The 49,964-nt window shown below is 34.1% G+C and carries 49 protein-coding genes (1 of these 49 cut by a window edge); 20 read left to right on the forward strand and 29 right to left on the reverse strand.

What is annotated here, in order from left to right; genetic code table 11:
* Both tig and B3D98_RS21275 read right to left on the reverse strand, forming a co-directional pair.
* Nucleotides 1-1,011: the 5' portion of a trigger factor gene (gene tig / locus B3D98_RS21270; protein WP_048395116.1), read on the reverse strand. Its footprint begins 279 nt before the window's first position; only the first 1,011 of its 1,290 coding nucleotides appear in the window; it begins with the start codon at nucleotides 1,009-1,011; its stop codon lies beyond the left edge, outside the window.
* Nucleotides 1,012-1,130: 119 nt separating this feature from the next.
* Complete coding sequence (locus B3D98_RS21275; protein WP_048395114.1) at nucleotides 1,131-2,114, reverse strand: hypothetical protein; 984 nt, start codon at nucleotides 2,112-2,114, stop codon at nucleotides 1,131-1,133.
* Between the two features lie 213 nt (nucleotides 2,115-2,327).
* Between B3D98_RS21275 and B3D98_RS21280 the strand changes: the two genes are divergently transcribed.
* The 7 genes from B3D98_RS21280 (at nucleotide 2,328) to B3D98_RS21310 (ending at nucleotide 9,602) form a co-directional block, all read left to right on the forward strand.
* Nucleotides 2,328-2,792: a hypothetical protein gene (locus tag B3D98_RS21280; RefSeq protein WP_103118506.1), complete on the forward strand. Its 465-nt coding sequence runs from the start codon at nucleotides 2,328-2,330 to the stop codon at nucleotides 2,790-2,792.
* A 240-nt stretch (nucleotides 2,793-3,032) separates the two neighbouring features.
* Nucleotides 3,033-3,875 carry a DUF2785 domain-containing protein gene (locus B3D98_RS21285; protein ID WP_259948300.1) on the forward strand — a complete coding sequence of 281 codons (843 nt, stop codon included), beginning with the start codon at nucleotides 3,033-3,035 and terminating at the stop codon, nucleotides 3,873-3,875.
* An 826-nt stretch (nucleotides 3,876-4,701) separates the two neighbouring features.
* Entirely contained in the window at nucleotides 4,702-5,607 is a 906-nt protein-coding gene (qoxA, locus tag B3D98_RS21290; protein WP_103118508.1) for a cytochrome aa3 quinol oxidase subunit II, read from the forward strand.
* A gap of 61 nt (nucleotides 5,608-5,668) precedes the next feature.
* A complete protein-coding gene (gene qoxB / locus B3D98_RS21295) occupies nucleotides 5,669-7,612 on the forward strand; it encodes a cytochrome aa3 quinol oxidase subunit I (protein WP_048395108.1) in 1,944 nt (647 codons plus the stop codon).
* Between the two features lies 1 nt (nucleotide 7,613).
* Nucleotides 7,614-8,213, forward strand: a complete 600-nt coding sequence (gene qoxC, locus B3D98_RS21300; protein WP_016991860.1) for a cytochrome aa3 quinol oxidase subunit III — start codon at nucleotides 7,614-7,616, stop codon at nucleotides 8,211-8,213.
* Entirely contained in the window at nucleotides 8,213-8,497 is a 285-nt protein-coding gene (qoxD, locus tag B3D98_RS21305; RefSeq protein ID WP_004226585.1) for a cytochrome aa3 quinol oxidase subunit IV, read from the forward strand. The genes qoxC and qoxD overlap by 1 nt, the downstream gene beginning before the upstream one ends.
* 247 nt (nucleotides 8,498-8,744) lie before the next feature.
* Entirely contained in the window at nucleotides 8,745-9,602 is an 858-nt protein-coding gene (locus tag B3D98_RS21310; RefSeq protein ID WP_048395106.1) for a DUF6612 family protein, read from the forward strand.
* A gap of 61 nt (nucleotides 9,603-9,663) precedes the next feature.
* On the opposite strand, the gene B3D98_RS21315 is transcribed toward B3D98_RS21310, so the two are convergent.
* From B3D98_RS21315 to B3D98_RS21345, 7 genes are all read right to left on the reverse strand, one after another.
* On the reverse strand, nucleotides 9,664-10,083 hold the full coding sequence (locus B3D98_RS21315; protein WP_054550012.1) for a universal stress protein: 420 nt from the start codon (nucleotides 10,081-10,083) through the stop codon (nucleotides 9,664-9,666).
* Nucleotides 10,084-10,133: 50 nt separating this feature from the next.
* Entirely contained in the window at nucleotides 10,134-11,210 is a 1,077-nt protein-coding gene (locus B3D98_RS21320; RefSeq protein ID WP_288585953.1) for a PQQ-dependent sugar dehydrogenase, read from the reverse strand.
* A gap of 44 nt (nucleotides 11,211-11,254) precedes the next feature.
* Entirely contained in the window at nucleotides 11,255-11,416 is a 162-nt protein-coding gene (locus B3D98_RS21325; protein WP_167444838.1) for a hypothetical protein, read from the reverse strand.
* 151 nt (nucleotides 11,417-11,567) lie between these two features.
* Nucleotides 11,568-11,984, reverse strand: coding sequence for a YugN family protein (locus B3D98_RS21330; RefSeq protein ID WP_048395101.1), 417 nt, complete (start codon nucleotides 11,982-11,984; stop codon nucleotides 11,568-11,570).
* Nucleotides 11,985-12,120: 136 nt separating this feature from the next.
* Complete coding sequence (locus B3D98_RS21335; RefSeq protein ID WP_103118510.1) at nucleotides 12,121-13,074, reverse strand: alpha/beta hydrolase; 954 nt, start codon at nucleotides 13,072-13,074, stop codon at nucleotides 12,121-12,123.
* 31 nt (nucleotides 13,075-13,105) lie between these two features.
* On the reverse strand, nucleotides 13,106-13,837 hold the full coding sequence (locus B3D98_RS21340) for an SDR family NAD(P)-dependent oxidoreductase (protein WP_288586042.1): 732 nt from the start codon (nucleotides 13,835-13,837) through the stop codon (nucleotides 13,106-13,108).
* A gap of 20 nt (nucleotides 13,838-13,857) precedes the next feature.
* Nucleotides 13,858-15,483, reverse strand: coding sequence for a flavin-containing monooxygenase (locus B3D98_RS21345; protein WP_288585958.1), 1,626 nt, complete (start codon nucleotides 15,481-15,483; stop codon nucleotides 13,858-13,860).
* A gap of 126 nt (nucleotides 15,484-15,609) precedes the next feature.
* Here B3D98_RS21345 and B3D98_RS21350 point away from each other — a divergent pair, with 126 nt between their 5' ends.
* Complete coding sequence (locus B3D98_RS21350; protein WP_279495636.1) at nucleotides 15,610-16,305, forward strand: response regulator transcription factor; 696 nt, start codon at nucleotides 15,610-15,612, stop codon at nucleotides 16,303-16,305.
* Nucleotides 16,306-16,372: 67 nt separating this feature from the next.
* On the opposite strand, the gene B3D98_RS21355 is transcribed toward B3D98_RS21350, so the two are convergent.
* The 4 genes from B3D98_RS21355 to B3D98_RS21370 form a co-directional block, all read right to left on the reverse strand.
* Nucleotides 16,373-16,834, reverse strand: coding sequence for an SAM-dependent methyltransferase (locus tag B3D98_RS21355; protein WP_279495637.1), 462 nt, complete (start codon nucleotides 16,832-16,834; stop codon nucleotides 16,373-16,375).
* A gap of 91 nt (nucleotides 16,835-16,925) precedes the next feature.
* A complete protein-coding gene (locus tag B3D98_RS21360) occupies nucleotides 16,926-18,116 on the reverse strand; it encodes a Ger(x)C family spore germination protein (RefSeq protein WP_279495638.1) in 1,191 nt (396 codons plus the stop codon).
* Nucleotides 18,113-19,210 carry a spore germination protein gene (locus B3D98_RS21365; protein WP_048395089.1) on the reverse strand — a complete coding sequence of 366 codons (1,098 nt, stop codon included), beginning with the start codon at nucleotides 19,208-19,210 and terminating at the stop codon, nucleotides 18,113-18,115. Before B3D98_RS21365 ends, B3D98_RS21360 begins: the two co-directional genes overlap by 4 nt.
* A gap of 21 nt (nucleotides 19,211-19,231) precedes the next feature.
* A complete protein-coding gene (locus B3D98_RS21370; RefSeq protein ID WP_412758714.1) occupies nucleotides 19,232-20,761 on the reverse strand; it encodes a spore germination protein in 1,530 nt (509 codons plus the stop codon).
* A 362-nt stretch (nucleotides 20,762-21,123) separates the two neighbouring features.
* On the opposite strand from B3D98_RS21370, the gene B3D98_RS21375 reads away from it, so the two are divergent.
* From B3D98_RS21375 to B3D98_RS21385, 3 genes are all read left to right on the forward strand, one after another.
* The gene (locus tag B3D98_RS21375; RefSeq protein WP_279495639.1) at nucleotides 21,124-22,128 is read left to right on the forward strand and encodes a hypothetical protein; all 1,005 of its coding nucleotides are present in this window, start codon (nucleotides 21,124-21,126) and stop codon (nucleotides 22,126-22,128) included.
* Between the two features lie 381 nt (nucleotides 22,129-22,509).
* Entirely contained in the window at nucleotides 22,510-23,634 is a 1,125-nt protein-coding gene (locus B3D98_RS21380; protein WP_048395081.1) for a hypothetical protein, read from the forward strand.
* A gap of 170 nt (nucleotides 23,635-23,804) precedes the next feature.
* A complete protein-coding gene (locus B3D98_RS21385; RefSeq protein WP_288585964.1) occupies nucleotides 23,805-25,295 on the forward strand; it encodes a serine hydrolase domain-containing protein in 1,491 nt (496 codons plus the stop codon).
* A gap of 181 nt (nucleotides 25,296-25,476) precedes the next feature.
* Here the strand turns inward: B3D98_RS21385 and B3D98_RS21390 are convergent, their stop codons facing one another.
* Nucleotides 25,477-26,472: a DUF4179 domain-containing protein gene (locus B3D98_RS21390; protein ID WP_279495641.1), complete on the reverse strand. Its 996-nt coding sequence runs from the start codon at nucleotides 26,470-26,472 to the stop codon at nucleotides 25,477-25,479.
* Nucleotides 26,473-27,003 carry a sigma-70 family RNA polymerase sigma factor gene (locus tag B3D98_RS21395; protein WP_048395075.1) on the reverse strand — a complete coding sequence of 177 codons (531 nt, stop codon included), beginning with the start codon at nucleotides 27,001-27,003 and terminating at the stop codon, nucleotides 26,473-26,475.
* A 388-nt stretch (nucleotides 27,004-27,391) separates the two neighbouring features.
* On the opposite strand from B3D98_RS21395, the gene B3D98_RS21715 reads away from it, so the two are divergent.
* Both B3D98_RS21715 and B3D98_RS21405 read left to right on the forward strand, forming a co-directional pair.
* The gene (locus B3D98_RS21715) at nucleotides 27,392-27,589 is read left to right on the forward strand and encodes a YjcZ family sporulation protein (RefSeq protein WP_048395072.1); all 198 of its coding nucleotides are present in this window, start codon (nucleotides 27,392-27,394) and stop codon (nucleotides 27,587-27,589) included.
* 327 nt (nucleotides 27,590-27,916) lie between these two features.
* A complete protein-coding gene (locus tag B3D98_RS21405; protein WP_048395071.1) occupies nucleotides 27,917-28,105 on the forward strand; it encodes a hypothetical protein in 189 nt (62 codons plus the stop codon).
* A gap of 134 nt (nucleotides 28,106-28,239) precedes the next feature.
* Here the strand turns inward: B3D98_RS21405 and B3D98_RS21410 are convergent, their stop codons facing one another.
* The 5 genes from B3D98_RS21410 to B3D98_RS21430 all read right to left on the reverse strand — a co-directional run bounded on the left by B3D98_RS21410 (nucleotide 28,240) and on the right by B3D98_RS21430 (nucleotide 32,941).
* Complete coding sequence (locus B3D98_RS21410) at nucleotides 28,240-28,878, reverse strand: NAD(P)H-binding protein (protein WP_279495642.1); 639 nt, start codon at nucleotides 28,876-28,878, stop codon at nucleotides 28,240-28,242.
* A gap of 240 nt (nucleotides 28,879-29,118) precedes the next feature.
* A complete protein-coding gene (locus B3D98_RS21415) occupies nucleotides 29,119-29,331 on the reverse strand; it encodes a hypothetical protein (RefSeq protein WP_288585971.1) in 213 nt (70 codons plus the stop codon).
* Between the two features lie 323 nt (nucleotides 29,332-29,654).
* The gene (locus B3D98_RS21420; RefSeq protein WP_054549998.1) at nucleotides 29,655-31,607 is read right to left on the reverse strand and encodes an LTA synthase family protein; all 1,953 of its coding nucleotides are present in this window, start codon (nucleotides 31,605-31,607) and stop codon (nucleotides 29,655-29,657) included.
* A gap of 444 nt (nucleotides 31,608-32,051) precedes the next feature.
* The gene (locus tag B3D98_RS21425) at nucleotides 32,052-32,573 is read right to left on the reverse strand and encodes a DinB family protein (protein ID WP_115674167.1); all 522 of its coding nucleotides are present in this window, start codon (nucleotides 32,571-32,573) and stop codon (nucleotides 32,052-32,054) included.
* A gap of 146 nt (nucleotides 32,574-32,719) precedes the next feature.
* On the reverse strand, nucleotides 32,720-32,941 hold the full coding sequence (locus B3D98_RS21430) for a hypothetical protein (RefSeq protein ID WP_112118072.1): 222 nt from the start codon (nucleotides 32,939-32,941) through the stop codon (nucleotides 32,720-32,722).
* A gap of 240 nt (nucleotides 32,942-33,181) precedes the next feature.
* Here B3D98_RS21430 and B3D98_RS21435 point away from each other — a divergent pair, with 240 nt between their 5' ends.
* Nucleotides 33,182-33,361: a hypothetical protein gene (locus B3D98_RS21435; protein ID WP_281216091.1), complete on the forward strand. Its 180-nt coding sequence runs from the start codon at nucleotides 33,182-33,184 to the stop codon at nucleotides 33,359-33,361.
* Nucleotides 33,362-33,633: 272 nt separating this feature from the next.
* Nucleotides 33,634-34,188, forward strand: coding sequence for a hypothetical protein (locus tag B3D98_RS21440; RefSeq protein ID WP_048393709.1), 555 nt, complete (start codon nucleotides 33,634-33,636; stop codon nucleotides 34,186-34,188).
* Nucleotides 34,189-34,844: 656 nt separating this feature from the next.
* On the opposite strand, the gene B3D98_RS21445 is transcribed toward B3D98_RS21440, so the two are convergent.
* The 4 genes from B3D98_RS21445 to B3D98_RS21460 form a co-directional block, all read right to left on the reverse strand.
* The gene (locus B3D98_RS21445; protein ID WP_288585980.1) at nucleotides 34,845-36,677 is read right to left on the reverse strand and encodes a DUF262 domain-containing protein; all 1,833 of its coding nucleotides are present in this window, start codon (nucleotides 36,675-36,677) and stop codon (nucleotides 34,845-34,847) included.
* Nucleotides 36,678-36,961: 284 nt separating this feature from the next.
* On the reverse strand, nucleotides 36,962-37,345 hold the full coding sequence (locus B3D98_RS21450; RefSeq protein WP_288585982.1) for a four helix bundle protein: 384 nt from the start codon (nucleotides 37,343-37,345) through the stop codon (nucleotides 36,962-36,964).
* 192 nt (nucleotides 37,346-37,537) lie between these two features.
* A complete protein-coding gene (locus B3D98_RS21455) occupies nucleotides 37,538-37,798 on the reverse strand; it encodes a hypothetical protein (protein WP_288585984.1) in 261 nt (86 codons plus the stop codon).
* 2,080 nt (nucleotides 37,799-39,878) lie between these two features.
* Nucleotides 39,879-41,603 carry a hypothetical protein gene (locus B3D98_RS21460; RefSeq protein ID WP_288585987.1) on the reverse strand — a complete coding sequence of 575 codons (1,725 nt, stop codon included), beginning with the start codon at nucleotides 41,601-41,603 and terminating at the stop codon, nucleotides 39,879-39,881.
* Nucleotides 41,604-41,844: 241 nt separating this feature from the next.
* On the opposite strand from B3D98_RS21460, the gene B3D98_RS21465 reads away from it, so the two are divergent.
* Nucleotides 41,845-42,825 (forward strand): ParM/StbA family protein, encoded by a 981-nt coding sequence (locus tag B3D98_RS21465; RefSeq protein ID WP_288585990.1) that lies wholly within the window; start codon nucleotides 41,845-41,847, stop codon nucleotides 42,823-42,825.
* On the forward strand, nucleotides 42,818-43,096 hold the full coding sequence (locus B3D98_RS21470; RefSeq protein ID WP_288585992.1) for a hypothetical protein: 279 nt from the start codon (nucleotides 42,818-42,820) through the stop codon (nucleotides 43,094-43,096). Before B3D98_RS21465 ends, B3D98_RS21470 begins: the two co-directional genes overlap by 8 nt.
* Before the next feature lie 458 nt (nucleotides 43,097-43,554).
* Here the strand turns inward: B3D98_RS21470 and B3D98_RS21475 are convergent, their stop codons facing one another.
* Entirely contained in the window at nucleotides 43,555-43,944 is a 390-nt protein-coding gene (locus tag B3D98_RS21475) for a hypothetical protein (RefSeq protein WP_288585994.1), read from the reverse strand.
* Nucleotides 43,945-44,514: 570 nt separating this feature from the next.
* Here B3D98_RS21475 and B3D98_RS21480 point away from each other — a divergent pair.
* Together B3D98_RS21480 and B3D98_RS21485 are read left to right on the forward strand one after the other, a co-directional pair.
* On the forward strand, nucleotides 44,515-44,643 hold the full coding sequence (locus B3D98_RS21480; protein WP_258859765.1) for a hypothetical protein: 129 nt from the start codon (nucleotides 44,515-44,517) through the stop codon (nucleotides 44,641-44,643).
* 139 nt (nucleotides 44,644-44,782) lie between these two features.
* Nucleotides 44,783-45,007 carry a DUF2188 domain-containing protein gene (locus tag B3D98_RS21485; RefSeq protein WP_258859764.1) on the forward strand — a complete coding sequence of 75 codons (225 nt, stop codon included), beginning with the start codon at nucleotides 44,783-44,785 and terminating at the stop codon, nucleotides 45,005-45,007.
* 128 nt (nucleotides 45,008-45,135) lie between these two features.
* Here the strand turns inward: B3D98_RS21485 and B3D98_RS21490 are convergent, their stop codons facing one another.
* From B3D98_RS21490 to B3D98_RS21505, 4 genes are all read right to left on the reverse strand, one after another.
* A complete protein-coding gene (locus tag B3D98_RS21490) occupies nucleotides 45,136-46,218 on the reverse strand; it encodes an S-layer homology domain-containing protein (protein ID WP_288585998.1) in 1,083 nt (360 codons plus the stop codon).
* A gap of 270 nt (nucleotides 46,219-46,488) precedes the next feature.
* Entirely contained in the window at nucleotides 46,489-46,731 is a 243-nt protein-coding gene (locus B3D98_RS21495; protein ID WP_257520301.1) for a hypothetical protein, read from the reverse strand.
* Nucleotides 46,732-47,281: 550 nt separating this feature from the next.
* Entirely contained in the window at nucleotides 47,282-47,437 is a 156-nt protein-coding gene (locus B3D98_RS21500; RefSeq protein ID WP_288586001.1) for a hypothetical protein, read from the reverse strand.
* A gap of 387 nt (nucleotides 47,438-47,824) precedes the next feature.
* A complete protein-coding gene (locus B3D98_RS21505; RefSeq protein ID WP_288586003.1) occupies nucleotides 47,825-48,079 on the reverse strand; it encodes a DUF2442 domain-containing protein in 255 nt (84 codons plus the stop codon).
* A gap of 854 nt (nucleotides 48,080-48,933) precedes the next feature.
* Between B3D98_RS21505 and B3D98_RS21510 the strand changes: the two genes are divergently transcribed.
* Nucleotides 48,934-49,215: a hypothetical protein gene (locus B3D98_RS21510; RefSeq protein ID WP_257520305.1), complete on the forward strand. Its 282-nt coding sequence runs from the start codon at nucleotides 48,934-48,936 to the stop codon at nucleotides 49,213-49,215.
* Nucleotides 49,216-49,964 lie beyond the last annotated feature (749 nt).

Below are 49,964 nucleotides of genomic sequence, written 5' to 3' on the forward strand. Positions count from 1 at the left end.
TTGGTAGTAAAGGTCTAGATTCATACCTTGCATTTGTAAACGTTGACCAAATTCTTGTAACATACGATCAGTTTCAGAGTTGATCATACCTGCTGGTACTTCAAAATCCGCATTTTCAGCTGCTTTTTCTACAAGCTCATCACGAAGAGCTGCATCTGATTCTGTTTCTTTTTGAGCTGCAGTTTGTTCTTTAATTTTAGCGCGTAAAGCTTCAACGCCTTCAACTTCTGGATCTAATTCTTTTGCAAATTCATCATTTAACTCAGGAAGAACTTTTGTTTTAACTTCTTTCACAGTTACTTTGAAAGTAGCTTCTTTACCAGCTAATTCAGCTGCATGATATTCTTCTGGGAATGTAACAACTACATCTTTAGATTCGCCAGCTTTAACACCAACTAATTGCTCTTCAAAACCTGGAATGAATGAACCTGAACCGATTTCTAGTGGATAGTCTTCACCTTTACCACCTTCAAAAGCTTCTTCGCCAACGAAACCTTCGAAGTCGATCACAGCTGTATCACCTTCTACGATTGCTTCGTCTTCTTTGATTTCAAGCTCTGCTTTACGAGCTAATTGATCTTGAATTTGTGCATCTACTTCTTCATCCGTTACTTCTACTGGAAGTTTAGATACTTCTAGACCTTTATAGTCTCCTAGCTTTGGTTCTGGTTTCACTGTTACTTGTGCAGTGAATGTGAAATCTTGACCGTGTACAAAGTTTTCTGTACCAGCGATTTCTGGGTAATCAACTGGCATAATTCCAGCTTCATCAATTGCTTTTGCATAAGATTCAGGAACGATGATTTCTAATGCATCTTGGTATAGAGATTCGATACCAAAACGTTGTTCAAACATTTTACGAGGCATTTTACCTTTACGGAAACCTGGTACGTTAATTTGTTTTACAACTTTTTTGAACGCTTGGTCCATTGCTGCGTCGATTTCTGCAGCAGGTACTTCGATTGTAAGAGTACCGATATTACCTTCTTGTTTTTCCCATTTTGCTGACATGTATAAATACCTCCAAATAAATAATCAAGTTTAAGATGTTAGACAATTCATTCGTAACTACGATTTTGACAACCATTTTAGTATAACATAGATGTGTATAGTTTCAACTTATTTCATACCTAATGTAGTTCTGTTAGCTTTTCTAACATTTGTAAAAAGTCAATGATTTCATAGTCCATTTCTTGTACATTTCCAAGCATCGCTAAGACAAAATCAATATAACTATAGGCAACATCATCTGCTTCGAACGGGTGCCATTCAAATGGATACGTTACAATGGCATGCTTTGCCATTAAATATTGTACCATTTCCAAAGTCGATGGGTCTTGTTCTAGCTTCACTTCTAGTATATTTTTTATTTCTCCATACTGCGGTAGCTGGTTAGGCAATACTAATTCAGTAGGATTAACAACTTTGGTTTGATTAAATTTGGCTACTGTAACATTGATAGCTACTTCTTGTTCTACTAATAATATAAGTGCTAGACTCTGGACAAACGGATGGATCGTGGAACATTCAATAATCTCTTTCAACGGCTCTTTTAATTGTCTTACATTTGTATCCATAAGTCGATGTAAGCGAATGGATTGCTCATTTGGACTAAGTGCCCTAAATTTCTCAAGGTCATATTCTTGTTCTTCTATTAAACGTTGTGCATTTTCTTTTTTTTCTAGATTCTTAGACACTTCACTATTCAAATTTTTTAAGCGTTCAAATTTTTCAATTTGATCCTGAGGCAAAACATTTTCTTCAAGTAGCGTTGAAATTAATGACTCTACTTGATGGTATTCTTTTAACTGCATGCATACGGTAATGTACAATTCCATGATTTCTACATAAAATGACGTACCCATTGAAAATAATTGCTCACAAACATCCTTTGTCTTGCTATAGTCCTTTAATTCATACAAAGCGAAAGCATAAGCACTAAGAGCAAATTCATCCCCAGCTTCGTACACAAATGCCTTTTCAAAGCTTGCCACCGCTTTTTCATACTGAAAATTTTCAGCAAACATATGTCCTTCACGTATTAATGTTTGGACAGCGCCCGGAAAAACAACAACATTGTCATGTTTAATGACATGACGCTTTCTTTTTGTCATTTTTCTCACCTCATTATTCTAATTTTTCATTTCTGCTATTTACTAAAAAAATCCAAGTTTCTTGTTTTTAACAAAAAATTATTGCTTTTGCATTCATATTTTGTAATAAATTGTATTATAATTAGAATAGTCTAAAATTTATCACAATTCGCAGACGCTTCCCCTTTGTTGTCTGCATCAAGAAAATCAAGTTCTTAACAAGGAGTGGAATCCATGCAATTACTTGATACAATTACAGAATTTGATCATTGTATCTCATCTGCATTCGAGGCATTATCGATTAAAGTCATTTCAATTTCTACAACGGACGGCCCTTTTCAAGATAAGCCGATAGAATTTGAACTTTTAACACGCACCAAAATAGATGTCTACACACAAGAAGCCAGCACCTATATTTTAAAAATTCAAGGGTGTATTCCTGGATCTATTGCACTTGGTCATCAAAACGAGTCTCTTTCCATTATTCCTCAAAAAGTAAACATTGAATGTAACTACAAGCTGCTACATGTTGATAAAAAAGATATGCAGCAGATTTTACAACATCCTGAACCAAATCGTCACTATAGTGAATGGCTCATTGATGCAATCAAAAATGCCAATATTCTTGTCGAGTTAAAGACAAATCAACACACGCTCACTGAATGGCCAATTGGCATTAAATCAGCAGTCATTATTTAGCTAGACAAAGACATACTTAAATAGGTATGTCTTTTTTATTGTTCACATTTTAGTTTTACCATTTTATTGCGTTTCTATCATAACAACTTTCTATAGTTTCTGGAAATAATATTGTAAAAATTATGTTTTAAAGAGGACATTCTAACTGTGCTTGATTAAAATGATGGTTTCAAATTTATCCCTTCGAAATGAAATGGCGCTATAATATAAAATACAAAAATAAGTTGGGGGCTTTTTTACATGGATATTAAAGAAACATTACAGTCTTTTTCTACAATGACACTGTCTGAGCGTCAGACATTTATGTTCCAACATAGTGATTGGCTATTACAGGAGATGTTAGCCCATATTGGCTCAGTTGATGCCGAATTACGAGACCAGCTCATTTATCGCACCTTTGTTGATTTACTAAGTGATAATTTATTGAGTTCTCAACAACTTCAATATTTGTTTGATACAGTTACAGGTGAGGATTTTTTATATTTACATATCGGAGATAAAACAGAGGATAGTGTCTTTACTCGTTCTTTTTCTGCTTTACTAGTTGCAGGTCTTCTTGCAAAGGACGCTGAATTACTTGTTTTAAGAGATGAAGACCTACAAGTGTTCTTTAAAAAAATTGGCCGTTATTTGTTATTAGAACAGGATATGAGAGGATATGTTCAGGGAAAAGGATGGGCACACAGTATTGCACATGGTGCAGATTTAGCTACAACAACAATAAAACATCCAAAATTCGATTTACAGTATGCACCATCCATTTTACATGCATTAAAACTTGTCACTTGGAAAGAAACAGTCTTTGTTAACGATGAAGAGGAACGTTTAATTAATATAGTGGATGCATTATTGCTTCAAAATTACTCAGAGGAAGCACTGATCGAATTTGTTGAGCAGGCTTTTGATAAATTTGAAATGCATTTAATGACACAAGGTTATAATGAGCTCTTCTTTAGTGGAAGAACTTGTACCTTAAACTTTATGAAAACACTGTATTTTTCTTTGAAAATGAATAATAAAGCTCCACAGCTTCAAAATACGATTTATGGACAAGTAGCCAAATGGCTGAAGCTTGGTGATTGACAGGTAATTTTAAAAATGCTGAATTACACCGCTTAATTCTTGATAACATAAATTTTTTCTAAAATACTAGCAAACTAAGAACTGGCTTAGTTTGCTTTTTACTTTTCAAATAAAACAAATGAAGTAAAAATATGGATATTAAAGAAAAGCTGTTATTATATTAACATAATTAATATTTCACTCCATTTATTCCCTCCTTGCTCATTCCTTTCATTGAAAATTCAACCTATTGTTTCCATAAAACGTCATTGCATCTACTCCTTTTTTGGATAAAAGGCAAATAAAAAATCCCAATAGGTCTGGTATGACAATGATTTTATTACAAAACAGCGTCTAAAATGTGAAATACCATTTTTCACAGTTTAAATTATTTACTTAGGTAAACATCAGGAATGCAGTATTTTCAACGTTTCCACAGTGTTTAATAAATAAAACCTATAAATACCAATACTAAAATAACGATTTTTGTTCAAAAAATGTTCAAATTCAATACCGCTATACTATCATTTTCATAACAAAATTATGTTTTTTCTTAAAAACAGGGCGTATAATCCAATGTGCAAACAACGAGAGATTGTGACAATCGTAGTTAACCAAGTATGTATTTAAACGATTGCGCAAATCATTGATTTTGCTAACGCTTGCATCAGATCAATCAACACTAGATTTTATGTTTCATATTGAACCATGCCATTGTAATTTCTTATGTTGTTGATTGATACGCCAAGATAAAAGAGGTGACCTCAGTATCAACTATTTGTAAATGTGACACTGACAAAAAACACATGAATTTTATGAATAGCCGTTCTATAGAAAGGAGTCAAACATGAAGAAAAAATTAAGTTTAATGTTAGTAGCATTTAGTGCGATTGCTCTTCTTGCTGGATGTGAACCATTAACAGTGTTCAATCCAAAAGGACCTAATGCTGAAACATTATCAAACACAATTATCTTATCCATTATTACAATGGCCTTTATATTGCTAGTCGTGTATGTGCTTTTAGCCTTTATGCTTACAAAATATCGTGCGTCAAAAGCAGCTGCAGATTATGAGCCTCCTCATGAAGAAGGAAGTCATCTGCTTGAAATTACATGGACAGTAATTCCAATTATTATCGTAGCATTTTTAGCTGTTGTGACAGTAAGAACAACATCTACAGTAGAAGCTCAACCAGCAGGTTATGACGATAAGGAGCCTTTAGTGATTTATGCATCATCATCAAACTGGAAATGGCACTTTAGTTATCCAGAAGAAGGTGTTGAAACAGTTAACTATGTAAACATTCCGGTGGATCGTCCAATCGAATTTAAGCTTTACTCATTTGGTCCAATTACAAGTTTCTGGATTCCTCAATTAGCAGGTCAAAAATATGCTATGAGTGATATGTTAACAACAATTCACCTTGCAGCAGATGAAGTTGGTTCATTTATGGGACGTAACTCTAACTTTAATGGACGTGGCTTTGCAGAAATGGAATTTGAAGCACAATCTATGACACAAGAAGACTTCGATAAATGGGTTGCTGATGTTAAAGCGAAAGAGGCACCATTAACAGAAGAAAAATTTGATGAGCTTTTAGAGGCAGAACATGTTGGTCGCCAAAGCTTCTCATCTACACACTTAGACTTTAGACCAGCTCCAATGGAACATGGCAAACACATGAATATGGATGAAATGGATCATGGGGACATGTCTGAAGAAGACATGAATAATGAACATTCTGGTCATTAATTTGATTTTATCGTTGAACGAATCGAGACATTAATTTTTAATTCTGAAAGGAGCGCATCCAATGAGTATGGAAGAATTATTCCATCCAATGCAAGAACCGATGATTTTAGCGGCAGCTATTAGTATCGTAGTTGGTGCAGTGGTTATCGTAGCAGGCCTTACTTATTTCAAAAAATGGGGCTATTTCTACAAAAACTGGCTATCAACTGTTGACCATAAAAAAATCGGGATTATGTATATCGCAGTAGCTTTATTAATGCTATTCCGCGGTGGTATCGATGCACTATTAATGCGTGCACAAACAGCCGTTCCAGATAACGGACTTCTTGATGCACAACACTATAATGAAATTTTCACAACACACGGTTTATTAATGATTCTATTTATGGCGATGCCATTTGTTATCGGCTTAATGAACATTGTCATTCCACTTCAAATCGGTGCACGTGACGTTGCTTTCCCACGTCTAAATGCTGTCAGCTTCTGGCTATTTGCAGCAGGTGCTGGTTTATTAAACTTATCATTCATTATCGGTGGTTCACCAGACGCTGGTTGGACAGCCTACTTCCCTCTTGCAAGTACGGATTTTAGTCCGACTGTAGGGAATAACTATTATTCTTTAGCCCTTCAATTATCAGGTATTGGTACTTTAATGACAGGTGTTAACTTTATCACGACGATCATTAAAATGCGTGCTCCTGGTATGACATTAATGAAAATGCCAATGTTTTCTTGGTCAATTTTAATTACAAACATTATTATCGTATTCGCGTTCCCAGTATTAACTGTAGCGCTTGCTCTTATGATGTTTGACCGTCAATTCGGCACAAAATTCTTTGCGATGCAAGACGGTGGTATGGATATGCTTTGGGCCAACCTTTTCTGGGTTTGGGGACATCCTGAGGTTTATATCGTTATCCTACCTGCTTTCGGTATTTTCTCAGAAATCATTGCAACATTCGCACGTAAAAACTTATACGGTTACAAATCAATGGTGATGAGTATGGTGGTCATTTCCCTACTATCATTCGTAGTTTGGGCCCACCACTTCTATACAATGGGTCATGGTGTAATGGTAAACAGTGTTTTCTCTATTACAACAATGGCAATCGCCGTTCCTACTGGGGTTAAAATATTCAACTGGCTACTCACAATGAGGCACGGGAAAATTCAATTTACAACACCGATGCTTTATGCACTTGGCTTTATTCCTATCTTCACAATTGGTGGGGTTACAGGGGTAATGCTAGCGATGGCAAGTGCTGACTACCAATATCATAATACGATGTTCTTAGTTGCCCACTTCCACTATGTATTAATTCCAGGTACAGTATTTGGTGTCCTTGCAGGTTACCACTACTGGTGGCCAAAAATGTTCGGTTTCCGTCTAAATGAAAAATTAGGGAAAGCTGGTTTCTGGTTCATTGCCATCAGCTTCAACGTAACGTTCTTCCCACTATTCATTTTAGGTTTAGATGGATATGCTCGTCGTATGTACACTTATTCTGAGTCTACTGGTTATGGTCCATTGAACATGTTATCGTTCGTTGGTGCTCTAGGACTTGCAGTCGGCTTTGCATTAATCGTCTACAATATTTACTATAGCTGGAAGCATATGCCTCGTAATGAAAAGGCAGATGTTTGGGATGGTCGTACACTTGAGTGGGCTACTCATTCTCCAGTACCAGAATATAACTTTGCCGTAGTGCCTACCGTTACTCGCTTAGATGAGTTCTGGTTCGCGAAAAAAGAAGGTCGCGATATTACGGCAGGTACAATCGAAAAAATTCACATGCCAAATAATACAGGCACACCTTTCTGGATGAGTGGATTCTTCTTCCTTGCAGCATTCTTCGCTGTATTTAATTTATGGATTCCAGCCATCATCAGTATGCTTGGTGTATTTGGCTTCATGATCCATCGTTCATTTGAAAAAGATCATGGTCGTTACATTTCAGTTGAGGAAGTAATGGCAACTGAGAAAAGCTTGAGAGGTGATAAATAATATGAAAATCGATTCTTCACTTCCATTAGAATATAGTACAGAGGAAAACCGTCTAAAAATCTTTGGTTTTTGGATTTTCCTTGGCGCCGAAATCGTGTTATTTGCCACTTTATTTACTGTGTATTTCACACTTCATACACGTACAGGTAGTGGACCAGATGGTGCCGAGATTTTCGAATTAACTCCCGTTCTATGGGAAACATTCTTATTATTAACAAGTAGTTTCACAATTGGTCTTGGTGTTCATGCAATGCGTATTGGTCGTAAAAAAGCGATGATGACATTCTTTATCATCACTCTATTACTAGGCCTTGGCTTCTTAGCTATTGAGATTGATGAATTTGTCACATATGTACACGAAGGTGCGACGATTCAAACAAGCGCATTCTTATCGTCATTAATGACTTTACTTGGAACGCACGGTGCCCACGTAACATTTGGTTTCTTCTGGGGCGTAGCTATTTTAATCCAAGTAGCGAAACGTGGCTTAAACCCACAAACGGCTAATAAAGCGTTTATCTTCTCACTGTACTGGCATTTCCTAGACGTTGTTTGGATTTTCATCTTCAGCTTCGTCTATTTGAAAGGACTGATTAGCTGATGAAGGAATTATTCCCAAAACAACATGTCATGGGCTTCGGCTTCTCACTATTACTAACAATCGTAGCTTTAGCAGTTGTAAAATTTGATATGTCTCTTAATATGGCATTTGGAATTTTACTAGTAACTGCTCTTGCACAGGCAACTGTACAATTAGTATTATTCATGCACATCGGTGAATCTGAAGATAAAAAAACGTTATATACAACAATTTTATACTCAGTATTCGTAGGTGTTGTGACAATCATTGGTACATTATTTGCTATGATCTGGGGTTATAATTGATCCATTACACTATGGTGTAAGCAAAAGGCTGTCTATACTTATCGTCCTTGTACGATAAGTTCATGACAGCTTTTTTGTTTTATCCCTATTCATTTGGTAATTATCGCGTTTAAAGATTACAAAAGTAGGAGTAATGTTATTTTTTTAATAAAAAAGTAGTTCTTTTCTAACAATTTATGAAACTTTTCCTTTTTTAGTGCGTATAGTAGTAGATAGTGTTTTTTACCAAGAATAGGAGATGAAAGTAATGAAGAAAATTTTTAAAGTATTAGCAGTCGGAACACTAGCTTTGACACTTGCCGCTTGTAATTCAAGCGCTACGCCTACGAAAGACACAACTAATAAAAGCAAACTCACTTTAGAACAAGTGTATGACAAAGCAGTAGATCGCCAGGCTGATATTCAAAGTGCAAGTGCTAAAATGGATATGACACAGGTGACAAAGGTTGGGTCTGGTGAAGAAGCAATGGAGTTTTCAATCGACTCCAAAATGGAGATGGATATCATCGTTGATCCACTTGCAATGCATTTATCAGGATCTATGACAATGCCTGATATGATGAATGAAGGTAAAGAAACAATGGACATGCCAATTGAAATGTATATGAAAAAAGATGCAGGCTTATTTATGAAGGATTCGACAACAGATAGCTGGTTAAAGCTCCCTGATGAGAACTTTGATGCTATATTAGATCAAACGGCGGCTTCTGCTGATGCGAAGGAACAGCTAGAACAATTGAAAAAATTCATTAAGGACTTTACATTTGAACAAACGGATGATGAATACGTCCTTACATTAGATGCAAAAGGCGATAAATTCAAAGAACTAATCGATTCTGAGATTAATAAGTCTATGCAAGAAATGGGTCTAGAAGAAAATCCAATGGATCAACTATCAATTGAAAAAATTAACTACGTACTACACATCGATAAAGAGACTTTCGATACGAACAAAATGGATATGAATTTTGACTTAAAAATGGCCGTAGAAGGTGACGAATTGTTAATGAATACAAAATCAGTCGTTACGTATACTGAATTTAATCATCTAAAAACAATCGATATACCTCAAAGCATTATTGATAATGCTCAAACATTCCAATAAAAAAAGAGCCTGCTTGTCTACTAGCACAAGCAGGTTCTTTTACTCTCAACTATTTTAACAACTAACGAACAATCAACACATCACAAAGCGCATGACGTACGACTTTCTCTGCCACAGAGCCTAACATCATTTTCTCCATACGATTTAATCCAGTTGCACCGCAAACAATTAAATCAACCTGAGGTAACTGTGTTAAAATGCCTTTTGGTGAACCTGTTTCTACAATGGATTCGACCTCTTTGACTCCTGTCTGTAATGCCTCTTTTTCTAGCTTTTCCATTTTAAGAATGTTTTCCTTCTTCAATTCCTCGGCATATTTTAAGTCATATGCTGAAACTGCTCCAAACGATTTTGTATCAATGACATTCACCAATTGCAAAATAGCATTGTGTTCCTTTGCTAATTGACTAGCTCGATCCAATGCTTTTAATGATTGTTCTGAGAAATCAATTGCTACTGCGATCTTAAGATAGTTTGCCATGTTTGTCCTCCCCATTCATCCTAGCATTCCATGTTTTCTCAAATATTATATCACAATGGCGTTCGATATAGTTTATCATCCTGAGGTTGCGGATTTCCACGACCATCTGTATTATTGCTAATAAAATAAAGAAATTTTTCATCCACAAAGACATCACGAATTCTACCAAATTCTGATAGTAATTCATTGTGTTTGTTCTTATTTATATCAAAAGCTAGGACTGCTGTGCCTCTTAGGGCAGCGACATATAATTGATCATTTACAATAGCAATGCCTGATGGTGCCCATGTGTTAGAAGCACCGGATGTAAAAAGAGGTGTTATCATCCCCTGCTCTTTCTCCATTCCTTCAATAAGAGGCCAGCCATAATTCTTTCCCTTCTCAATGATATTAATTTCATCATTTCCTGCATTGCCATGCTCACTGGCATACATCGTACCATCATTAGACCATGTTAAGCCTTGTGGATTTCGATGTCCATAGCTGTATATATAGGATTGAGGAAAAGGATTATCATTCGGTATGGTGCCATCCAAATTGATGCGCAAAATTTTCCCTTCTAAAGCTTCCGCATCCTGTGCTAAAGAAGGTTGTGTTGCATCTCCTACCGTTGCATACAGCTTGCCGTCAGGACCTATTTTCAAACGTCCCCCATGATGGTATGTACCACTCTTTATTCGATCCATAATAAGATTCTGTTCGAGCCATTTATTATCGCTAAACGTTAACGTAACAATTCGATTAAATTGTTCCTCTTCCTCGACATACGTATAATACGCATAGGCAACTTGACTAGTAGGAAAATTAGGTGCTAACACAAATCCCAACATACCAGCTTCTGGAGCAGTTGATAGCTCCTTTTTCAGGATAACCTGCTGTCTATCAACGCCCCCTTCCGCAATCTTTACAATACTTCCTGGCCTTTCTGCTATATAAAAGACATCTCCACTTTTTTGAATCGACCAAGGTGTCTGCAATTGATCTGCTATTATTTCAATAGAGGAATTCATGGCATCTTTAGCATGATTTTCCTCACTTTCTAACCTATTATCGTTATTATCCTTCGTTGACGTACAAGCAACACATAGAATCATCGTTAGCAGTATTAAAGGTATGTAACGTCCCATGATTAATCATCCTCTCATTTATGAAAAATAGAAAGAGACGCCACCTAGACGCCTCTCTTACTTTTTATACTTTCAAACAGGATTATTTCACCAAATGTTCTTGTTTTCTCTAACACCTCTAGAAAGGCTTCTTTACGATGGATGAGTCGTTCTTGGTGCAATTTCTGATAGGAATGCTGAAAATCATCTATAGCTATTTTATCCATAAACTCACCTCATATAGTAGTACGTGCTAATATCATTATAATGTTGGAAAATTCTTACGACAATTCTATTTATATTTTTGATTATATGTTCCCAAAATAATAAGGATAAAAGACATATAATTTCTTGCAGCAGCTATTTAAATTTATCTAACTAATGAATGAAAAATGGTAGTACTTTTTCTTCCACAGCTTGTTCACCTGCTTGAATCCATCTACTTTTATCATGAATGTATCCATCTTTATCAAGCGGAGTTTGAAATTGACTAACACCAGTTGCATCTAGTAAGGAGCCCTCATCATAATCTAGACCAATATTCTCAACATGCTTAATGACAAATGGCTTTTGAAAACGAATTTGAGCATCTTCATTATCAAGCTCTCCTGATGTGACGATAAAAGGGACACGTAAATAAATAGTTTCTCCTGCCTCTTTCCATAAAACCGAGTCAAAGCTACCTTTATAGTACTCCCAATTCCCGCCGATCGTGAAACCCCGATCGGCAATTTTATCTCGTAAATAGCCAAATCCTATCTCTTTTCCAACGATTTTTGAATCAAATTGTAACAATTTATCTTCTCCTCCTTTCACTCGATAAAAGTTTAACCTAAAATACGATATTACAAACTAGCTAAGAGATCATTTTGCTGAACAAAAAAATCCCGAAACCTGAGTAGATTATGGTTTCGGGATTTTCGTAAATTTTTTATAAAGGCACTGAAATATTTCGATGTAACACATATTTAGCAGCTTCTACATACTCTGTGACAGCTCTTTGACTGACTGCGGCTGTAGGAACAATACTCTCAAAGCCATGATAGCAGCCTGGGTATAAGTGGAATTCAACATCTACTCCAGCCTGACATAGCTTGGTTACATATTGTAAAGTCTCATCACGAAATGGATCAAGTTGACCAACACATGTATAAGTAAATGGTAAACCTGATAAATCATCCGCTCTAGCTGCGGCAGCATATGGTGCTACATTGTCGCTACCATTTTCTCCATTCAAATACATTTCCCATCCCTTTTGATTGAGTGAGTGGTTCCAGATCATATGTCCCGTAATTTCTAATGAAGATGGGGTATTATTGCGATCATCAATCATTGGATAGAGCGGCATTTGGAAACTAAGCTTCGGATAATTTCGATCGCGTGTAAGTAGTGCAAGTGCAGCTGTGAGCCCACCACCAGCACTTGCTCCAGCAATCCCTAAACGGGTAGGATCTATCCCTAATTCATCCGCATGATCTGCTACCCATTTTAACGCTGTATAGCAATCTTCAAGCGGAGCTGGATAAGGATGTTCAGGCGCAAGTCGATAGTCTACAGATACTACAACACAATTCGCTTCATTGACAAAACGCTGACAAAGCACATCATCACCCTCTGGTGCTCCTAAGACATAACCTCCACCATGAATCCATAGCAGGCCTGGGTATATTTCCTTTTGCTCTTTTGACTTATAAATACGAAGACGAAGAGAATCATTATTATCAGGCCCTTGAATGACTTTATTTTCTACTATGATGTGCTCTTCAATTGGAGCTGGTACAGCAACGGCTGCCATTCCTTCTCTTGTAGCTTGTACATTATCCAAATCTAATGGGGGAAAAATTGCTAACGTTTCTTTTAGTTCTGAATCAATACGATGTTCCATTAAAATCCTTCCTCTCTTATTTAAAATGTTTTTACGATGTTAAACCGCCATCAATTGGGACGACAGCACCATTCACATAAGAAGCTTCCTGCGAAATTAAGAAAGCGATTACATTTGCGATTTCAGTAGGGTTTGCTAATCTACGTAATGGTCCATTTTCTTCTGGACTTGATGCCAATCCCTTTGTCATGTTTGTCATCACGCCACCGGGACAAATTGCATTCACTCGAATCCCTTTAGGTCCATATTCCATGGCTGCCGTTTTAGTTAATCCAATTACACCATGCTTACTTGCCGCATAACCACCTAGATAGGGTTGTCCCTGTATACCAGCTGCTGAGGATGTATTCACAATGACACCTGATTGCTGTTGCTCCATTTCTTTTAATACATACTTTAAGCCGAGAAACGCCCCTTTAAGATTGACCGAGATTATTCTATCAAACGTTTCCTCTTCTAAATCTCCCAGTAGTGTAGGTGGGCTTAAAACACCTGCATTATTGATAAAAGCATCAATCCTGCCAAATGTTTCTTTTGCAGCGTCCACATATTTTTTGACATCATTGCTTTGTGAAACATCAGCTTGGACAAAAATTGCTTGTTGGTGATATTCCTTAACAGCATGTAGTGTGTCTTGTCCACTTTTATCATCAAAATCCACTAAAACTAATGCTTTGCCCATAGTGGCAAGCAATTTTGCTGTCTCTCTTCCTATACCACTTCCAGCACCTGTAATAATGACTACTTGTTGCTCCATATTGATATATGCTCCCCTCTCACAAACTATGATATTGATTTTAATTTCATTAACTTAAAGCCTACATAATTGTTTTGAGCCACCTCATTACAATGTTTTGTGTAATAATCAAATCCTCCTAGATAGATTAAAAAACTTCGAGGTTTGCCCTCAATATTGGCTCCCGTATACCAGGAATCACCTTTGTCGTAGAGTGTTGCATTAGCGACATCTCGACAATGTGTGCTCAAAGCTTCCTCTGCTTCTATTGTTGGTTCCACAAGATCAATGTCATGCTCACGCAAATAATGCATGCAATCGGCAATCCATTCGACATGCTGCTCAATAGCAATCGGCATGTTCACGAGAACAGAAGGGCTTTCTGGTCCCGTAATCATAAATAAATTAGGAAAACCTGCTGTTGTGAGTCCAAGATAGGTTTGAACAGCTGCCCCATCCTTCCACTTCTCTTTTAATGACACGCCATTCCTTCCTCGGATATCAATCTTAAATAATGGCCCTGTCATGCCATCATAGCCTGTCGCAAAAATGATGATCTCTAAATCAAAATGGTTATCCGCCGTTTGAATACCTTCTCCTGTTATTTTTTGAATAGGTGATTCTTTGACATCAACCAGTAAAACATTCTCCCTATTATAGGTTTCAAAATAATCGCTATCTAAAACCTGTCTTTTCGTGCCATACATATACTTAGGACATAGTTTTTCTGCAACCACAGGATCTTTCACAATCTGTCGTATTTTGGAGCGAATAAATTCTGCCGCTTTTTCATTGGACTGTTCATTCGTTAACAAGTCATGATAAGTAGCTGAGAAGGCAAAGCCACCTTGTGCCCAAGCTTTCTCAAAAACCGCCTGCCTCTTATCATCAGGTTCTTCCATTGCAGATTGCTGATTTTGTGCAAAAGGTGTACCTGAAACCGAATTTCTCATGGAACGTTTTATCGCTTCAAAATTTTTCTTCGTTTCTTTGATAAAGTCCTCTTCATATGCATGGTTACGAGCGGGAATCGTATATTGTGGAGTGCGTTGAAACACCGTTAACTGCTCTGCTTCTTTTGCAATAACAGGTATTGCCTGAATCCCGCTTGAGCCTGTCCCAATAATTCCTACACGCTTCCCAGTAAAATCAACCTTTTCATGTGGCCAATGCCCCGTGTGATACCATTTTCCGTTAAATTGTTGCAACCCTTGGATGTTAGGAACATTTGCTGCAGATAGACAGCCTATTCCTGTAATAAAGTACCTTGTTAAAATGTACTGCCCATCGTTTAGATGAATCATCCATTTATGTCGTTTTTCATCAAAATGAGCTGCAGTGACTCTTGTGTTAAATTGGATATCTGATCGCAATTGAAAACGATCGGCTACGTAATTTAAGTAGCGTAATATTTCCGCTTGCTCTGGAAATCTAGATGTCCAAGTCCATTCTTCATATAATTCTTTTGAAAATGTGTAGTTATAATAGATGCTTTCAATATCACATCTAGCACCAGGATAACGATTCCAATACCAAACACCACCTACACCATCTCCAGCCTCGTATACAATGGTTGAAAAGCCTTTACTCCTCAACTGATGTAGCATATACAGACCTGCAAACCCAGCACCTAGAACAACTGCATCCACCTCTTTAATTGTTTGACTACTCACCTGTTGCTCCTCCTTACGCCAAAATAGAGAAATATGGCTTTACTTAGCTTAAATACTACAACTTACAGAAAATATTGAAAATTCCTTATTTCAAGCGTAGTATATACTTAAAAAAGGGGATAGGTCATGTCCAATCTTTATACCATTCAAAAACGTTTCGACACAGTAAAAAGTTATGCCAACCATGAAGAGCTGTTGATACACATTTTGCAGGTATATTTAGATGCTTTTCCTATCAAGGATGCCTATTTATTGAGGTATTCTCCAATAGGCTTTGTAGCAGAAGGAATCATTTTTTTAAATGAATCGGGTGGTAGTCATATCGGTGAGATTCGTGAGGAGATTCGTAGCTTCCCTATTATTTATGCTGCTATTGAAGATAAGAAGGCTAAATTTTGCACAGGAATGGACTATTTAAAAAATATCAGTATGAAATATTCTATTCCCTCGCAAAATAATACATTTTTAATTGTCCCTATTTTCATTGGGTCATATGTTTTTGGCTATATTTGTAGTACTCAATTAGAAGAGGAAATCGATATAAATGATAAGCTGTTAGATGACATGACCACCTTTGGAAACATGATTGGACAGCTTATCATACAAGCTAGAAATAGCAAAAAAGAGGGCTTTCTGAGCAAGCGTGAATTAGAGGTAATGAGACAGGTAGCGCAGGGAGATAGTACAAAGGAAATAGCAGATGTTATGCAATTAAGTGAATTAACCATTACACAATATGTAAAATCTGCTATCAAAAAATTGCGTGCCAAAAATCGCTCTCATGCCATTAGCATTCTTTATCAAGAAGGAATCATTCTTTAAAAAATCAGGGGAGCACGCTACTCCCCTTTTTTAGTAACCCACAATTGTCTTCGCTTTAACAATTTTATTACGCCCAGTAGGCCTTCATTAAATCTATTGACCACGCTGGCTGTTTAACATCCTCTTTAGGTAAAAATTCTTTCATTACAGGCTTTATATCTAGTATAGGTGTGCCATCTATGGCGTCTAGCCCTTGAACGATTAATCCTCTTGATTTGACCTCTAACAAGGCAACGATTGTACTTCCTAATTTATTGGGTCTATTTTTACCTCTTTGTGCGAAAATGCCAACCTCTGGATAATCATGATTATTTCTCGGATGTCTTGCCTCATATTGAATTTGATCGTCTGTAACCTTATCAAAATAAAAAATAATCTCTAGATGAGAAAAATCTTCTATTCCTTTTAAGGACGCCTCTTGGATATAATCAGCAAGTTCAATAGTTGAAATAATCTCTCCCCAATGATCATCTTTTAACATTTGCCGATTATTACGAACGGTAGCGATTGATTGAATAGTATATTGCATGTCTTTTATCCCCCATCTTTTCGAATATCTACTATATGTCCTTTCATTTCAGTATAGACTAAATGGACAGAAAAAAAGATGATTAACGATGTTAATCACCTGACGTGCCATAATCCTTAATGGAAACATTCACTTCACATGTAATAGGAACCTCACTAAACGTTTGATCCCATTCTTTTTTTCTTTTTTGCCATACTTTCGGGTAATCGATTCTTAGTTTATTGCCAAACCCAGAAACATCTGTTTGAAATTCATGTTGCGTTTTATCTAGTGCTTTCCTCACTAATCGCTCTATCTCTTTTTCAAATACTTTCTCTGCTTTTTTCAAAAATTGATTGTCAAATGCTTTATCGGAGAGAACCCAATGTTCAGCAATTCTTCCCTCTGATTGAATTTTTATCGTAAAGGAGATTTGATCCCCTTTTACATGTGGAATAATTTTACTTTTAGCTGAAATAATTTCATACACAATAGGTGCTCCTGACTCCTCATCAAAGCCTTTGACAAGGCCACCTTTCGCATCGCCAGACATCCATGCAATTCCTTCTAGGTCACTCTCATTTAAAAATCCTCTTAGCTTTTTGGTTTTTCCTTCAATGATAGCAGCGCCTGCAAATTTTACTTCTCCATTTTCCGTACTCACATTTTGCAATAAAAAGCTAGAGTCTGAATACAGCTTCCCCTCTAGTTTGGCTACGGTCATCGGAGGTAAAATTTTAGTCGTCCTTTCATGTCCCTCCATCATTTCTACTAATTGAAAGGCAGGAATTTTAGTTGGTTCATTTGTTTCAAGTGCCTGACTTGCCTGATCCTGAGCAATAAAGAGCAGTCCACTCGGCCGTATTTCTAATTCTCTTAGAAAAAAATCCAACGTTTGTTGAAGATTGATAGTACTAGCTAATTCCTCACCGATAATAATTACTTTGGAATGTTCAGCAAAGGAACGTTTATCAACCTTTAACAGCATATTTCGTAAAGTTGGTAACACCGCATCACCTGTCTCAGAAACATTTTTATACGCTTTTTCTGGCAATGCTCCCTCTTTTGTTCCAGAAACCGTAGTCTCTGACGTAACAAATTGATTGGTAATTGTTAGCAACTGTCTGTTTGCATACCTAGCATCTTGTTGCTCTTCAGAGGAAACATCACCCGTTTCTAAATCCAATGATGTACCTACAATAAGGCCTAAATCCTCAATCTCTTTACTACTCCAACATCCAGTAAGAAGTAAGGTTACCGTTGCAACTAGAAGTAAACGTACACAACACTGTATTCGCTTCATGCTTTCTTTCCTTTCAATTTCGAAATAAGGAGTAAGGTTATCGGTACTACACCAAATAAAATTAATGCAGCATGACCAATCTTATCGCCAAATGTAAATAGATCGTTAATATTTTTAGGTGTCATCGCAATAATGTAAATAATCGGAAGTAGCCCATATAAGAAGGGATGCATATTTTTCTTAAACAGTTGGGCTAATCCTAAAGTAGCGGCATAATAAGTAATCGTAAAGGTAGCAAAGATTTGCATAATCCAAATTACAAGAAGAAATGACTCAAAGCGTTCAAAAATTAAACCAGGGATTTCAAAACTTCGCATTAATTCAATTGTTGGCCAAGTCCTTGTCAAAACCCCCTCAATGGATAGAGCACCAATGACCATCACAACCGTGATGACATAAAAGAGCAAAGGTATGGCTATACCCGCCAGTACAACCTTTACGGCCTTTGATTTATCTGAGGGGTACATAAATGCCACAAGTAGTAACATAATTTCAGGCCCTAAAAATGCCAGTGTCGCTGTTTTTATTCCCTTTAACATCGGAACAACGCCCAGACCGAGTACTGGTCTCAAATTATCGATTTCAAAAATCCCTAAACTTAAAAAGGCCACAAGTAAAAAAATAACAAAGGTAATAGGAAAAATGATTTCAAATAAACGAGCGATTGTGTTGATGCCACCGCTTATTAAGTAAAGTCCAACCCATAAAAAAGGCAAAATAATCGCCCAAGTGGGGGTTCCTTCTAATAAGAAGAGAGAAGTTACTTCAGCCATGATGCGAACTTCAAAGGCAGAAATGGTAAAAAAGTAGGCAATTACACACGCACTTATAAACCAGCCTAACCACTTCCCTATGATATCTTGATTATATTGATAAAATGTTTTGTCAGGGTATTGCTGGCTTAGCTTCACAATGATTACACCTGCAATCATTGCAACGACTCCACCTAAAAATACACTAATCCAAACATCTGGCGTTTTTACTTTTTCTACAGATGCACGAGGTAAAGTAAGAATCCCAGTGGCAAGAATATAGTTAATAATAATAACAACTGCTTGTGACGTCGTTATTTTATCTTTCATACTGCTGTTCATGGCTGTTTTGCTCCCTTTCTCTTATTCCCCTTTGCGGACCGAATCTTTTGGCTTTAACAATCTAGGACGATGCTTCATCATCTTTAAGGGCATTCGCACCATAAAATCTTTCCAATCACCTGCTCGATACGGAATAGTTGGGCTCAAATATGATACACCGAAGCTCTTTAGCTTTACCAAATGACTGCAAAGGAATAAGAAAAATAGAATGATGCCATATAGTCCAAATAAAGCTGCGGAAAACATCGCCACAAAACGTAGCATTCTTAGCGTGATACCAGCATTATATTGAGGGATAGCAAAAGAGGAAATTGCTGTTAATGCAACCACAATGACCATGATTGGACTAACAATTCCTGCCTGTACGGCGGCTTCTCCAATAACAAGCCCTCCAACGATCCCCATTGTCGGACCAATCGGCTTCGGTAGACGAAGTCCTGCTTCTCGTAATATCTCAATAGCGACTTCCATAATGAGGGCTTCAATCAATGCTGGAAACGGTACCCCCTGCCTTGTTGCCATCATGGACAGCGCTAGTTTAGTGGGAATTAAACCTTGATGAAACGATACAAAAGCAATGTACAGGGATGGGGCAAATAAAGAGATGCCTGCAGCAAAATAGCGAAGCAAGCGAATAAGTGAGCTCGATAACCAACGTTCATAGTAATCCTCTGGTGATTGCAGTAGCATATTAAACGTGACTGGCACAATTAATGCAAAGGGAGTTCCATCTAAAAGAATTGCGACTCGTCCCTCTAGTAAAGCAGCAATAACCCGATCAGGACGCTCGGTACTCTGCACTTGCGAAAATGGGCTGAGGTAATCATCCTCAATCAATTGCTCAATATATCCTGATTCAGCAACATCATCCAAATGGATTGTTTCAATTCGTTCCTTCACCTCTTTGACAAGATTAGGCTGCACAATTTCATCTATATAGGCTAAAACCAACTCTTTTTTCGTACGTTCGCCTACTTCCATCTCGATAATCGATAAATTTCGATTCTCACCATGCTGTCTTAATAAAGAGGTATTCACACTTAATTTTTCCGTGAAGCCCACTCTTGGTCCACGTACCATTGCTTCAGAAACAGGCTCCTCAAGATTTCGAGTTTTGCCATGTGCCGTACCAATGATAAATACATTCTGTATGCCATCCACAATTAATACAGTGGAACCAGTTAATACTTTCCCAACAGCTTTCATGACTTTCGATTCCTCTAGCAGTTCACTCACTGGTAGGATTTCATTTCTAATTGATTGTTGTAATTCATGACCTCTTAAAACAGACGACTTTTTTGTATGTCCATTCATTAATGATTTCAAAATATGTTTGTCAATTAATTCTTTATCGCATAATCCTTTAAGAAAAACGATCGCTGCACGATTATCCGTATTTCCTATTTGAAATTCTCTAAAATGAATATCCCAATTATGGCCAAGTTCTTTCCTCATTTGTAAAAGATCTTTATTAAAATCTCCTGTAAATTGCTCTAACGTTTTTTGAATAGGTATGTGTACCATCTCAACTTGTTCACTATTTTCTTTCATCTCAATTTTGCCATTGCTCTTATTAACAAATAAAAAAACATGGAACAATTTATAAATTAAATATGGAATAAAAAACGCTAAAAAGCCTTGTAAAAAAACTTGCCAATGTGGCATGTAGGAAATCACCTTTTCCCACATATTGATCACCCTCTTTAGTACACTTGTACAGAGTATCCCTACATGTTTTTATCTTTATCTAAGCAGCAGTATTTTAAACTTCCAATCCTCAACATTCTTTCATAATAAGACACTAACATTCGGTGACCATAACAAAACCAGCCTTAAATGAGTACTGGTACTTATAAAAGCAATCTTTAGCTTATGGTATACTAGCTACTATGAAAAATTAGAAGGTGAAATTTATGCTAGAAGTCAGTGAAAGTAAATTAACACAATATAGTCTGCATTTTTTGAGTGAGACGCTTATTTTAGGAGAAGAAGTTTTTACACAACCTGAGGTCATATTAGAAGCAGCCTTTACACAGCTCGCTTTTAGTAAAATTGATGTGGAACAGCAATATGAATTTTTCCATGAAAGCAATATTGCACTCAATGAAGTTTTTACGTATTCAAGAGCTATTTTCGAACAGGGAAGTAACTTCCTAGAACACTCACAAAATATTGCCAAACACTTACATAGTGTGTCACAGCATCCTAACATCAAAAGCGGAGAACTGTTTATTGGCCTTTTTGAAAATTGTTATCTATTAAATGAGGCTAAAAAGATTATCGCTATTGTCAAAATTGATGAAAAAGAAATGTTTTTAGATGTGAAAAATGAACACAATCAAATGATCGTGAACGGCGTGGATGGCATTAACGTTAAGAAAATTAATAATATGGCTATTATTGTTGATATGGGACCAGATCAATCTCCTGCCGTGTATATTAAAACAAAACGTAAAGAAGATATTGTTTATTGGCAAGAACGATTTTTAAAAATTAAGGCAGCGGATGAACATTATTATAAAACCAATTTAGCATTAACAGAATGTAAAAAATTCATTTTAAAGGAAGAAAATTATACAAGCACAGAAAAACTTGGGCTCTTGAATAAAACACTGGATTACTTTAGAAATGAAGAGGAGTTTCAAGTAAATCATTATATTGAAACTGTTTTTGAGCAAGCGGACACTACTCAAAAAGATATCATCATTAATTCGGTCAAACCCTATGAGACTATCATTTCTGATAGTGCGCTAGAAAAAGCTGAAAAGAAATACAAACGTAAAATCAAACTGGATTCCAATATTGAAATCCAAGTAAATATTCAACATATCGACCAAATAGATGAATTAATTGAAGTTGGCTATGATGAGGCAACGAATCGCAAATTTTATAAAATCTATTTCCAGGATGAACAGTAGAAGAGCTTGGATTAAACGGATGCAAGTTATCTTATGAGATTAAGCATTAGAATGACAGCGTCTCTCCTAAAATCTTCAATAAGGAGAAAAAGAGCTTAAAACAGTATCAGCTGCAATAATGCCTTAGTTCGTGCCCATGAATTTTCTCTGGAAGCGCACTAATCCTTGAAAATCTTTGCTTCGATAATCAACCCTTTGCATGGTCTGTGCTGTAAATAATAGCTATTTTTCAAAGACTACAGATACTAAAACAGTGAGTCTTATCATGAATCCTCCACTCTTTAATTTCTTAAAATTTTTTTCAAAAAGTTAAAACTTTTTCAATTGGTAAAACGTCTAATAATTGGTAACAGAAGTTAACCTAAAGGAGAATTGATAAATATGAAAAAACCTGCTAAAAAAACATGGCTATTAGCTTCAGCATTAACACTTGGGATGGCTGTATTAACACCGCTTCAAGCTGGTGCAACAGCTGTTGATACAACAAATAATGTAACGATTCAAATAGAACAAAAAATAACAGGTACCATTAAATATTTTGATGGTAGCAGCATTACCCTTAAAGGAACAGATGGAAAAAACTACTACATCGGTTTACACAATTTCTCAGATAAACAAATTGAGCAGTTAAAGCTAGCAGAGGGGCAAGAAATTTTAGTTGAGGGTAGTATTGTGAAAGATTACTCAGATTTCTTTACCTTTGCCGTCTATAAAAAAAGCTTACCTAAAGAAGTAACAAAAGAAGAATTAGTCCAACTAGAGAAACTCTTTTCTGACATGAAAAAGGCTGAAAAAGAAGAGAATTATGAGGAAATGGAACGAATCTATGAGGCGATGGATAACATCACAAGACCTTACGAATTAGCAAATTGGCAACCTGAGCCTTTTGAAGAATTTATTAATGAAGCTGCATTCGCTGAAAAAAATATTGTTATCAAAGCACAAGATAAAGAACAGCTAAAAACACTTTATAGTAACTGGATTAAGTATGTAAAAGAAAATAAAACGGATGAGGCATCAGAAAACATTGATAAAATTTTCACTATTCTTGAACCTTATTACCAAGAATTATATCCACCTTTAACTTTTGAAGAGTATATGGCGGATATGAACGTCGATTTAACAAAAGAGGAACTTGCAAAACTTAAAACAATCTATGAAGAGGCACAAAAAGCTGAAAAAGATAAAGACGAAGAATTGTCCATGAAGAAATGGGATGAATTCTATGAAATACTTCGCCCACACTTTAAACCAGTTCCCTTCGAGGAATATATGGCAGATATCGAATTCAGCATTAGTAATGCAGATTACGCAAAATTAAAACAACACTATGAAGAAGCAGTTGCCCTTGAACAAAAGGGTGAAGATGAAAAAGCTGGCGAGCAATGGGAAGCCTTTTATAAAGTTTTAGACCCTTACTACGAAGCGAACAGAGAAATTCTTATCTCACCATCTAAATTAACATTTAACGGTCAAGATTTTACGCCAGAGCCAGAAACAAATTAAATAAAATTTCAAGGGCCCTCCTATTGGTTTTAGGAGTGGCCCTTTTTGAAGTGACAATTTTGTCATGTTATCCCGGAAATAGTCATGTTAATCGATGGTTTACCCTTATTTTTCTTGTTACAGTAAACCATGTTGTCACAAGCACATTACGTTCTAAGGAGAAAAACAACATGACATTATTCATGAAGAAATCGGTGATGATGACCGTAATGTTACTATTTTTTACGTTCACACCCGGATTTGGACACGCAGCATCAAATAATACAATTAGTAAAATTGATCAGTTTATTAAGGAGCAGCAAACCATTAGTAAAATCCCAGGAATTTCAGTAATTATTGTTGATAAAGGGAAAACCGTCTATCAACGGGGCTTTGGCTTTGCAGATACGAAAACAAAAACGCCTGTTACCTCTGATACTCTTTTTGAGTTGGGCTCCACGTCTAAGGCATTTACAGGACTCGCTATTTTACAATTAGAAAAACAAGGTTTGTTAAAACGATCAGATGATCTCCGAAAGTATATCCCTTGGTTATCATTAACCTATAAAGGCGAGGATAAGGCTGTGACAATACAGCAGCTATTGTCTCATACTAGCGGAATTCCCTCAAATTCCATTACTCAAATCCCAGAAAGCACAGCGGATAATGCCCTTGAATTAACAGTTAAAACACTGCTGGATCAATCACTAAATCGTCAACCTGGGAGTTCTTTTGAATATGCAACCATCAACTATGATGTCTTAGGCCTCGTCATTGAACAAGTTACAAAACAGCCATTCGATCAGTATATTCAACAGAAAATTTTACAACCTGTTGGTATGCATCAATCTTTTGTAGGAATTCACCAAGTACATTCCACACATATGGCTTCTGGCTATAAAATAGGTCTAATGAGAGAGCAGCGATACATACCACCTATCTATCGTGGCAATATCCCCGCTGGTTATATCATCAGTAACGCTAATGATATAGCCAGATGGTTAAAATTACAGGTAGGAAACAGTGATATCTATTCAATCAGTAACAATTTAATTCAAGAATCGCATACTCCAGATCTAACAGTGGAGCCTTTTGATACGAATACTTACTATGCAAACGGTTGGGCAGTTGTGAAAAAGGACACAAAGTCATATATCTACCATGCTGGTGAGAATCCAACCTTTTCCTCGTATTTCATTTTGCAACCTGACGAACAAATCGGCGTGGCTATTTTAGCCAATATGAATACAAGCTCTACAACAGCGATTGGACAAGGTGTCATGGATTTATGGGAGGGCAAAACGATTGACATGCAACATATCAGCAGCTATCAAAAGCTAGATAAAATTGTAACAATCATATGTGCTATCATCATAGCAATCAGCATTATTTTCTGTTATCTATTCGTTCAAAATATACGCAACCTTTATAAAAAACAACGTAGTATGGCAAATCTAAATTACAAAAGAATATTGTTATTATCTGCCCATACTATACTTGTGGCGACAATGCTGACAGCACTATTTATCACGCCTAACATAGTACTTGGCGGCTTAAATTGGACATTTATTAAAGTTTGGGCACCAACTTCTATTACATTCCTGTTGTATAGCTCCATTTCGGCCAGTCTTCTATATTTATTATTAGGCTTTATGATGATTGGTACTAAAAGGAAGAATTAAAAATTTAATAGCTTAAAAGATATTTAGCTACAATTAATAGCTCTATTTTGACTGAACACTGCGTAATATGAGCTAATGGTAAAGATGCTGACCTATATCATTCATTGCTAACACATCCATCTTTGAAGGTAAGAATTGATTCCTTCAGCCCTTTGAAAACAAGTTGTAGGGACAGACCATATCATTTTAGAGAAATATTAATACTTGGGAGCGGAACAAGCTCTTTCCGCTCTAATGTTTTTTCGTCAACAATTCTTATAGTTGGCGTAATGATTAGCGTTCGAATATCAGAATCAGGTATAAAAACCTCAACATAACCATTTACTCGCCCAGAACCGCTTTTAATAGTTGTTGTTCCTACATTTTCATATACATTTCCAAGATTATCTTTTATGTCTACCATTAAAAATTCTGTCTCCCAATCAAGATTTCCCTCAAAATAAAGAGTGGTTATATATTTTCCCTCTGTTATTTGATTATAAAATAACTGGTATTGATCATTACCAAATGGTATATTTACTTTTCTTGAATAGGCTCGGGTTGGTGTAAGTTCTAACTGAAAGTCCCAAGCTCCTTCTACAAGAGTCGTATTTTCCATACCTATAAAATCTTGAGGACGCCATTGAACATTTACCTTTTCACCAATTACTTTGTCTGAAATTCTCGCTGTAAACATACCAATCCAAGTAGCCTCATTCTTTTTAACGATTTGATGACTAAGTACGTCTAACTTGTTTCCGTTGACTTCTAAATCGCCCTTCCAAAATAGAGGGGGTTCATCTATCGATTGTTCGTGTTTCATTTCATAACTAACCGATACAATCGTTCCATCGAAAAAAGCCTCAGCTAATTCAATGGAGGTTCCGTTACTTTCGTCTATTTGATTGATGGTTGATGCATTATCACTAAATACTTGTAATTGGGGATTATCATTGCTATTTAATAGTTGCTGTACAATTGGTACTCGATTAGCCACTACAGGTAGCCAAATGCTGCTACTAGCAAAAATAAATGTGAGCATGGCGACAATACTAACCCACTTCCATTTTTTAAATACATACTTCTTGGTTGAAGATGACCGTAAAACACTTTTTTCAATATTAATCTTTTCCCAATCAGATAATTCAATTGGTTCAATCTCTTCAATATCTATTTCGATGAAGTCCTTTTCGTTCATTTAGATACCTCCCAGCTCTTCTGTTAACTTTAACTTACCTCGATATAAACGATTTTCTACAGCTGATTTAGATAGACCAAATATCTCAGCGATTTCTCCGTTGGAATATCCTAAGTAGTATTTCAAGAGAAAAATTTCCTGATCGTTTTTACTTAAATTTAAAATACTGATAAATAGTTGCTCTTTTTGTACTTTTTGTTCGACGATTCTTTCTGGTAGATCCTTGCTATTTGAAATTGATGAAAGTAACTCGACTGTTTTAGGCTTATTTTGAAGGCTTCTATATGTATCAATCGCTTTATATTTTGCAATAACGCCAATCCATTTTTTAAAATCAATCTCATCGCCAGTAAATTGAATACTCTTTTGCCAAATGGTTAGAAAAACATCGTTGATACATTCTTCAATAGCTGTTTGATTGGGCTGTAACACTTTCACTACAATGGCTTTAACATAACCTCCATATTTGTTAATCACTTCTCTTAAAGCTTGTTCATCCTTTTTTTGTAGCTGATTAATTAATGAATACACGAAGTTAGAAAACCTCCTTTCCTTTCTTCTCTACAAGTAATAACGAGCAAATGAAAGAAAACTCTCACATTATTTAAATAAAAAAACAAATGATTCCTTTCCGCAACACATTGTAGCTAAAAATAGAAACGGAAAAACATAGACTTACTGTTTCAAACCCGCTCCATCATCATGCATCAAAAAATTATTTTTTATCTTATGGACTGGATTGACAACTAATCATCAGGCTGTAACAAGCGCCTTTGAGTTTCATCCTATCAAGGGTTTAGTGATACTCATCCTTCACCCAAAATTCTCTTTAAAATTACCTAAATACGATTCATTAGACGAATACCCTTTTCTCTTTCAACGGCATTCATACAATAAACTGAAGAAAGGAGAGATCTTGATGGGATACTTTGGAAACATGGGTAATTTCAATTGTTGTTATGGAGGCTATGGTAATGACTATAGCGGCGGTTATAGTATGGGTTGTTGTGGCATGGACTATGGCGGCAAAAACAATAGTTCAACATTTGTTTTAATTGTTGTGCTATTCATTCTTCTGATTATTGTCGGAGCAACATTCGTGCAAAAAGAATATTAATATTTATTGATAAACATGAAAAAGGGATGATCTTCATTAATAGCAGCTCACATTAATGTCGATACATCCACAGCAAAGAGGGTCACTTCCAGCCTAGTGACCCTTTTTAAACCTGCTTGTCTTTCACCTTATTTAATTTTAAATTCTCCATTTCCCACATTTGCGGTAATACACATCGCTAAAGAAATATAATAAGCCAACATTTTTACTTCCATTTACGCCCCATATCAGCTTTTACATCATAAAGTTTTTTAAAAATGAAACCACCTAAAACCATGAAACGTATACTTACTTAAGAAAAAGCCATTGTAAAAGGGGTCGAGTAATGTGAGAGAATGGTTGCAAGGAAGGAAAAACAAAAAGAGAAGAGATAAGAGACGTAAAGATCAATATTCATTAATTGACTTATTTCTTGATGTACTAATTTGGATACCAGAATTACTTTTCCTCCCATTTAGAATCATTTATTGGTTGTTGAGAGGAGTTGGAAGGTTTATTGGAGAAGGTTTTAATTAAAAAACTGCTCAAAAGGATGTCATTTGATTTTTTGTACCAATACGATTGAGGCAAAGGAAAATTTTGTTGGGCATTCAAAAGGGATAAAGTCATTTAGTTGAGGCGCTGACCCTATCCCTCTCCTTTAAATTAGATTAATTGGAGATAAACGGTGCTTTTTGTACATACTTTTGATTTTCTATTTGGTTAATGATGAATGTAGCTATATCCCTATTTGTTATTTTTGTACCTGGCATATCTCTAAGATTTTCCTTTATGAACCCTACTTCATTTCCCTCTACTATAAATGGAAGCCGAATTAGTGTCCATTTGATAACTTGATTATTGCTAAGGAGATGCCATTCTTTTTTCTTATCTACCATCATTTTTGAATAAATAATTTCAAATATCTTTGCACCCATTCTATTTATAATACTCTTTGTATCTCCAGCAATGGTTAGCGATCCACCCGTTACCCCAATATAACGATCCATATGTAAATCAGACATGACTCCCAATATATTTTCCGTTACTTTACTATAAATTGGTTTTTCTTTCATGGGTTGACCAAAAGTATTGATAACGATTTGACAATCTTTTAATAGCTTTTGAAGATCCTCGATATTTTGTACATTTCCTTCTATTACCTCAATCCTACTGTCTCTGAAAACTAACTTTTCTGGGTTTCTAACAAGCATCCGCACGTGATACCCTTTCTCTAATGCTTTAGAAGCAATGTAACGCCCCGCTTTACCTGTTCCACCGATAATTGCTATCTTTTTATAAACGTCCATGATGCCCCCTAATTATCATAATAATATGTATACGGGCAAATCATGGTTTAGATTCAATAATTCTATTATTCACCTCTCTTTATCAAATGAGATAAAGAAATAGTAATTTTGTTTATTCTAGCTAGAGCTTTTGTCTAAGCAAAAGAAAAAGAACCACTCTCTTAAAAGAAAATGGCACTTCAACGCCTCATCGTACTAACTTGATAATTACACTTTTTAGGTGTATTCAGCTTAACTAGATCAGTGGTTTATATTATTTACTAAGTCTTTATTATAGGCAATCCACTTCTCCATTTCTCTCTCGACAGCTCGGTTTTGCCATTCAAACCAAATACCTGTACATTCACTGCAGTGACTATCGACACCCTTTTTTTCATGTGTATCTTGACATGTAAACACAGTCTTTTTACGACAACTATAACAATAAATGACTATGTCTTTATAAAACTCCATCCCGATCAACTCCTCAAATTTACACCTATTTCTTTCCTTTTTTCATCTAAATTATGCTTTAAAAAGAAATAAGTAAGGATGATGAGTGCCATCATGTTTGTTCTTTCCTCTCCTTACTAATAAAAGCGATTCAAACCCTTACTATTAAAGGATTTGAATCGCTTTTTCCGTTAGTCCAACTTTCTATTTGAACCTTAAGGAGAATATAAAACCTTGGTATTGCCATACTTATTCAAAAATGACCAATAAAAAAGCAATTCAAGGTAAGGGTATGATATCCTATAGACTTTGATATCGTACACAATTCCTTGAACTGCCTTAAATTATTTAGACTCTACATTTTCATCAGGAGAGTAATTATATTGAGAAGGATCAACTGGCGTATAACCTGTTGGCGTATAGAATCTCAATAAGTCACCATTCACGACTCTATCAGATAACGCCAATTTATGATCTACTTCATTTTTAATCGTCTTTGCTTCCTCTAATTGACTGTCGTCTAATGGTAAGCCTGTTTTATTATCATAATATTTTTCATTAATTGAATAAATAGTAGGACTGACAAAATCGCCATTTCTAAATGGTACAATTTCATCATGCTCTTCTGATAATAAGTCTGAACCAAATTGAACAAATTGTTGTGAATCAATTCCTAGTAAATGCAATAACGTTGGCAGTAGGTCTGTTTGGCCACCATAGCTATGGTTGGTCCCACCTTGTATGCCTGGAACATGTATAAATAATGGTACACGTTGTAAATTAGCACTTTCATATGGTGTAATCTCTTTTCCAATGACTTGTTCCATCGCTTTATTATGATTATCGGAAATACCGTAATGGTCACCATAAAGAACAATCATTGAATGATCATATAATCCTGATTCCTTTAATTGCTGGAAGACCTGTTGAATTGCTTCGTCTGCATAACGAGCTGTTTGGAAATAATTATCAACGCTTGCATCTCCCGTATTGGCTTTATCAATTGTCACTAAATCTTGATTCATTTTATATGGATAGTGATTCCCTACCGTAATTAATTTTGTATAAAAAGGTTGTGGTAAGGAGCTTAAAAGATTTTGAGATTGTTCAAAGAATGGTTTATCTAACAAACCATATTCAGCCATGTCCTCTGAAGTACCTGTGTTATAGTAACTAGCATCGAAGAATTTGTCGAAGCCAAATGATTTATAAATTACATTTCTATTCCAGAAGCTTCCGTTATTACCATGGAATACAGCTGATGTATAACCATAATCTTTTAAAATACTAGGAGCTGCCTGATACGTATTTTGTGCTTTTGTAATATAAGCAGATCCTTGTGGTAATCCAAATAAAGAATTTTCAAGCATAAATTCTGCATCAGACGTTTTCCCTTGACCTGTTTGATGGAAGAAATTATCAAAATACAATGTATTCTTATCTTTTGCTAATGAATTTAAAAATGGTGTTACTTCTTCACCGTTTAATTTATAGTCGATTAAAAAGTTTTGGAATGATTCTAAATGTAAATAGATAACGTTCATTCCCTTTGCTGCACCGAAATATTGGACATTTGGTTTGGCATAGTTTGACTTTGTATAGTTAATTACTTCAGTAATATCACTACTATCTGCCAAAGCTCTCTGAGAAGAGGCTTTCATCGTTTCAACTGAGTCATAAATCGTATAGTTATACATCCCTAGATATTTCACAATATAGTTTCTATCAAAACCTCGTGTTAATAGTTGAGGACGATTAGTTTCAGCTAGTCCTAAATTAAGGATTGATACCGCTAATGCAAAGGCAATGATTGCCATTCCTTTTTTATAGCCAAAACGTTTGGTATCTTTTTGGATTTTTTTAGAGAATCGTAGATAAAACATAACCATTACATCCACAAAGAACAAGATATCATAAGGCTTTAATAAAGAAAGAACACTGCCGCCTAAATCTCCAAAGTTCTGCGTTTGAGAAAGTGTAGGTAATGTAATGAAATCACTAAAGAATCGGTAATAGACAATATTGGCATATAAAACAATAGACATCAAAGTGTAGACAACAACGAGTGATGTGTATTTTCTTTTTCCTTTAAATAAAAATGAAAATCCTAGAAATAGCATTGCTGAGCCCAGCGGATTTATTAGTAAAAGGAATTGTTGAATGATTCCTTCTACACCTAAGTCAAATTGTGATAGTTGAGAGATGTATGTTTTAATCCATAACATTAATACTGCTACTATATAAATTCCTAAAAAGTTTTGTAATAGGTTATCTTTTTTATTTGCTAGATTTTTCATTTTTGCACCTACCTTTTACTGATTAAATTAAAATCTAGATATATATGAACTTAACTGATAAGTACTGTATTGCACTTTTAAAATGTTACGTTACAATAGCTTTTTTCGCGACCAATGTATAGTACTCCCCATTTAAACTTCTGTCAAGTTGTTAGCTATTCTTCATATAAATATTGCTAATTAACCTAAATATTGTCCAAAAAATACCCAGTAAACATTAGNNCTAATGTTTACTGGGTATTTTACGCCATAATAGAGATGGTTGGTTCTTTAAATATCTATATGAAATTTACCTCGCAATTTCTCTTATTTGGGCATCAAAAAATCTTCCATTCAAATGAATTGGAAGATACTCTGGTACGCTATTCACTTTTTGCTAATAAACAATTGGATATTATTGCAACATTTTTCTAGCATATATATATTTCTACAGTGTCTCTCACTCTATTTAAACGTTTCTTTATTTATTTGAGCACCTACTGAATCTTTCAATGATGAAGAAAGACCTCTTCTGATTAGATTTGCAGAAACAGGCGCTCTCCCCATTTCCCTTGCCCAAATTGATAATTGTCCTATATGGTGAATTTCATGTGCAATGGTATGACGAATGACTTCACCCCATGTATGCGTCTCCATACTACCATCGTCTAATGGAATATGAAGTATACGCTCTTCCATACTGTCATCCCATTGATTTACAAAGCTTTCGACTTCTAAATGAAATGCTGCTTCCAATTTACGAACTTTTTCCAAGCTATTATATTCATCAAAGCTCTCCTGAAAATCAGTTTTACCTTGTAATAGACGAATCCAACTCCATTCAACATCAATGATATGGAAAAGTGTGTGCAAAATACTGCCCATCCCACCAGTTCTGTTTTGCAAAAGTTCTTCTTCAGTCAACTCTTCACACCAACGAAACCAGTCTTCCCTAACTAGCCAATTATATTTAAAAAATGTTTGCAAAAAAGCACCTCCGTAGTTGTTGAAAAACATTATAACTCACTATTTCTTCATATAAAGTGAGGAATCCTTCTTGCTCTTTCAGCTATCCAAATAAGCACTGCAAGTAACATAAGTATAGCAACATTTCTAAGCTAAATATCTAGTAATTACCACTTCTGGTCACTCTTATGAATTTTTTGATAAACGTAATCTGCATTATCTAAGTTTTTCCAGCTACTAATAAAATTTAGTATTAGCATAAAAATTCCAAATAAAATAAATGCCAACATATATTTACCTATGAAAAATAAAACAAACGTTGCAACCAAAAGTAATATCATTAAAATTATTACGAGGATTTGTAATTTCCCCTTCTTCTTCTCATCCACCTGTTCAACCTCCAATCAAAGCGCGGTACTTTTCTAAAATGTTTTCTTTGGTTTATTTTAACATAAAAATTCATTTTTTCTAAAAAATCAATTATTTTATGCAAAATCCAAACATCAGAAATTTCCTACTAAATTTACCTTACATAGTCTTGGGGTGATCTGAAATTTTAAGGATGAAATAGAAATAAACAAGGGATATTTTATTGGATAAGATAAATAATATCTTTAGGAGGTGTCGACATGAAACGAGACAGAAAAAATACAGAATTTGCAACAGACGAGCCAACAAAACAATCATTTGCTAGTGGAGTAGACCAAAAAAAACCTAATGGGAGTAAAGAATATACGGAAGCCCCTCGCCCACAACGTGAAGAAGACCTTATTATGGATGAGAAAAAAGGTAAGTCAACTTCATTATAATGTAAGACAAGTTAGTATTTTTGACCACTCTATTAGAGATGGTCTTTTTTAATTTTCTCCACATCATGTAACCCTATATAAAGATTGAGACCACCCATCATGGAGTGGTGTTTCTACTATTATTAAATACATATTATTTTAATTAACTTATCTCATAGCCAGTATATTATATATTAAAACAAAAAAGTAAATTTATGTTTTTTAACCTAATTTTAACCTTTTATTGATAATCTATAGTTGTTTCAACAATTAAATTACTAGGAGGAATAATTATGACAGTAGCAGTAAAAAATTTTAGTAGTATTATGAATCAAATGAGAGATGCTTATACGGGAGAGCAAACCAATGAATTTTCTTTAGCAGCGTTCATTGGACTTCAAGCTCCTTCATTATCAGACGCACCTGATGAATTACAAAAACTAACACAAGAATATCAGGAGAACGTTAATAGTTTTTATGTACAAGAAGAATTAGACTTAAAAGAAAATGTTAAGCAGTTAGAAAATGATAAAAATCAAACAGCTTTTTTTGAAAATATGCGGAAGAAAAAAGAGGAAGCTTTAAAAAAATCCGAAGACATGATCAATAAATACTATGATTCGTTGATAGATTTTGGTGAAGAGCATCCTGCAGCTCAAACACTCATCCTTACTATTGCTGATAAAGTCGGTGCCTTTATACAAGATATTATGGATAAAGTTTTAAATGTTTTTGTTACTGTTGTGGAAACTGTAAAAAATGCAATAAGTGCTGCTATTAATTTCATTTCCTCTACTTTTAATTCAATTGTTAATACTACGAAAAATTTCTTTTCTAGTTTATTTTAAAAACATTCTTAGCAGGACTGTCTCTGGGCTGTCTTGTTTCACATTTAATACCACTTTACAAGAAACAGATCAACGAGCTAGTTCTCATTTTGATAAACTTTTCGATGAAAAAGACTGATTTTGGCACCTCTTAGGCACTATCGAGAGACTTATACATCAATGTATAAAAATAAAAAGCCTTACAGCCGTTGTGGCTGTAAGGCTTTTATTAACGTCCCAGGAGGGATTCGAACCCCCGACCGACGGCTTAGAAGGCCGTTGCTCTATCCTGCTTTTAATTCAGGCTTTATAGGGTGCGAAGGCAATTTTTCAAATTGTTAGGGATTCGTTCTTTTTACGAACTTAGACCGTAATCATCTTCATTATCATATTATCATTATTTTTTCTGATTTTAAAGACACCTTTTAATCGCATTTTGACGCTTCCCAAATAGTAATTCAAGCATTCTTCCTGACATTACTTTCCTAAATCCGCTCACGGTCTGTATCCCAATAAGAATAATAATTTTATAAAATAACTCAGGTTCCAAACTTTTATTCACAAGTTAATACACATTTTTCAATCATTTAAACACTTAAACAAAGTCTTAAGATTTAAGGGGTTTAATCATTTAAGAAAATGATTAAACTCGCACACATTTTTGTTATACAAAGTTTTTAAGAGTTAGCAATTTCATCAAACAATTTAATACTCCAAATATTTTTGCAAATTTCTTTATACAACTCCTGTCTTTCCATTAAATCTGCTTTGTTAAAATATGCATATGGTTTGAAAGGTAAATTGTTATTCTGAATGAATCTTAAAAATGAAGGATTATTACTGTAACAGTTAACATTTAAAGTTCTTACCAACAGGTTTTCACTATCATACTTCAAAACCTTTTTACTGTACTCCATATCCTGATAGCTTCTATTTTTATCCTTTGGCAAAATTAACAATCCTCCAAATCGATTTCTAAACGTCTTAAATTCTTCCTCCGTAGAAAATTCGTTTTGATGATTGGCTTGAGTATAATCATCTGCCCATATATGCTCAATATCATATGGATTTTTTTGTTGACGATTGACATAGGTTACAAAACTACTATTTATCCCACAGCTTTCTTCCACATAGTAAGTCATCCTTGATAAAATATGTAGCATATATCTCCGTGTAAATTGATTTAAATAGAAGCTGTCTATCCCTTCTAATGTCTGGTCCATTCCAGATAAATAGTCTTTAAAAATGAGGACAAGTTCGTCAATACTTCTTCTTCTAATTTTCTTGGTTAAATTAAATATAGTATATCTTATAGAAGAATAATCCACTGTTCTAAAGTTAAATACACGTATTGCAATAAACTGGTCAATAAAGCAAGAAACTAAACGTATTTTTTTGTTGATAATATCGATTGTATCACCCTTATCAATAGATGCCAGGATGATTAGATACTGTAAGGTAAAACCTCTATCCGCATTATGATAAACATATTCATATTCTTTATTAAACGTGTTGGAATATTCTTTTAACCGAATGAAGATGTCTGAAAAAGTATTAAATTCATTTAAGATAAACTTTTCGAAATCCACACTTTTATCTAAGTTTATTAGTGATTTCTTTTCCCTAACCCATTTATGGAAGGTAGTTCCGATGATTTCGAAATCCTTGTTTGCAGAATCCTTTTTACCTTCTCTTATTGTTTGAGCATATTGTGCTCGTAACCAATTTTTAATAAAGTCAGTATCTCCATCTTTTTCAATTTCTTTTAATCTTAACACTCTGTCTTTCCATAAATCATTTGCCCTGTTTCTCATATTATTGTCACTAATCTCTGAAAGAAGATAACCTTTAAGCATTTCTGTAGTAGTAAGCCTCAATCCCCTATCATTCATCGTTACAAATATTCTATGAGCATCTTGTTCAGAAATAGTTTTTATTTCAATGAAAACAAGATTATCAATTATCCACTCGATAAACACAGGGAGAGCTTCTCTTTTTATTTCATCTGGAAAGAGTTCTTCAATGTCTTTATAACGGCTAAATAAATTAATTACACTTTCTGATGTTTCATTAGTAATATCATAAGTTCCATTATCGAAAAGTCCTGCTAAACAAGCTTCCCTTTCTTCAACATTAATACAGAATGTTTTTTGCCCATACATCTCAGAATAAATTAAGTTATCAATATTTACTTTGGGATAAGTTGAATATTTCTGCAAATTATTCAAATAAATAAGTAACAACGTTATAGAAGAAAGACGCTGTTGCCCATCTATTATGGCATTATCGTTAGTCAGAATGATGGGACCTAAAAAATAGCTCCCATATTGCATAACATCCCGTTGGGTATCGCCTGACTGATAATACTCCAAAAATTCACTGGTTAAATCTTCAATCAACTCTTCAACTTGCTTTCTTTCCCAATTATATTCACGTTGATAATACTGAACCGTATAACGATTATTAAAAAGAGTACGTACAATTATCGCGTTTCCTGTAATTTGTGACATATTTCATTTGCTCCTTTAACAAGTTTACTTCTTAATTAAAATCAATTTGGATATTATAATAATTAATCATTTTCTATTAATTAGAACATATTAACAGTATAATATTAAATGTATTATACTGCTTTAAAATATCTTTATAGGGGTACATATGAGTTTCGAAAGAGTAGTAGAAAAAGTTAGAGATAATGATGTTGTTTTATGGGTTGGTGAGCCATTTTAATAAATTCTCTTCTATAATTCAATCCTGCAAGGATAAGAAGTAATTTAAATACTATATCTATTTTTTAACTCCCCTTTTCAATTTTGGAATTCGCATTCTTCATCATCCCCATTAACATCAATATGATTTCCTTTAATACTATATTAGCATCCTCACATTGTCGGACGGTTAAATATCCATTTTTACAAAAAACTTCTAACCAATATAAAGTTTCGTGTGCACTTCCTAAAGCATTATTATAAAAAGATAACTCTTTTAAAGGATAAATTTGAACGTTACCTTCTGTTAAATTAGCTCCAATACTTGTACCTGAACGAATAATCTGTGATTTCAGTGACCCTATTTCCTTAAAACTATTACTTCTTACAAATGTGAAAATGAGGTCGTTTAATTCCATACATTTTTCATAAAGTTTTAACTTTTTTGGGTCTTTAAATTGAATTTCCAATATATTTCTCCTCCAGTATTTCATAAATTTTTCCTATATATAACTTAGTATATTCCTATTACTCTTGTTCAACTTCTTCCATCACTCTATGTAGCCTTTAATCTTTCAAATACAGTATTGAATTGTTTGGCTGTTTCCTAATGGCTTAATTCAGTATTTCTTCGAACATATCTCTGTGCTCTTTTATTTCATCTATACTTCTTCTAATCTATCCGTTCTCTTTTTATAGTATTTTTCTAATAAAGGCTTATAATAGTCTTTTCTTTTACCAAAAAGGTTGTGATATTTGTCAATTATCATTATTTCTATTTCATAATCACCCAGCTCTCTATCTTCACTATAGTAAATCCTTCCGTCATTCAAATATAAATAACAAACAACCCCTTGTTTTGAATGTGTTTTTCGTATCTTAAGAATACGTTCTTCTTCATACTCCAAATCTAAGGTTTCCAAAATGCGAAGGGTCTCTTCTTTTTTAATAAAGTTACTAAACTTATAAAAGTCCAGAAATGCCTACTATTTTATAGCATCACTTCTTAATTTAAAGACCATGTTCCTCTCCATATTCTACATTCTTCAAACCTCTCAGCTCCTATCCATCGACAAAGTTGTACCAGTCAATCGATTAAAACAAATGGTCAACATAGTACATTGTTTCTATTGTTGCCCCAGCCTGTATTGCCTTTAGGATATTAGTCAAATTAACATCTATATCTCTTTCGGTATCTACAATGAAATGACTATTAATCCAAAAATAATCTGTTTGTAAAATATGTTTATCTTCACCTTCTTTTAAAATGCAATCGAACTGTTCGGAATAGAAATCACCACTATACCCTTGTTGCACGTCATTAAGTTTTAATATCAGAAGTTTTTTTATATCGTTATTTCCTCCAATTCATTTCTAATTTCAATCTACTCAAAAAAGTGGCTTGTTCACTTGTATATTTATTTTATAAAAGGAACAAAGTTTACGAAATGTGAAAACTGTTCAAGGTGGTTTGACACATTCCCTTTTTAATAACGAACCTCGAAATTCTTCTTTGAAACTATTCATAGCTTTCCTCCGATTATGTAAATTTTGGTGTAAAGGTGCTGACATTGTAATGGCTCCTATTTCACTGATAAAGTAAATCACTATAAAATTTTCAAAGAACAACAAAAAAACTGGATTACTTGAATGTGATTTAACATTTACATAGAAAATTTCTATAGCCAAAGGATAGACCTATCCCCTTTCAACTAATTCAGTAGGACATACTTATCCCATTGAATCATGGCTATAGATATTAAATTTCTAAGTAAAGTACATTCAAGTAATCCAGTTAGACTGGTTCACTTATTATAAGTAAATTATAAGTAAAGTAAATAAAAGAAGGTTAACTAAAGTCAACAATTATATCTAAGTAGTTTTTCAGTGAAATTAATTTAACACAACCTAAACAATTCGTCAACGAGTTTTGGATAATTATACAAAGCTATATCTTTAGCCCGTCTCTAATAAAATTGTTATTTCATTGTTTATCTTCATAACTGCTCACTTATACTCAGCTAATATTGTTTTGCACACTCGTTCAAAAAAGGGATTGTTTGACTATACGTTTTTGGGGAAATTATTTTTCAATGTGAAGCCCTCTGAACCCAGTAGTATCAATGGTTTAATGAGTATAACAACTTTTTGAAAACATAAACCTATATAGTGTGAAAAATAAACCCGAATTTCAAATTAAATCTAAAAGTCAAAACACTTAATTAAAAAAACAAAAACCACTTTTAACTAAACAGCAAGCTGTTTAAAAACCTTACCAATGCATCTTGAAAAAATCATATGTATCCGTTCAAACGGAATACTGGAGGATACAATAACCCCCCATATGTTTTTTATTAGAAGTGATTTTTTATTATTTATCTTAGATATTTAGAATTTATATTTTTGGCAATAGTAATGGTTATCCACCTGTGAACAATTGATAATACAATACACTTAGTATTTGTTACTATAGATTATTGCACTACTACACCCAGTCACAGATAAATGTCAAATTATATACAAATCCCAAGATAATTGAAAAACCACTCCTAACAAAACAGCAAGCTGTTTATAATTCCACAAATGTATTGCAGTTCTCCAATATCCCCATCTCTCCAGATATATTATGTTCCTTACCAAATTTGTCTACGCACTGTTCAAAAGGAAATAAATATGCTGGGAAAACAAAACTTCCCCAAATTATGTTTTTGATTACAACGGTTATTATTCACATGGCATGAACAAAAATCTACAATATGACATTATATATGTAGTAGCCAAATCCCCCTATAAAACAAGGGTTATCAATAATTAACAGGTACTCTGGTGATTGAAATTCTCCTGAATTTTTTTGTTACATTAAAAAATAAAAGTTGTATTGAGTCTCTTTCCCTTATATAAGAGAGAAATACAACTTTTTTAAACAACAATTATAATATTTCATCATTCTTTTTTCAAACGAGTGTATAAAACAACATTTTCTATAAAAACAAAAAAGATGCCTCAACTGACATCTTTAAATTCTGTATCATGTTTTAAAATAAGTTTTTGCCCCTTACTTTCAATATGGTAGGTGGTCAGGAACGGCTCAAGATATTTTAGAATTTTAGAGAACTCAGATTTATCTGCAATACTCGCTTGACTTCGAATGTCCTTCTTCCGAATACTATCTATATTAGAGTGAACATACTCAAGCAAGGCATCCTGCACCCTATTGATTTTCTCTACCAATTTAGACTGCCCTTCTTTCTTTCCATTTTCACCCTTCTCTACGAAGAGTACTTCCTGCTTTACATATTGCACATTTTTTAATTGTTGCCTTACGATATCTACTTCCTCAGTACTATCGCAAAATAGATAGATTTGAGCATTTTTCTTCATATCTCGATTAATTCGTTTAATTGCTTGATATATTTCTGCTGCCACTGCCGTCTTTCTTATAGACTCAATATCCTGATTCTCGAAAATACGAATACTTTCCATCGGCTTTCCACTTTTCGTTCTGAGATAAAAAGATTTCAACGTATAGTCTAAATAGGAATAGTTTGGTGTTTTCAAAATAACCACCTTATCAAAATCCCGAAAATCATTCCTTCCGATAATATTACCAAAATATTCTACTTTAAACTTTATATCTAAATGTGACTCTATCTCTTCTATCGTATCACCAATATGAGCATACTTAATTAACAACGCTTCTTGTACCGTTCTTACACTATCTTTTTCCGTAACAAATAATATTTTGCTCCCATTGTTGAATTCAATTTCCTCTAACATTTTTTCATAAAAATTAAGATATTTTTCTAACTGTCCTTTACTCGTATTTATATTAAAATGCTTCAATATGATTTGAGAATAGTCAAATACATGAGGTTGATTTTTAACACGGAAAATATCTTGGTGGAGCTGATAAGTTGCATCAAAATTTCCATTCGCATCTAAAATTATATTATTTTCTAATAGATAGAACGAGATATCTTCGAAAGTATGAAAGCAGTTCTCATAAAAAAGTCCACCATTTTTCAATAAATTTTGGATTTTTAATAGTAATTGTTTCTGTACCTTATCATGAACAGAGGTAATTAATGATTCTACAGCTCTCTTATATTTTGCATAGATAGTATCTTGAAAATCTAAATAAAATATTTCTTGTTTATTAACAGCATTCAACAATGTAGAATAATGATAGTATCTCTCCTTAAATATTTCAGCTAATACTACCATTTCTCTTCCTTGTTCATATAAATCAAAGTCGCTCCATAAAGATGCCATATCTTCAAGGGTTAAATAGATTCTCTCCACTAAATCAATATATTCATCTACTACTAAAATCTCACGCTCTTTCAGTAATTCTGTGTGTAACCCTCGACAGAACTGCTTATACATTGAGTGACTGCACACAATAATTTGTGCTCCTTTCGCCTTGTCCAATCCATTTTTCTTTTTATTATCTTCACCTGTAATACCAACAGCTACATCCCTACCTGCAAATTCGTTGATACGGTTCACAGTTTCTTCTAATCGATTATCTTTCACAAAGCGTTGTATAAAGACAGCTTTATACGAATAATTCTTCGTCATCTCCCCTAAAAAACGTTGACTTTCTCTCGATTTCCCACTACCTGCCTCATAAGAAAACACAGTAAAAGCTTCTTTATTCCATTTTTCTTTATTCTCAATTTGCTGACGCAATTCATCAAAATCATAACTATTTAATACTTTATTCAATACTATTTCTCTCCTTTTTTATGCTATCTCTAACATACCAACAGGAGCAAAAATACTACATAGATTATCGGTTCTATAAAGTCTGACACTTCACAATATGCTTTACCCTATATTGAATGCGATTCCGCCTTCATCTCACTACTTCGCACCAGGTTCGACATAGTTAGTACGAAATGTAGGAATTATTCTCCCTCATCTGCTTATCATATAAAAATAACATTTTAAGGAGGTTTCAAATTATATGAATAATCATTTTGCAATTGCTGTTGACAGTGGTAAACACACGACAAAAAGTGTATTTTCGCTTAATGGCAATTTACACAAATATAAATTTAGAACTTTAGTACAAGAGGTTCAAGAACTGGGGGTAGAGTTAACACCAACGAATCAAATTGTTGAATTAGATGGGAAAACATTTTTGATTGGGGATATGAACTCGGAGGCACAATCTAACTATGATATATCCAAACAATCTATAGAACACTTATTATGTATCTACCTTGCGATTACAAAGTACCTTATCAAAATAGACAGTAAGAACAATGGTATCCCAAATATTCGCCTTGCAGTGAATGTCCCACTTAACATCTATAAAAATTCGGTTCTGAAAGCAGAATACGAGAAATTCATACAGAACCAACAAAAAACCATCTCACTCCGAGTGAATGGCAGGGCATTTATTTTCCGAATTGATAAGATTATTTTATTACCTGAAGGGACTGGTCCCGTTTATCAACGAATTAATGAATTTAAATCCAAACGGAGCCTTATAATCGATGTTGGAGGATTGAATTCTAATTATTGCATGTTTGAAGGGCTCGTGCCTATGTTAGATTCTATGGTCATAGGTAATAGTGGAATTAATATACTACGCTCCAAAATAGCTGAAAAGATGGCTTCCCATTATGGTATCACTGTCTCTGATGCAGATGTTGAGCATATTTTGAAAGAAGGCTATCTATATGTAAATGGGGTGAAACAAGAGGAAAGTAAGGTAATATTGCAAAAACTAATCGAAACTCATGTAACAGAAATATTTAACTTCGCAAAATCACGTAGCATCACCTTTAACAATATTTCTGTTATATTCTGTGGTGGTGGCTCTCTTTTGCTTAAAGATGAAATCCTTAGACAATTTCCAACTGCAGTCATCGAACAAGACAGTCAATATGCTAATGTGCTAAGTTTCTTTAGAATACTGGAAGTGAAGAAACTTGTCTAAACACAAGGTTTCCATTAGTTTTAAACAAAATTCCATTCATCTCTACGAGTTTATCAAAACAAAGGAAAACATTAGTAGTTATCTCTGCAAATTAATAGAAGCAGATATGAATGGAGAACATTCATCTTTAGATTTAGAATCACAGGTTGAACAAATAATGCATAAATTACTTCAAAATCAAGAGTTTTTACAGCCAATCACAATCAATTCTAATAAAAGTAAAGATAATCTTTCTGCAGAAGATATCGATTTAATCAATAATTTATTTTAACGGAGAGTCCAAAACGACTCCCCGTTTCTTTCTTCAAATATTTTATCTCTATTCATATCTTCTATTAGTTTCCGCATTTCTTTTTGTAATACATAAATCTTTCAAAGGTATGAACAATTTCATAAATTTTATGAAAAAGTTATGAACAGTTACCGAAATAATACGATTAGTTATGAGCTTTTTGTTTTAGTATTTCAATTTTCAATACATAAACCTTTCAAGGTATGAACAATTTCATAAATTTTACGAAAAGGTTATGAGCAATTACCAAAATAATACGAATAGTGAGGAGTTGTTGGAAGTTTTTTATTAATTACCCAAATACATTTATAAAACATTCCCCATTAGTATTACTCTTAACATGTACTGAACTAATAAAAAACCATCATTAATGATGATTATTCTCCTTGAACTAAAGCACTCCGTTAGTCGAACAAGGATTTTCTTCCATCTTACTCTTACAATGACCTTTTGTAATTACATCCACAAGAACCACATTCACATTTATACCATCCACAAGTTTCACACCTGGGATGAGTCTTGTGGCTGACCATTCCCTCGCAAGAATGACAATTACTAATATAAGATTCATTTACTTTTTTGCCCTTACTATTCTTATAATCAGGTCTAAGTTTTTTTAAATCCCAAGTATAAACGTTAATAAAACTTCTTTTTTCAAATCTACTGTTATCTTCGTAATGATAATCTTCATCAATGATATCTCGAATAAATACTTCATGTGCCTCTTCAAATTCAACTATCAAACTGGATTTATCTTGTGAATCAAAATTTACTATTTTCCCTCTTCCATATGTTTCATGTTCTACCGTTTCACCTAATTTAAACATATTTCTCCCTCCTTTTTAGGGTAAAGATTCTCCACTAATAATCTTTTTCCTTCTTAAACAATACTGCAACTTTAGTTGAACAAAAACACTTTATACTAAAAAAAGCATTGGATAACCAATGCACTAACCTACTTATTTTCCTCTGCAATCTAATCAGTACAGGGAGAAATCAATTTATGCAATCCCTTATCTTCATAATCCCACATTTTCACCCATGGATATGTATCTGAAGGCAAAATAAATAATCTTTCTTCTTGTGGCTTAATTGAACTCCTGTCTTCAGCTATACAGCCATAAATAAACGTGCCAGGGTGAATTGAAATTTCATTATTCGTGTCGTTACAATACTTAAATTTCATTTGCATTTTCAGCTATACCCCATTTTTTCAAACGATAATTTGTAATGGAATAGATAAAACTATTGCCATAAAGAACTACACCTAAAACACAACATATAGTTGTTTACGTTTTCATTCAATACCATATATTGATAAAAAGAATCTTAACTGCTATAATACTAAATTGTGGGGGGATTATACTTTCAATCCCAATGAGCAGGAGGTGATGTATATGGCTAAGATAAGAGTAAATCAATCTCAATTAAATAGTGCAATAAGAAAAATAAATAGAGAGATGGATAAACAGGTAAAAAGGGAAGTTCAGAAACTGGAACGTGAACTAAAAAGAAAATTAAAGTAAAAAAGCCCTTATTTGTTTTGCAGAACAAATAAGAGCATGTGTTTAAAATATCTAAATAAATAGTAATACAGAATGAAGTAAATAAACAGAGGATAATATGTTCCCCTCCCACAATTTTAAATGACAAGGAGACAATTTAATGGGGAAAAATCAACATATTACGCCGCATCCAAATGGTGGTTTTCAGGTCAAAGGAGCAGGCAATTCAAAAGCTACCAAAATATTCAACACACAGTATGAAGCTATTCAGTTTGGCCGAGACATCGCCATAAATCAAAAATCCGAACTGCTTATACACAATAAACAAGGTCGAATCCGTGAAAAAAATAGTTACGGTAATGACTCTTACCCACCAAGAGGTTAATTCCAATATCTGTATACAATTAAATTAATAGAAATCTCTATAAAGACAGGGAGTAAGCTAACACTCCCTGCTTTTCTATTCAATTATTAAACGCTTCGTCCTTCTTACACTTTGTTTCCCCTATTCTTTTATTTCTTTTTCCCAACTTGGATATACATGCTTCCATCAATGTCAATATAAGTTGCTTTTACTTTACGTCCATTAGCTGTGAATTCTTCTGGAATATCATTATTGTTGAAATAATCCCATACTTTCTGAGCATCGTCACCGAAGTATAATTTAAATAACTCCTTTGCCACAATCGGAATGCGGTATGCTTGTGGTATTTGACCATTAGCATCACCATCCCACATGTAGAACGAGATTGTCACTTCATTTTGACTGTCTCCACCATTTACAACGATAGCACGTGAAGCACCTTGAATTCCGTAAAAATGGCCACCATTTGTAAAACCTAACTCATTTTGTAGAGTTTCGAAGTTCTTAGCTAAATCAGAACTCCATTTAGAAGTTAATACTGGAGCTGTCCATCCATCAGGGTATGTTATGCCACCTGTTGGTGGTTTTAGCGTTTCTGGTTCTACACGGAATGATTCATCCAATGTACGAGCTATCATCAGTGAGAACTGACTACGGGTAATAAAGTCATTGACACCAAATTTACCATTGCTATAACCAAATGTAATTTTGTTGTTTGCTAATAACTGAACATATTCAGATGCCCAGTGTGAAGGTGGTACGTCTGTGAAGCCTTTATTAGAGTATCCTTCAAATTCATACGCAATAGAGAAGATTTTTGCCATTTGACCACGTGTTAAGTTCCCTGACGGTTCAAACACTTTTTGTCCTTGTGCATTAACTTTGCCATCAATAATACCTAAATCTACAGCTTTAGCAATTTCTTCGTAGCCATTTTGACCAGGTTTCAAATCGACAAATCCTGGATTCGAAACATCAGAAAAATCAGTAATTTCTTTACTTAGTAATAACATTCGGACTGCATCCAGTCGTGTAATATTGGTACTTGGTTTAAATGTTCCATCAGGGAACTCTTTCGCTATTCCTTTTTCTGCTAAAAACATAATTTCTTTATAGGCACTATGTGTTTTTGGAACATCAGAAAATATAGTTTGAGCATTTGCTTCCTGCATAAACATTAAACTACTAAATAAAACTAAAACGGTCATTATGTAACTTATTATTATTTTCACAAAACCTTCCTCCTAATAAATAATATTACTTATTACTAAGCATAAAATACTAAATACTAAAAACACGACGCAAATCTAAATACCTACAAATTATACTAAACTATTAATACTTATTCAATTACTCATTTACCAAAATATAGATTAAATTAGATATTTTTCAATCACGATATAAATAGCAATAAGCTAAGAGTGTTTGTTAAATCGAAATGGGAGATATTCTTTAGCTTTGAAAGCTTTAATATTTTCGAATATCCCCTCTTCATTTATGCTTCAGTAAACAAGAAATAATTCTAATTCTTCTGGAGACAAGTCCATTGGTTTTACTTCTCTCCCTAATTCATCACTCTTCTTTTTGCAATAATCTGCTAATGCTCGTACTTTTACTTTTGGTTCACCTGGTGGTCGTGGTATGGCATAAACTCCATCTCCATCATCAAATTCTTCATCGAATCGTTTTATCTCCATTATTAATTTTTTCTGTTCCTCATTTGACATTTCTTCATACTTTTTCATGATTAATATCCACCTTTCATTAAGTTATTTTCTCAAAAATTTAATGCTGAAGATTTAGTCTTTTTCCAAAGCACGTACTATGAATCTCTATCATTCTTCCCCTATTAATTTGGTTACCACTACCCTAAATTTATCGAAGCCTTATTTAATTTCTCCTCAGAATAGATAGCATTATACCCAACTTGGTTTCAGACATCTGCTCTTTCCCAAAAAAGTATATTTATATGTTTTATCAGTTTCCCAGTAGATTTTAATTTATAGTTTTTATCATAAATAATTTTTTAATTGTATTAGTTCATCACTATTTTTCAATCTAAAATCACCATTATCAATGCTAACAACAAGATACCGCAGTACAAGATAAATATTGTATTACAAAATCTAAATCTCCTTTTTTCATGTTCCTCTATCATTGCTATTATTCGTTTATTATCATTTGATACGCTAAATCCCATATCTGTCACTCTCATTTTCACTCTATGAAGATTATGTTTCTTATTTCTGTTAATTTGTGCCACAATATCCCTCTTTTCACTTAGTTATTGAATAATTAATCTCCCTTGTTTGATTTCCTTTGTTTCCTTATTACTTTTTTATAAATCACAAAAATAGAGAGTAAAGCCATCATAAAAATAAAAATCATAGTACAAATACTTACAATAGCTAAAGCTAACATTTTTTCACCTCCCTTCAATTTAAAATCCAATTAATATTCCTCCTCATCTTTCCAAAAAAATATTGAAAAGTTCTTCTCTTATAGCAAAAAATTCTTCTTCCCTATCTACTCCATCAAATCCGTAATCTCTAAGACAACCACCGCTTTATTAAAAGTAAAATCAATGCTGTTCTCCATCTCCTAAACCTCATAATGAATATCCCTATTTACATTGACTATAGACAAAAATAAAAAGACGTTGAATATAGTCATCGCTATACTTCAACGTCTTACGTACATTTACTATGTTCAATTTTTAAATTTACCAACCTGAAATGAATACAATATGCTATACATCCCCGTTTCAAACGAAACACCTCCCATATATGGATGTATTAAGTATATCACCTGAATCGATATAAGGGGATATTTTTTGTCTTAGGAAAAATCGACCTCCATACTTTCTTGATACAGTATAGCAGGTTCAAAATCTACTCCATTAGGCCAACCCACTGTCCCAGCAATATCATCCAGTGTAACTTTTAAAAAAAACTCCAAATTGTCTCTGACCTCAGCCAATGAACCACTATAACCTTTTAAAAATTTTCGAATATCCACTATGCGATATTCTTGCTTGTCGAACACCAATAGCAATTTGAAATTTCTTGTGGGTATAACTGAAGTAATTCTCATTCCCTGCACCTACCCTGACATAGTTTAATTTCAAAACAATAACACGCATTAGCACATAGCTCCAATACTAATTAAGTAAACTACCCAAGTAATATTTAAACGTGTTTGTTTAAGCTTCTGTGGAAGGGCAACCCCATTTTCTTTTACCCAATCCAATGAAAAGCTCTTACGTTCCCTTTCATGATAAAAATGATACACAGATACAACCTCTACAAAATAGGTCTCATTCACATCTCAAAAGTTGAATATAAATCCAGCCTTTACAGCATCGATATTGCTGAATTGGTACAATAATTCGATTTGATAGGATTGGATGGCTCCAAATGGAATGAATTTTCCTTTGTGACTCTTCAATTCTAAAAGGTAGATTTTTGGTTTCCTATATAAGATAAAATCACAAGGGTTTTTCACGTTTGCAAAGCCTAAATTGTCATCTTTTAATCTATAGACAAAATAAGTACTCCTTCTCTGAAACAGAGGCATACAAGTCCTTCTCGAACTGTTTCCCAGGGTTTAAACGCTTTCCTCCTTTTCTTTTACTCTCACTTATGGTAATGGTCATGCTTTTCGTCCTCTCTTTTTATTTTTTATTATGATAGAAGATTAACATAGATTTTATAAGGATTGTTCAGTTTTACTATTGCCGATTAAATTTCGGTCTATATCGAAAAAAGGTATGAACTTTTTCATACTTTTTACGTAGTTCCTCTGAAATGTTATGGTATAAGTACGATAAATTAAGAACAGTTATGAAATTATTTCGTACTTCGTTTGTATATATTCAAATATGGTTATGGTACAAATGCTATTGAAACTACATGTTAAACTAATTTTATTCATTTGGAGGTTATGAAATGAACAATTTACTTGAAGTAATAGATATTAAGTCAAACAATGGATTATATCGCATATATCTATTTTCTGATAAGAATCCATTGCCCCGACTAAAAATTTATAAAATAATAGATGAAATTGAAACTCCTGTGAAAAGTATGTACGAGAAACTAAAAAATTTGAATGCCGAATTTTCTTTTAAAATTGATTATGAACCTGTAGGTAGAACAAAATTGAACACGAGGGAATTCGGTAAAGAATTCATTAAACGATATAAAAACAAGAAGAAGGCACTGGATTAATACCAATGCCTTCATATTGACTACTACAAACTCGTCTATCATGTCGAGCCTGTTTTCTATACTAATCTTGTTGAAGCAATTGAAGTAATTCTACCCTCGATTCTTGTGGCAATATTTTAACGAAGTTATGTAATCCCAGGTTGTACAAACACAAGGTAACCATTTTCACCCTTTCTTCATCAAATGTCAGGAAAAACCCATCAACAAACTCCAATTTATTTTCCGCTGGTGTATACTCTTTTGATACATCTTATAATTCACTGGCTGCCCTGCTTTTTAGGAATCACCTTAATGTGTCTTAACTCCTCCCCCCATGTTTTTAAAAATCAATTCTCAAACTTCATATATGTAACTTGATAATAATAGATACCTTAACATGTGTTATCGATTATAATGCAAAAGACGCATAGTGTAACCTATACCATTTTAGCGAAACAAGTATGAACTTTTTCATATTTTTTCTGTATTTACTTCAAACTATTTCGAAATAAATATTAGAAAGTATGAACATTTATGAAATTCTTTTACACATGTTCAAATAAAATTAAGTAACAAACACTATTGGAATCCACATCATTAATTGTAACCAATCATTATATGAAACCAAATAAATCCTTATGCCCCTATTGAGACAAGGTACTGGTAACCCGCATGCTTTATTCCTGTTTAACTACATACGATATTATATGTATGTTCACTACGAAGAATCTGGAACACCCTTTAAAATATGTCATTCAGTACGGAGATTT

The organism is Lysinibacillus sp. UBA5994, assembly GCF_002429725.1.
GTDB lineage: Bacteria > Bacillota > Bacilli > Bacillales_A > Planococcaceae > Lysinibacillus > Lysinibacillus capsici.

What these genes read in the sequence shown, in the direction of transcription:
- B3D98_RS21275 (WP_048395114.1), bottom strand. Translation starts at nt 2,114, where the DNA reads ATGACAAAAAGAAAGCGTCATGTCATTAAACATGACAATGTTGTTGTT.
- B3D98_RS21280 (WP_103118506.1), top strand. Translation starts at nt 2,328, where the DNA reads ATGCAATTACTTGATACAATTACAGAATTTGATCATTGTATCTCATCT.
- B3D98_RS21285 (WP_259948300.1), top strand. Translation starts at nt 3,033, where the DNA reads ATGGATATTAAAGAAACATTACAGTCTTTTTCTACAATGACACTGTCT.
- qoxA (WP_103118508.1), top strand. Translation starts at nt 4,702, where the DNA reads ATGAAGAAAAAATTAAGTTTAATGTTAGTAGCATTTAGTGCGATTGCT.
- qoxB (WP_048395108.1), top strand. Translation starts at nt 5,669, where the DNA reads ATGAGTATGGAAGAATTATTCCATCCAATGCAAGAACCGATGATTTTA.
- qoxC (WP_016991860.1), top strand. Translation starts at nt 7,614, where the DNA reads ATGAAAATCGATTCTTCACTTCCATTAGAATATAGTACAGAGGAAAAC.
- qoxD (WP_004226585.1), top strand. Translation starts at nt 8,213, where the DNA reads ATGAAGGAATTATTCCCAAAACAACATGTCATGGGCTTCGGCTTCTCA.
- B3D98_RS21310 (WP_048395106.1), top strand. Translation starts at nt 8,745, where the DNA reads ATGAAGAAAATTTTTAAAGTATTAGCAGTCGGAACACTAGCTTTGACA.
- B3D98_RS21315 (WP_054550012.1), bottom strand. Translation starts at nt 10,083, where the DNA reads ATGGCAAACTATCTTAAGATCGCAGTAGCAATTGATTTCTCAGAACAA.
- B3D98_RS21320 (WP_288585953.1), bottom strand. Translation starts at nt 11,210, where the DNA reads ATGGGACGTTACATACCTTTAATACTGCTAACGATGATTCTATGTGTT.
- B3D98_RS21325 (WP_167444838.1), bottom strand. Translation starts at nt 11,416, where the DNA reads ATGGATAAAATAGCTATAGATGATTTTCAGCATTCCTATCAGAAATTG.
- B3D98_RS21335 (WP_103118510.1), bottom strand. Translation starts at nt 13,074, where the DNA reads ATGGAACATCGTATTGATTCAGAACTAAAAGAAACGTTAGCAATTTTT.
- B3D98_RS21350 (WP_279495636.1), top strand. Translation starts at nt 15,610, where the DNA reads ATGTCCAATCTTTATACCATTCAAAAACGTTTCGACACAGTAAAAAGT.
- B3D98_RS21355 (WP_279495637.1), bottom strand. Translation starts at nt 16,834, where the DNA reads ATGCAATATACTATTCAATCAATCGCTACCGTTCGTAATAATCGGCAA.
- B3D98_RS21360 (WP_279495638.1), bottom strand. Translation starts at nt 18,116, where the DNA reads ATGAAGCGAATACAGTGTTGTGTACGTTTACTTCTAGTTGCAACGGTA.
- B3D98_RS21365 (WP_048395089.1), bottom strand. Translation starts at nt 19,210, where the DNA reads ATGAACAGCAGTATGAAAGATAAAATAACGACGTCACAAGCAGTTGTT.
- B3D98_RS21370 (WP_412758714.1), bottom strand. Translation starts at nt 20,761, where the DNA reads ATGAAAGAAAATAGTGAACAAGTTGAGATGGTACACATACCTATTCAA.
- B3D98_RS21375 (WP_279495639.1), top strand. Translation starts at nt 21,124, where the DNA reads ATGCTAGAAGTCAGTGAAAGTAAATTAACACAATATAGTCTGCATTTT.
- B3D98_RS21380 (WP_048395081.1), top strand. Translation starts at nt 22,510, where the DNA reads ATGAAAAAACCTGCTAAAAAAACATGGCTATTAGCTTCAGCATTAACA.
- B3D98_RS21385 (WP_288585964.1), top strand. Translation starts at nt 23,805, where the DNA reads ATGACATTATTCATGAAGAAATCGGTGATGATGACCGTAATGTTACTA.
- B3D98_RS21390 (WP_279495641.1), bottom strand. Translation starts at nt 26,472, where the DNA reads ATGAACGAAAAGGACTTCATCGAAATAGATATTGAAGAGATTGAACCA.
- B3D98_RS21715 (WP_048395072.1), top strand. Translation starts at nt 27,392, where the DNA reads ATGGGATACTTTGGAAACATGGGTAATTTCAATTGTTGTTATGGAGGC.
- B3D98_RS21410 (WP_279495642.1), bottom strand. Translation starts at nt 28,878, where the DNA reads ATGGACGTTTATAAAAAGATAGCAATTATCGGTGGAACAGGTAAAGCG.
- B3D98_RS21415 (WP_288585971.1), bottom strand. Translation starts at nt 29,331, where the DNA reads ATGGAGTTTTATAAAGACATAGTCATTTATTGTTATAGTTGTCGTAAA.
- B3D98_RS21420 (WP_054549998.1), bottom strand. Translation starts at nt 31,607, where the DNA reads ATGAAAAATCTAGCAAATAAAAAAGATAACCTATTACAAAACTTTTTA.
- B3D98_RS21435 (WP_281216091.1), top strand. Translation starts at nt 33,182, where the DNA reads ATGAAACGAGACAGAAAAAATACAGAATTTGCAACAGACGAGCCAACA.
- B3D98_RS21440 (WP_048393709.1), top strand. Translation starts at nt 33,634, where the DNA reads ATGACAGTAGCAGTAAAAAATTTTAGTAGTATTATGAATCAAATGAGA.
- B3D98_RS21445 (WP_288585980.1), bottom strand. Translation starts at nt 36,677, where the DNA reads ATGTCACAAATTACAGGAAACGCGATAATTGTACGTACTCTTTTTAAT.
- B3D98_RS21465 (WP_288585990.1), top strand. Translation starts at nt 41,845, where the DNA reads ATGAATAATCATTTTGCAATTGCTGTTGACAGTGGTAAACACACGACA.
- B3D98_RS21475 (WP_288585994.1), bottom strand. Translation starts at nt 43,944, where the DNA reads ATGTTTAAATTAGGTGAAACGGTAGAACATGAAACATATGGAAGAGGG.
- B3D98_RS21480 (WP_258859765.1), top strand. Translation starts at nt 44,515, where the DNA reads ATGGCTAAGATAAGAGTAAATCAATCTCAATTAAATAGTGCAATAAGA.
- B3D98_RS21485 (WP_258859764.1), top strand. Translation starts at nt 44,783, where the DNA reads ATGGGGAAAAATCAACATATTACGCCGCATCCAAATGGTGGTTTTCAG.
- B3D98_RS21495 (WP_257520301.1), bottom strand. Translation starts at nt 46,731, where the DNA reads ATGAAAAAGTATGAAGAAATGTCAAATGAGGAACAGAAAAAATTAATA.
- B3D98_RS21505 (WP_288586003.1), bottom strand. Translation starts at nt 48,079, where the DNA reads ATGAGAATTACTTCAGTTATACCCACAAGAAATTTCAAATTGCTATTG.
- B3D98_RS21510 (WP_257520305.1), top strand. Translation starts at nt 48,934, where the DNA reads ATGAACAATTTACTTGAAGTAATAGATATTAAGTCAAACAATGGATTA.